This is a genomic window from Bacteroides propionicigenes (assembly GCF_018390535.1).
Lineage (GTDB): Bacteria > Bacteroidota > Bacteroidia > Bacteroidales > Bacteroidaceae > Bacteroides > Bacteroides propionicigenes.
Genome location: NZ_JAHBBW010000004.1, coordinates 115,344 through 173,014, shown reverse-complemented (window position 1 = coordinate 173,014; position 57,671 = coordinate 115,344). Strand labels below are relative to the sequence as shown.

Here is a 57,671-nt window from a genome sequence, read left to right as displayed (position 1 = left end):
ATTACATAAGGAGCGATGTCATATACATTATAATAGAACGTGATGCCTTCTTTGCTCAGATAGAAGTTCTCGGTCGGTGTCAGGTCGCCGGTAGTGACGTAGCCCATGTCTTCCAGTTCCTGACGGGTGGCTACTTTGTTGTCGGCCATAAGCTGGTTCCACAGGAGGTCTGTTAGCTGCTCCTTGTAGTCGCCTACGAACAAATCGTCCAGACGGATAGGGGCCAATGTGCGCAGGTCGAAGTTGAGGAAAGTGGACATATAGATGCCGTGCGCGCCGCCGGTATATTCGTTGTAATCTATGCGGTAGACGAGCAGATGCCCGGTGTACAGTTGCACGTGGCTTTCTATACCTTTATAGTAAGAGTACCATGCACCCATATCTTCTGCATTTTCCTTGTCTTGTTCGTCTTTCTTGTACATCGGTTCCAAGTCTTTGCGGTAGTCGCTGACGTATTTTCCGGTGTATTGTTTTACGGCTTCTTCGGGACTCATATTCATATATTTCTCACCGAAGCAGGCAGAAAGGAAATAGGTGTTCAGGCTGTCCTTCATCTTCTCGTCGGAAGATTGGGAAGCATACGTAAGGTTGATGATGAGGTTGCATGCCGGTTTGGCGGTATCACCGAAAAGGTGGGCGGTTTCGTTCACTTGTATACTGTCGAACTCCAACGCTCCGGCGTTTTTGTTCATGATGTTACCGCAAGAAAAGAAAAAGCCGCTTGCCGCAAGCAGAAGGACAAGTAGGCTGACAGTTTGCTTTTTCATATTGAATTTTGTTTATAAATCAACATTTCAATCAGGAATCTTTATCGACAAATATAGAACTTATTAACGAACTCCACGCATAAAAAAGGAAAAATTAATTCCTGCAAACGGTTAAAACTTTCTATCTTTGCCGGCGTCTATGAAGAGGCTCCGTTACATACTCGCTATACTAATGTCCTCACTTATTATTGTAAGTGGGGCGGGAGTTTCTATTATCCATTATTGCTGTTCGGGATGCCAGACGGAGCAACGTTGCTGCACGTCCGGTTGTTCGAAATGCGAGAAAGCGCACCATTCATCACAGGAAACCTGCAAAGATACCGGTTGTACTACCTTCCACTATAAAGTGGATGTGATGAAGCATATACAAGGAGCGTCTTCGACAGTACCCGTCTGCACATTATACTGCGAGCAGTTGCCGCAGTTTGGTTGCCTGTTGCCGGAGGGACTGCCGGTGACTGAACCCCAAGTCTATTCACCGCCACACTATCGCAGTTCCAGGCATTATCTGGCGCTTTATTCCACACTTCTTATTTAGAGAGATATCCTTGCAGGAGAGTGTTTGTTCCCTGTCAGGGAACGGTCTGTTCCTTGCCGTGAAACTTGTTGTTCCCTACCTGGGAACGATAGGTTTCATCTCATGGAACAGACGGTTTCACCCCGTGGAACGAATCGTTTCACCTCATGGAATGAATGTTTTTAATTGTTTTATTGTGAAATTTCAAAATAAGAAAGAATCAGATATGAGATACATATGGTTAATATTGCTGTCTTTTCCTTTTATCACCTTGCAAGCACAGGTAAAGGGAATGGTAAAAGATAATCTTGGTGAACCGGTTGCCGGAGCCAACCTTTTTTGGATGGGGACGACGCAGGGGGTTACTACCTCTGCCGATGGAACTTTTTCCCTCGCAAAACCTGCCGGTAAGCATATGCTGGTGGTCAGTTTCATTGGTTTTGAGAACGATACGATACATGTGAACGGCCGTGATGAAGTGCTGGATATAGTGCTTCGCGATGGTGTGGAACTGAGCGAAGTCAATGTTGTCAGCCGCAGGCTTGGGACGATGAAGTTGCGCAGCAGTGTGATGAACGAGGACATGATAAGCAGTGCCGAACTTACACGCGCTGCCTGTTGCAACCTCGGGGAGAGTTTCGTGACCAATCCCTCGGTAGATGTGACCTATTCCGATGCCGCTACGGGAGCCAAGCAAATCAAACTGTTGGGGCTGTCAGGCACTTACGTACAAATGATGACGGAAAACATTCCCAATTTTCGCGGAGCGGCAGCTCCGTACGGATTAGGGTATGTGCCCGGTCCGTGGATGCAAAGCATACAGGTGAGCAAGGGTAGCGCATCCGTCAAAAACGGTTACGAGGCCATCACCGGGCAAATCAATGTGGAATTTAAGAAACCCCAGTTGCCCGAAGCCGACTGGTTGTCAGTCAATCTTTTCGGTAGTACCACCAATCGTTACGAAGCCAATGCGGATGCCACTGTGAAACTTTCCAAGCGTTGGAGTACTTCATTGCTGGCGCATTATGAAAACGAAACCAAAGCCCACGACAGCAACGATGACGGCTTTGCCGATATTCCTCAGGTGAAACAATACAACGTATGGAACCGTTGGGCATATATGGGCGACCGCTACGTATTTCAGGCAGGCATCAAAGCCTTGTCCGAAGACCGTAACAGCGGGCAGGTGAGCCATGAAGGCAATCATCCGGCCGACCCTTACAAAATATCCATCGGAACCGACCGTTACGAGGCTTTCACTAAAAACGCTTATATTTTCAATAAGGAGAAGAATACCAACCTTGCGCTTATCCTTTCCGGTTCTCTGCACAGGCAGGATGCCGTGTACGGACGCAAATTGTACGATGTAGACCAGCACAATGCCTATGCGTCCCTTTTGTTCGAGACGGAACTCGGCAAGCGTCACAGTCTGTCTACGGGACTGAGTTTCAACTACGATTCTTACAATCAGCATTATCGCCTGACGAATGATGCGGAGCAACCTCTTACGAGACAGTTCGTAAAGGAAACCGTTCCGGGGGCGTATGTGCAGTACACCTATAATCTGGATGATAAACTTATCCTGATGGGGGGTATCCGTGGCGACCATAGCAGCGAGTACGGTTATTTTGTCACTCCCCGTTTCCATGTAAAGTACAATCCCAATGAATATGTACATTTCCGTCTCTCTGCCGGAAAAGGCTATCGCACCAATCATGTCCTTGCCGAGAATAATTACCTTTTGGCAAGCAGCCGCCGGATGGATATTGCCCGGAACCTCAATCAGGATGAGGCGTGGAATTACGGAGCGAGCGCTTCCGCTTATATTCCCTTGTCCGGCAAAACGCTGAACCTGAATGCGGAATATTACTATACGGATTTCCTCAGGCAGGTAGTGGTGGATATGGATACCGATCCGCATGCCGTTCTGTTCTACAACCTCAACGGACGGTCGTACTCGCAGGTGTTCCAAGTGGAAGCCACCTATCCGTTCTTTCCGGGATTCACCCTTACGGCAGCCTATCGCTGGACGGATGCCAAGACTACTTACAACGGACAGTTGCGGGAAAAACCGCTTACCGGCAAATACAAAGGATTGCTTACCGCTTCGTATCAGACTCCGCTGGGTTTGTGGCAGTTCGATGCAACCTTGCAGTTGAACGGTGGCGGCCGTATGCCGACCCCTTACGAACTGGGAGACGGTACATGGTCGTGGGAACACCGCTACAATGGCTTTGAACAGCTAAGTGCGCAGGTCACCCGTTATTTCCGTAACTGGTCTGTCTATATCGGAGGGGAAAACCTTACCAACTTCAAGCAAAAGAACCCCATTATCGATGCTGCCAATCCTTGGGGAAGTAACTTTGATGCCACTATGGTATGGGGGCCTATGCATGGGGCAAAAGCATACATAGGTGTGCGTTTTAATATTCCGAGAGTATGATTTCTCAATTAATAACTAATTACTAAAATGCGTTTCAATATGAAAACAAGAAAGATTTTTATTGCCTTAGCAGTTGTATTGCTGAGTGCAACGACAGTTATAGCCAAAGACCTGCGTACCGCAGTGTTCAAAGTGTCACAAATGACGTGCGAGAACTGCGTGAAAAAGATAAACAGCAATATCCGTTTCGAGAAAGGGCTGAAAAAGTTCAACACGGACTTAAAGACGAAGACGGTGACTATCACTTACGACGCCGATAAGACCGATATTGAAAAACTGAAAGAAGGCTTCAGAAAGTTTCATTACGAAGCTGAGTTTGTGAAAGAGAGCAAACAGGAGGATAAGAAGTAATTGAACAAACGGCTCATTCCGGTTGTTGCTTTAGTGGATTCAGAGTAACAACCCCCTAAAAATATAACAGAATGAGCAATATATTGAAGAAGGTATGTTCTGCGCAGGAACTGCATTGCGCGGAGTATGCCGATAGTATGGAAAGATGCAACATGGAAGAACGTAACAGGCAGTACCGCAGCTTGAAGATACAGGCTGCCGGTGCATGGCTGTTGGCCGTTCCGTTGTTGCTGCTTTCCATATTCCGTAGTTATGTGCCTTATGGCGGCGAAATACAGATGTTGTTGGCTGCCACCGCATTGGTATTTTTGGGAACCTCTTTCTATACGGACTCTTGGAGACAGCTTCGTACAGGACGTACCACAATGGATACGCTTATTGTTTTCAGTGCTTCTGTGGCTTTCCTTTTCAGCGTGTTCAACACTTTCTTTCCGGATTATTGGTACGGTGTGGGACTTCAACCGCACGTCTATTACGAAGTGGCCGTTTTGACCGTTGCTGTGGGACTGACCGGAAAAATATTCCACTTCCTGCCTGAAGAACTGCATGATGAAAATCGAATTGCCAATATCATTTTTCCCGTTCTGACGGGAATGGCAATTGTCGTGTTTTTTATCTGGATATTGTTTGGCGGTGTGGAAGCTGTGCCGTATGCTCTCTATTCGGTTATCTCGATTTTTATAGTTGCTTGCCCGTGTGCGTTAGGATTGGTTACGCCTGTTGCCCTGATGCGTGGAATCGGCAAAGCGGCCAAGATGCACATCTGGATTAAAAACTCCCTTGTTTTGGAACGTTTGGACAAAACAAATGTGGTGGTTTTTGACAAGACCGGTACGCTAACCGAGGGGCATCCTACTGTCACGGCTTGGTTGTGGGCGCAGTATCAGGAAGAATATTTTAAAAGGGTATTGTTGGCTGTCGAAACGAATTCGTCCAATTCACTGGCAATGGCTATCACTGCCTCCTTGAAAGAAGAACAGGTAACGCCTGTCCGGTTGGATGGCTGTGAGATATTGAAAGGAAAGGGAATGAAAGCCGCCTATAAGGGTACGGAATATTGGGTAGGCAGTCATAAGCTGTTAAAGGATTATCAGGTCTACCTTTCCGATGTTCTGGGCGATATGTTGGTGGAATATGAATCCGAGGGCAACAGTATCGTTTACTTTGGACGGGAGGGAGAGTTGCTTGCCATAATCGCTGTTAAAGACCAGTTGAAGATTACCGCACTTGGAGTAGTGAAAGAACTCCGCGGACAAAATCTTGACATTTGTATGCTTACGGGCGACGGCGAACGTACTGCCTCGACCATAGCGGGAAAGTTAGGAATTATCAGCTATATGTCCGATGCTTTGCCAGACGATAAAGAAACCTTTATCCATGAACTCCGATTGCAGGGAAAGACGGTTGTCATGATAGGTGACGGCATCAACGATATACAGGCTTTGGCCTGTGCCGACGTAAGCATTGCTATGGGTGGAAATGCCGATGATGCGATAGCGGAAGAAGCTATGGTAGTGATGAAATCTTCTGATTTGCAATCGCTTCCTAAACTGTTTGACTTATCCCGCCATACACTTCGCCTGATGCGTCAAAACTCTTTTTGGGTGATAATCTATCATCTGATAGGCGTGGTGGTAGCTGCCGGCATCCTTTATCCTGTATATGACATATTGTTGACCCCTATGCTGGCTACAATAGCCATAGTGCTCTCCTGTGTGACGCTGGTGAGAGGTTAGGTCAGCTGTTTCTATACTCCAACGGACTCATGCCCATGTGTCTCTTGAAGTATTTTCCGAAAAACGAGGCGCTGGGGAAATTCAGCGAATAGGCTATTTCCTGAATAGTCATGTCGGTGGATTTCAGTTTGGCTTTTATGTCGATAATAACGACGTGCGCAATTATATCCAGTACATTTTTGCCTGTCACTTGTTTGATGGTGGTGCTGAGGTGCTGCAGAGATATACCCAGTTTCCCGGCATAAAACTGTGCGCGGCGTTCGGTGGTGTAGTTTTCGATGACCAGTTGTATGAACTCACGGCAGATTTCCTCTTTCCGGCTCTTCATCCTGTTTTGCGAGTCGGGACGGTTGCTGTATAGTTCATTGACGCCATAGAGTAGGGTGTCCAGCACATTTTGCGCCATTCGTGTTTTGGGCATATAGGGACCGGTGGAGACACGTGCCAGCAATGCGAAATAGTCTCTGAAATAGGATGCGACAGTCTCGTTGAGGGGTATAACAGGAGTTTCTATAATCTTGGAGTACGAACTCATGGTAGACTGGATTATGTTGACTCCGTTGAGACAATGTTCGGAAAATCCGGCGAATCCGATGCGTACTTTTTCTTTCTGTCCGTAGAACTGGATGATAGTGCCGGGGAGAAGCGTTACAAAGTCTCCTTGTTTGATTTCGGTATCCATTAAATTGATAGATACCGTAATGGAACCTTCGATACACAATGCGAAGATACATGCTTTCAGGCGGCATGATTGCTTGTATATGTTCAGAATGTCTTCTGTTACATCTGTCCATGCAATCAGGTCTACGGGGAGATCGACTTGGGGAAATTCCATAAGTGTTGTCGTTTTGGTCTGCGCAAAGTTACGCTTTTTTGTGGAAATGAGAAAAAGTAGTATATTTGTTTTATGAGATTGGAAATATCAGATTGGAAAACAGTTCCCTATGCCGAAGCATGGGACAGACAGACTGAGTGGTTTGATGCACTTGTACAAGCCAAACAGGCGGGGGAGGAGTATGTAAATCATATTGTGCTTTGTGAACATCCGCATGTATATACGCTGGGACGTAGCGGTAAGGAAGGCAATATGTTGCTGAGTGAAGAACAGCTTTGTGCGATAGGCGCTTCATTATACCATATAGACCGGGGCGGTGATATTACTTATCATGGTCCGGGGCAGCTTGTTTGTTATCCCATTTTGAATTTGGAAGAGTTCTCTTTGGGATTGAAAGAATATGTGCATTTACTGGAAGAAGCCGTAATCCGTGTTTGTGTTTCTTATGGGATAACTGCCGGTCGTATGGAGAAAGCTACCGGTGTGTGGCTGGATGGAGATTCTTCGCGCGCCCGTAAAATTTGTGCCATCGGTGTGCGCAGTAGTCACTACGTCACGATGCATGGTTTGGCATTCAATATCAATACGGATTTACGCTATTTCAGTTATATCAATCCTTGCGGATTTATAGATAAAGGAGTGACTTCGCTTCAAAAAGAGTTAGGACGGACAATGCCAATGGAGGAGGTGAAAGAGCGACTTTGCCATGAGCTGAAAGTTATGCTGTAAGATAAGCAAATTGAGAAATATTGTTAGTTAACATCATTCTTGTGATGATGTTAACTTTTTGTTTTGTAGTTAGTTAACTTGCTGTCTGCACGATGTTAACTTATTACTGCCAATGATGTTAACTTCATTAAAAACCTTCTTGATTTTGGTTCTGTGGGCATTAAAAAATAGTAGGAAAAAGACCTGAATAGTGTTTTTTAAACGTTCGTTTAATAAACAGTGTTCAGATGCGAACAGTACAGGGTAGAAATTATGTGGAAAAACGTAAAAAATAACAGAGGTTATTGGAAAAGGTTACTATTTCATTAACAAGTATTTATCTTATACTAAGACTATAAAAATCAAAGATTTTCTATCAAACATTTTGCCAGTACAAAAAACTACCATATCTTTGCGTTTATTAAACGAACGTCTAAAAAACTATTTTTGTTTTTAAGTTATTCGTTTACAGCTTTTTAAAAGAGCTTATTGATCACATAACTGTTTCAACGTTCTCTTTCTGTGATAGTGGGGAATTTTGGGATAATATGGATGCAGACTAAACTATTGGAAATAATTGCATTACATGAATTGATCGGAAGGTACTTCACAACCCCGGTGTCCCCAAAGAATATCCTTTTCACAAGACTTTATTTTATCCGAAATCTTACGATTCTTGTTTAGTAATGCTCCGTCAATTACATTGGTATGCTGTCCGCGTAACTTACAGCCGCGAATTATCTCTTAAAGACTATCTTGACAAGGAAGGTATAGAGAATTTCATTCCTATGCATTACGAATACATCGTAAGGAATGAACGTCGTGTTCGCAAGCTTGTTCCTGCCATACACAATTTGGTCTTTATCCGTTCCACTCGTGCTTGTATTGATGAAATCAAAAATAATTTTTCTTTGAATATCCCTATACGTTATATAATGAATAGGGAAACCCGCCAACCGGTTATTATTCCGGATGCACAGATGCGTAGTTTTATTTTAGTCGCAGGTACATATGATGAGGCTGTAATTTATGTGGAACCGGAGGAACTGAAATTGGTGAAAGGTACTAAAGTACGTATCACAGGCGGGATTTTCGAAGGGGCTATCGGTGAATTTGTCCGCCTTCGCCATGACCGTCGTGTGGTGGTAAACATAGAAGGTGTCATGGCAGTTGCCACTACATTTATCCACTCCTCGCTCGTAGAACCGATAGATAGTAACTGAAATATTTGTAACTCAATAACTTCTATATCTTAGATAAAATGAACGATCACGTTTCATCTTTGTACACCCTTGCCCATGAACTCTTGGACTTGGGGATGGACGGCAGTCCCATTTATAGCGATCACTTCGCCCGTTTGAATCGCGAAGTTTATGAACAAGCACTGAATTTGTACAACTCTCCGGAAGGCAGTACTCCGGAGGAGGAAGCCGAACTTTGTCTTTCTATTCTCGTAGCGTTGAACGCTACTTTTTATGACAACGGTCGCAAACAGCAATATATACAGCGCCTTCTCGACCGTTGCTGGGGGATTCTTGATAAACTTCCGGACTCGCTTTTGAAAGTTCGTCTTCTTACCCATTGCTATGGTGAGGTCTATGAGGAAGAACTGGCTAAGGAAGCCCATTCCATTATCAATACTTGGGACGCAACATCACTGACTTCCGAACAGGCTGAAATCATCAATGAATTGGAAAATCTGGAAGATAATCAATATCCTTTTGAGGTTATAGAATAACACCTTTACCCCCTTATCGCCCTATAGCCTTATCACTCTGTCACCTTATTATTCCATCACCCACGTGAACCTTTTCTTTATTATTCTAACCTTTTTGATATCGGCATTGATAGCCCGTATGCTGATTCCGCGTATCTTGCTGATATCCATGCGTAAGAAACTGTTCGACATTCCGGACGAGCGCAAGGTGCATAAGAAAGCCATTCCCCGTCTGGGTGGTGTTTCTTTCTTTCCGACCACCTTGTTTTCTTTCTGTCTTGTCTATACTTTCCGCCTGTTGTGCGGCGATAGTATTTCCACAGTCTATGCCGGCTATTTGTTGCCGGAGTTATTGCTGTTTGCTTGCGGCATGACCTTGCTTTACCTGACAGGTATTGCCGATGACCTTGTCGGTGTCCGTTACCGCCAGAAGTTTATTATCCAGATATTTTGTGCGGCCCTTTTTCCCTTATCGGGGCTTTGGATAAATGATTTGTACGGTTTGTTCGGCATACATGAAATATCCGCATATATAGGTATGCCTTTCACAGTTCTTACAGTTGTTTTCATAACCAATGCAATCAATCTGATAGACGGCATAGACGGTCTTGCTTCGGGTTTGAGCAGTGTGGCTTTATTGATATTCACTTTTCTTTTTATAGAGAAAGGGCTTTGGAGTTATGCCATGCTCGCTGCCGGCACTTTCGGTGTGCTTGTCCCGTTTTTTTATTACAACGTTTTCGGCAGCGCCGAGCGTGCCCGCAAGATATTTATGGGTGATACGGGAAGTCTGACCTTGGGCTATACGCTTAGTTTCCTTGCCATAAAGTACAGCCAGCTGAATCCTGATGTCATGCCTTATACCGAAGGCGCTTTCATCATTGCTTTCAGCACGCTGATAATTCCTTCTTTCGATGTCATTCGTGTGGTTTTGGTTCGTATTCGTGAAGGGCACAGCCCTTTTGAACCGGACAAGAATCATATTCACCATAAATTGCTGGCTATCGGTCTGTCACCGAGAAAGGCTATGCTGAGCTTGCTTTGTATGTCTTGTGCTTTCAGTGCAGCGAATATTCTGTTGATGCCTTATGTGAATAATACGGTGATGTTGATTGCCGATATTGTGATTTGGATAGGGCTGAATCTGTGGTGGGATTATTTGAGAGATAAAAAATAAAAGTCATATTTATGAATAGAAAAGACGAACTTAAACAACAAATTCTGGCTTTGACCAAAGAATATTATGCTGAAGTTCATGGGCACAAAAAGCCTTTTGACGCCGGCAAGAGTTTTGTGAATTATGGCGGTCGTTATTACGACCATGCCGAACTGGTCAATTTAGTTGATTCTTCCCTTGACTTTTGGCTGACTGCCGGACCATGGGCTCATAAATTTGAGAAGCGCTTTGCATCATGGCTGGGAGTTAAATACTGTTCTTTGACAAATTCAGGTTCTTCCGCCAATTTGTTGGCTTTTTCAGCACTGACATCGCCTTTGTTGGGTGAGCGGCAAATCAAGCGTGGTGATGAAGTGATTACCGTTGCTTGCGGCTTTCCTACTACTGTCACCCCCTGCATTCAGTATGGAGCTGTCCCGGTTTTTGTAGATGTCACTATTCCCGAATATAATATTGATGTGAGACAGTTGGAAGCCGCTTATTCCGAGAGAACAAAGGCGGTTATGATAGCCCACTCTTTGGGCAACCCCTTTAATCTGGCGGCTGTAAAGGCTTTTTGCGACAAGCATAACCTTTGGCTGGTAGAGGACAACTGCGATGCTTTAGGTTCTACTTATACAATCAATGGGGAAGAGAGAAAAACCGGTACGATCGGAGATATCGGTACCAGCAGTTTTTATCCTCCTCATCACATGACTATGGGAGAAGGCGGTGCTGTCTATACAAACAATCTCCAATTGCATAAGATTGTGAATTCATTCCGCGACTGGGGGCGCGACTGTTGGTGTGTAGGGGGTGTGGACAATACTTGCGGTTGCCGTTTTACCAAACAATTCGGTGAGCTTCCTTTGGGTTACGATCATAAATATGTCTATTCCCATTTCGGTTATAATTTGAAAGTGACTGATATGCAGGCTGCCATCGGTTGTGCGCAGCTGGATAAACTGGATGGAATTGTTGCAGCCCGCCGGAAGAATTTTTCTTATTTGAAACAAGGGCTTGAAGGTACTCGGGGTCTGATTCTTCCCGAAGCGCAGAAGAATTCAAATCCCAGCTGGTTCGGCTTTCTGCTTTCGGTAAAAGCAGATGCGGGATTCACCCGTAACGAGTTGTCCCAACATCTGGAAAACAAGAAGATACAGACCCGCAATCTCTTTGCCGGTAATTTGCTGAAACATCCGGCTTTTGACGGGATGCGTCGCTCCGGTGAGGGATTCCGTGTTGTCGGTAATTTGGACGGTACAGACTTTATCATGAACAACACACTCTGGATAGGTGTCTATCCGGGTATGACTCATGATATGCTTGATTATATGATAACCACTATTAAGGATTTTGTGAAATGAAAGCGGTAATACTTGCCGGTGGTCTCGGTACACGTCTGAGTGAAGCCACCAATCTGATTCCCAAGCCGATGGTAGAGATTGGCGGGAAACCTATCCTTTGGCATATCATGAAAACTTACAGCCATTATGGCATCACTGAATTTGTAATCTGTTGTGGCTACAAACAGTATGTCATTAAAGAATATTTTGCCAATTATTTCCGGCATAACAGTGACATGACTGTAGATTTGTCGAACAATACAACTACTATTCTTGACAATCATTCCGAGAATTGGAAAGTAACCATGGTAGATACCGGGCTGAACACCCAGACGGGCGGACGCATCAAGCGGGTTCAGAAATACATCGGCAATGAACGCTTTTTGCTGACCTATGGCGATGGCGTGACGGATTTGAATATTGCTGACACTCTTGCCGTACATGAGGCATCGGGGGCCGCTCTTTCGTTGACAGCCTATAAACCGGGAGGTAAATTCGGTGCTTTGCAGATAGATCTGAATACCGATAAGGTACTTTCTTTCCAGGAAAAGCCCGACGGCGACCGCAATTGGATTAATGCCGGTTATTTTGTCTGCGAACCGGAAGTGTTCGGTTACATACCGGATAATGACGATACATCCATATTCGAGCGCACCCCTCTGGAGCGGATAGCCAAAGACGGCAATATGCACGCCTATCGTCACACTGGTTTCTGGAAACCGATGGACACACTCCGTGACAATACGGAGTTGAATGAAATGTGGGATAAGGGGCAGGCTCCATGGAAAGTTTGGTAATGAACAGATGAAAATTCTTAAAACATTTGTCGGTTACAGATAAAATGTATTCCTTTGCTATATCTAAACGAGGAGAATACCCATGAAAGTTTCAGAACCTGCAGTTGCATACAATACCCCCTATCTTCAAGGTTTGAAGAACAGGCTGATTGCTTCCATCGATAGTACTACCGATGAAGGGAAGTTGCAGGAATGTCTTGAACTCCTGCACGAAGACACTATGCCTTGTTGCTTTACAGAAGAAGAATTGGACGAAGAAATCAGATTGTCTGAAGCAAGCGGCTTTGCTACTGACGAAGAAGTAGCAGCTATGTTTGCAAAATGGAAAATTTGAAGATAAAGTGGTATAAGCGTTCTCAGGACCAGTTTGATAAGATTGCTACATGGTATTCTTGTAATATGGGTGCTAAGGCTGCAATACATTTCTCCGAGGATGTTAGTAAAACTGCAGAAACTTTATCCCATTCTCCGCAAATAGGAATTTTAGAAGAAAGACGTAGTACTGACAAGATGAAGTATTACAGTATTTTGGTACATCCCAAATATCGTATTATCTATCGTTATACAAAAACGACTCTTTATATAGTAGCCTTTCATGCTACTATGATGAAATATAATTAATCATCCTATTGTAATTTATTCCATTCATTCATGATAGACATTTTCAATGCCTTCTATCATGGAAAGCGAGTACTTGTCACCGGTCATACCGGTTTCAAGGGAAGCTGGCTTTCCATTTGGTTACATGAGCTTGGCGCGGAAGTTATCGGTGTCGCACAAGACCCATTTACGGAACGTGATAACTTTGTGCTTTCCGGCATCGGAAGGAAAATCAAGGCGGATATCCGTGCTGATATCCGTGACGGTGAACGGATGAAAGAAATCTTCCGCCAATACCAGCCCGAAATAGTTTTCCATCTGGCAGCCCAGCCATTAGTACGCCTTAGTTATGACATTCCCGTCGAAACCTATCAGACTAATGTTATGGGGACTATTAATATTCTCGAAGCTATCCGTGCTACAGACAGTGTAAAGGTGGGCGTGATGATAACCACTGACAAGTGCTACGAGAATAAGGAACAAATCTGGGGCTATCGTGAGAACGAGCCTATGGGCGGTTATGACCCTTATTCTTCTTCAAAAGGAGCGGCGGAAATTGCCATCGCTTCGTGGCGCAGAAGTTTCTTCAACCCTGAAGAGTACAGGAAGCACGGCAAGAGTATTGCCAGTGTAAGAGCCGGGAATGTAATAGGCGGTGGCGACTGGGCACTGGATCGTATTATCCCGGATTGTATCAAGTCTTTGGAAGCAGGCAAGCCGATAGAAATTCGCAGCCCCCAGTCAATTCGTCCCTGGCAGCATGTGCTGGAGCCTCTCAGCGGTTATATGCTTCTTGCACAGAAGATGTGGGACGAGCCTACAAAATATTGTGATGGCTGGAACTTCGGTCCAAGGGCGGAAAGTATTTCTACGGTTTGGGATGTGGCAACAAAAGTTATAGAGCATTATGGCAGTGGTGAGTTGAAAGATTTGTCCAATCCTGATGCATTACACGAGGCAAAACTGTTGATGCTGGATATCAGTAAGGCGAAATTCCGGTTGGGATGGGAGCCGAGGATGGATATAGAGCAAACGGTGGCACTGACAGTGGATTGGTATACGGGGTATAAGGAAAAGAAAGTACATGATTTATGCTTGGAGCAAATCCAAGAATATATTAGTCTTGGCATTTAAGATGAAGACAATATTATTAACCGGCGGAAACGGCTTTATTGGACGTAATATACGTGAGAGTTTCTTGATGGAGAAATATAATATACTGTTTCCTTCAAGCCGCGAGTTGAATCTTTCCGATGAGAATAGCGTAGATGATTATTTTAAACAACATACTGTTGATATAGTTATTCATGCAGCTGTGAAACCTTGTCATCGCAATGCAAAGGATTTATCCAATCTTTTTTATACGAACACCCGCATGTTTTTTAATCTGGAGCGGCATAAACATGAGTATGAAAAGATGTTGGTATTGGGCTCTGGTGCTATTTATGATATGCGGTATTATCGTCCTAAGATGAGTGAGGAAGAGTGGACGGCTTATATTCCCTCGGATGAGCATGGATATTGTAAATATGTATGTGAGAAGGTAATAGAAAACAGTGCGAATATATATGATCTGCGCATTTTTGGAATTTATGGAAAATATGAGGATTATGCCATTCGCTTTATCTCCAATGCCATATGTAAGACTTTGTTTGATCTTCCCATAACCATCAAGCAGAATAGAAATTTTGATTATCTGTATGTAAATGACTTAATGCTTGTTTTGGATTGGTTTATCGAAAATACTCCTCAATATCATTCATATAATATCACTCCTGATCTATCTATTTCTTTGTTAGACTTGGCTTTGATAGTTAAAGACATCTCTGGTAAGGATTTGCCTATACACATACATCAGGACGGGTTAGGCTTGGAATATAGTGGTGATAATGCAAGATTGAAAAATGAATATATAGATTTACGATATACTTCCATATATGCCGGAGTGAAAGAACTTTATTCTTGGTATGAAAGCCATATGGAACAGTTGGATAGGAACCTTTTATTAACCGATAAATAATTATGATTAAAGTTAGTGATTTCATTTTTAAGCATCTGGTAGATGCTTATCAGATTCAGCATTGTTTTTTAGTCACAGGAGGCGGTGCCATGCACCTAAATGATTCAATCGGTCGTACACAGGGCTTGACCTATATTTGCAATCATCACGAGCAGGCTTCGGCTATCGCCGCCGAAGGATACTATAGGGCAAGCGGTCGTTTATGCGTCACAAATGTCACGACAGGTCCCGGCGGAACTAATGCCGTAACGGGAGTTCTCGGACAGTGGCTTGATTCCATTCCTGCCTTGTATATATCCGGTCAGATAAAACAAAGTACCATGAAAGGCTCTTACCCGGAACTTCCTCTTCGTCAATTGGGAGATCAGGAGGCTGATATCGTCAGTATCGTAAGGCCTATTACCAAATATGCTATTACCGTAACCAATGCTTTGGATATCAAATACGAACTTGATAAAGCGATAACAATAGCCCTTACCGGACGTCCCGGTCCTGTATGGATTGATGTTCCTCTGGATATTCAGGGAGCTATGATCGATGAAAATAAACTGAAAGAGTTTGATTCGGCGGAATTGGTAGATACGGTAAATCATATATTAGTAGACCGACAAATAGAGGAACTGATAGCGAAAATTCAAAAGGCGAAAAGTCCTGTCATATATGTGGGAAACGGTGTGCGCTTGGCTAATTGTACGGATGAATTTATCAGTGTGGCAGAAAAAATGCAGATACCTGTTGTTACGGCAATCAGCGGTTCGGATATTATTTGGCATGATCATCCGTTGTATTTCGGAAAACCGGGCATCTGTGGTGACCGTATCGGTAACATTATGGTTCAGAATGCCGATTTGCTGATAATTCTAGGTACTCGTCTGAGCATCCGCCAAGTAGGCTATGCTTATGAACTTTTAGCGCCAAAAGCGTATAAAGTTATGGTGGATATTGACCGTGCCGAACAGCAGAAACCGACATTGAGCATTAATCTGCCTATTCATGCGGATTTGTCGGAATTCATTGATAAGTTATCCGTTCGATTGGATAGCCTGACTTTGCCTGATTTTTCCGGTTGGCGACAATGGGGTAGGGAGATAGAGCACGCACTTCCATCCCTTTCCGATGATAATCCCTCCATTCCGGGTTATGTCAGTTCTTATGTCTTTGCAAATGAACTGTTCAAGCAATTAAGAGGTGGCGATGTGGTGGTAACGGGTAATGGTACTGCCTATACCTCTACCTATCAGGCAATGAAAGTAAAGAAAGGAGTCCGGGTTTTTGCCAATCAAGGGTGTGCTGCCATGGGATATGATTTGCCTGCCGCCATCGGTGCATTGACAGCCAATCATCAAGGGCGTACGATTTTAGTTACGGGCGATGGCAGCCTGCAGATGAATATTCAGGAACTTCAAACGCTTGTGACATACAAAATGCCGTTAAAGATATTCGTACTTGAAAATGAGGGTTACTTAGCCATCAAGACGACACAGAAATCGTTTTTCGGTGGTTACTTTACAGGTAGTAATCCTGCAAGTGGTGTGGTTTGCCCGAATTTGAAAAAGATAGCAAAAGCCTACGGCATACCTTATGTGAGTATCAGTGAGGAAGGACAAGTGCTAACGGACACTATTACTGATGTATTGGATCATCCGGGCAGTATGATTTGTGAAATTCATATGCATCCGGAGCAGACCTTGTTCCCGAAATCGGCTTCTTTTATGGGCGAGGATGGCAAGATGACTTCTGCTCCATTGGAGAAGATGGCACCGTTTATGCCGGATGATTTACAATTGAAATGTATATATTCTCCCATAAGAAATTTATGAGTTTTCTAAAAACACTTGCCTCAAAATTAGGAATAGACAAATCTATTTTCTTCACTTCTTTGGCAAGAATTGTTCAGGCTGTAGGCGGAGTCATTTCCATATTGTTTGTAGCCCGTTATCTCACGGAAATAGAACAAGGATTTTATTATACTTTTGGAAGTATTGTTGCCATTCAAGTATTTTTTGAACTGGGACTGAATGGAATTATTACTCAATATGTAGCTCATGAAACGGCGCATCTGAAATGGAAAACCTCCACCGAACTGGCGGGCGAACATAAATACTTGTCTCGTTTGTCGTCTTTGCTGCATTTCTGCATCAAGTGGTACTTATGTTTTGCGGGGGTGTTATTGGTAACTTTAATAATCGTAGGATTTGTTTTCTTCGGTAAATACGGATTGGATGACAGTGTTACGTGGAAGCTTCCCTGGATTTTGCTTGCGGCAGGTACGGCTTTGAATTTGCTGTTGGCTCCCGCCCTTGCCTTTATAGAGGGATTAGGCAAGGTTGAAGAAGTGGCAAAAGTGCGCTTGTATCAGCAATGTTGCAGTCTTTTGATTGTATGGGGCGGTTTGATATTGGGAGCTAAATTGTATGTTTCCGGTCTTAACTTACTTGTCATCATCGTATTGGTTGCAGCTATATTGTTCTTCAGCGATTTCAGAAAATTATTGCTGAGTATCTGGAACGTATCTTTAACGGAGAAAGTAAATTATCGTAAAGAGATATTTCCTTACCAGTGGAAGATAGCTTTGAGTTGGATAAGTGGATATTTCATTTTCCAATTGTTCAATCCAGTGCTGTTTGCTACGGAAGGAGCAGTTGTTGCTGGACAAATGGGAATGACATTGGCTGCATTGAATGGCATACAGGCATTATCCTTGAGTTGGATGACAACCAAAGTACCATTGTACTCTGGTTTGATAGCCCAAAAGAAATATCCGAAATTGGATACTATTTTCAATCGTACTTTGAAGCAGTCTGTTTTTATCAACGGTATGTTGCTTGTATTGATGTTTATTGTGGTTGGGGCTGTTCGTCATTGGCATATCGTCATAGGCAATAAGGATTTAGGTAACCGCTTTTTGCCCTACATACCTATGCTTTTGATGATGATTCCGTTATTTATTAATCAATTCGTAAGCTCCTGGGCAATCTATTTACGCTGCCATAAGCAAGAACCATTTTTGATAAATTCTATTTGTGCGGGCATTACCTGCTGTCTTTCTACTATCGTGTTAGGTAAATGGTTTGGGGTGTTGGGAGTGACAGGTGGTTATTGTTTAATTACTGTCGCTTTATTGCCGTGGGGTTATTGGATTTATAGAACGAAAAAATATGAATGGCATGGAAAATAAACGACCTTTATTGTCAATTTGTATTCCTACTTATAATAGGGCTGAGATACTGGATAAAACACTTTTTTTACTTTTTTCAAATCCTGATTTCAATGTTGATGAAATAGAGGTGGTAGTATCAGATAATTGTTCTACTGATCATACAAAACAAATTGTAAATAAATATCCTTTTGTTAAATATTTCTGTAATGAAAAAAATGTACGGGATGCAAATTTTTCATACGCATTACAGCGTGGTTCTGGAGAATATTTAAAATTACTAAATGATACAGTGCGATTTCCTTCAGGAAGTTTAAAGTTTATACTTGATACAATAAAAAAAAATATATCAACTAAAGATGCGTTACTTTTTTATGAAAGAAGAAGTAACTCTCAAGTAGAAATAGTGAATTGTGATACTCTTAATCAATTTATAGCATATACATCTTTTTATACAACTTGGATTAGTAATTTTGGATTATGGCGACAAGATTTGTACATAATAAAAGATATTGCATTATGTGATACATTGTTATTGCAAGTAGCTTGGTCTTATAAACTAGCACAAGTAAAATCTGTGAAGATTTATTTTGGACATTATTTTATTGTATTCCCTGTTGCAGTTACGAAAAAAAGCGGCTATAATGTTTTTGAAATATTTATTAAGAATTATTTAGGTTTTAGTCGAAGATATTTGAAACAAGGGACAATATCTTATTGGACTTTTGAAAAAAATAAATTTGTTTTATTTTACAGATTTATAGCAATTAGGGTAATATGGTTGATGTTCCATTCTAAGAATATAATTTATTTTAATAATCAAGGCTCTTGGAAAATCATTTTGAAAGAATATAGCTATTGTCCTTATTTTTGGATAATAATATTATGTGGTTCTTTATGGTATCTGTTCAAAAAGGATAAATAAAAATGATTATTACGATATTGTGTATTTTTATAATAATCACTTTGTTTTGTTTAGTAGGTTTTTCCAATAATAGTAAAACATCTTTGGCTCTTTTTGGGACATTGTGTTTAATTCTTATTGCTTTTACAGGACTGCGTGATGGTACAAAAGTTACCGATTATGAAAGTTATACAATTCTTTTTGAAACGGGCGGTGATTATATAGAACCTACATTTGTGCTTTTAAGATATGTGGCTAAATTTTTGTTACGTGGTGATGTAGTGGTCTTAATGTGTTTATATGCACTGTTAGCTATTCCATTGAAATTTCGGGCGATTCAATCTTATTCGGAATTTATTTTTTTAAGCCTTTTGATTTGGATTGGAAATTTGTATTTGCAACAAGATTTTACACAGGTTCGTGCTTCAGTTGCAACAGGTATATTTTTATTTTCATTAAATAGTTTATATAATCATAATAGAAAATATTGGGTATATGTAATCGTAGCTTGCTTGTTTCATATTTCATCATTGTTAATGATACCTTTATGGCTCATATCTCCTTATAAAATAAAAAAGCAGATGTGGATAGGTCTATTGATAATATCTTATATTATGGCATTATATAAAATAGATTTTATTGACTTAATAGGTTTAATTCCAATAGAACATATTCAAAGTAAATTTGAAATGTATAAATCTTTCCAAGAATTTGGGGATTATTCGGCAAATATTTTTAGTTTATTGCATTTGTCCAGAATTATCTTATGGGGACTTTTACTTTGGAAGTCGGATTTAATTTTCTTGAAGAATAGATATGTTTATTTGTTACTGAAAATAATGGCATTATCACTTGTCGCTTTACCTTTATTTTCACTTAATATAGCTGCAGCATTACGTATTATGGAATATTATGGCATTGTTGAAATAATATTATTTCCAATGTTATTGTATACTATAAAGCCAACTTTTGTTTCAAAGGTTATTCTTGTATGCTTTGCTTCGATGGCAATTTATATGCGTATATTTATATCGGAACTGATAAAAGTATAAATCAAATGTTTTCACCTACTATCTTAATTGTAATTGTTCTTTATAAAAACAAAATAGCTAACTCTGTATCATATCAAATTATTAAAGAACAGTGTAATTCAAATTGTAAAATATTTATTTATGATAACTCTCCTGTCATAGATTCGGATTTTATTAAATATCCGATAGTTTATATACACGATCATTCTAATGGAGGATTAGGCAAGGCTTATAATAGTGCAGCACAATATGCCAAAGAAAATGGCATTGATTGGTTATTAATTTTAGATCAAGATACAAAGTTACTAAGTGGTTTTCTTGAAAATTACATTCAAACTATAAAAAAACATCCTGAAATTTCAATACTTGCTCCACAAGTTAAATTACCTGACGGTACATTATTATCTCCACATTGTAGGAAGCGAAAATTAAAAAAAATGGTATCAGATGCTTTTTATCCTATGAATGTTTATTTCTTGATAAATAGTGGACTTTGTATTCGTACTAGTGCTTTTTTACAAGTAAAGGGGTATAATGAGGATGTATGGTTGGATTTTTCAGATATACAATTTACTCGAAAATTATCACATTCAGGAATAAAAAAATTCTTTTTACTTTCTAGTGAGTGCATACAGAATTTTTCAAATAACGAATTAGATGTCAATGTGTTAAAACGACGTTTTGATATATACATAGAATGTGCTGGAAAATGTGAATATTTTGATTTTCCGGATTGGCTTTTTAGACAACATAGTATATTACGCCATACTATGGCATTATCATTAAGAACCATGTCGTGCTATTTTATCAAATGTTATTTTACTAAATATCTTTTCAAATAGCTGTTTTGTTATGATTTCTGTATGTGTTGCTACCTTTAATGGAGAAAAGTACATTCGAGAACAATTGACATCTATATTATTACAGTTGTCGGCTGATGATGAAGTTGTTGTTTCTGATGACTCATCAACAGACAACACTCTTGATATTATAAATGAATTACAAGATAAACGGATAAGAGTTTTACATCATCAAAAGGAAAAATATCGTTATCCATTTGACTATACCACTCATAATATAGAAAATGCAATAAATCATAGTCGAGGAGATATTATTTTCTTAGCAGACCAAGATGATGTGTGGCTTCCTGATAAAGTTAAGATTATTATGTCTTACTTGGAACAATTTGATTTAGTGCTATCGGATTGCTTTGTGGTTGATTCTGATTTAATGATACAGCATCCTTCTTATTTTGCCTTGTTAGACTCCAAACAAGGAATATTGCATAATATTATAAAGAACTCGTATTTGGGTTGTTGTATGGCTTTTAGAAGGAAAATTGTAGAATATGCTTTGCCCTTTCCTAAATCAATGGTCGCCCACGATATTTGGCTTGGTTTAATTGCGGAGATGAGGGGGGATGTTTATTATCTTAAAACACCTACACTATTATACAGGCGTCATTCTCTGAATGTTTCAAGTAGTTCAGGACGTAGTCCTTATGATTTAAGATTTAAAATAATTTATAGGATGAAAATACTATGGTGTTTATTAAAGAAAAAATATTTAATGAGTTAGTATTATGAAAATTCTACATATAGCTAAATTCTATTATCCTGTTGATGGAGGAATTGAAAGTACAAGTAAGTATATAGTGGACTCCCTGCCTCAGTTTGAACATCAAGTTGTATGCTTCAATACAAGAAATAATACAGAAATAGACTACGTAAATACTATAAAAGTAACACGGGTGGCCACATTAGGAAAAATAGCCAGTCAACCTATTTCTATATCATATTATCGAAGATTGAAGACGATTTTGAAAGAATACTCTCCAGATATTATTCATCTTCATTATCCTAATCCGTTGATCGCATTTTTTCTGGTACTATTAATGCCACGAAACGTACATCTTGTTGTGCATTGGCATTCTGATATTGTTGAACAGAATTTTTTGTATCAATTTGTAAAAGGTATAGAAAGAAAATTACTTGATAGGGCTAATCTGATATTGACTACTAGTCCGAATTATGGAATCGCATCCAAACCATTGGGTAGATATATGGCTAAAATAAAAGTTCTTCCAAGTGCAATTGAACCCTCTTTATTTATGTTGGATGAAGGTGAAGCAGAGAATGTTGATGCAGTGAAGAAAAAATATCAAAATAAAAAAATAGTATTTTTTGTAGGAAGGCATGTTAAGTATAAAGGCATTGTTCATTTGTTGGAAGCAGAACGGTTTATAACATCCGATTGTGTCTTTGTCATAGCAGGGAATGGTCCTTTGACGGATGATTTGAAGAGAACATACTTGTCTGAAAGAATAAAATGGTTAGGACGAATCAATCAAGACGAATTGAAGTGTTGCTTTTATGCCGCCGATGTGTTTGCTTTTCCCTCTCTTACAAAGAATGAGGCTTTTGGCTTGGTATTGGCGGAAGCGATGTATTGTTATTGTCCGACAGTGACTTTTACGATTGCAGGGTCGGGCGTCAATTGGGTAAGTTTAAATGGAGAGACCGGCATTGAAGTCAAAAATGGCAATAGCAGACTATTGGCAGATGCGATAGATTCATTGTTAACGGATGATTCAATGAGAAATCAATATGCTCAAAATGCACGAAGAAGAGTTTTAAAATATTTTGTAATGGACGAAATAAAAAAAGAGCTTACAAAAATATATACAGATTTAATGAATAACGTTTAATTAATATATAATGATACTTTATCGTAGCAAAGCCCCTTTCCGGTTAGGTATTGCCGGTGGAGGGACTGACGTATCTCCCTATTCTGATTTATATGGTGGAGCTATACTGAATGTAACCGTGAATCTCTATTCGTATGCCTCCATTAGACCACTAAATAATGGAAAAATTATTTTTCGCCATATTAATGAAAATATTGTGGAAGAACTTGACGCGGTCGGTGAGCTGCCTTTGGAAGGAAAACTACTTTTGCAAAGGGGAATATATAATTCAATAGTTAAGAAATACAACAAAGGGGAGCCTCTGTCTTTTGAACTGACAACATATATGGATGTTCCTTCAGGCTCGGGATTAGGGACTTCTTCCACGGTTGCTGTATCTATAATTGGGAGTTTTAAGGAATGGTTGAAACTTCCATTGGGCGAATATGATATAGCTCAATATGCCTATGATATAGAACGTAAGGATTTATGTATGATGGGAGGTAAGCAAGACCAATATGCGGCTACTTTTGGCGGGGTCAACTTTATGGAATTTTATGCGGATGACAAAGTGATAGTAAATCCCTTACGTATTAATGTGGAAGTTTTAAATGAATGGGGACATAATACGCTTTTGTATTTTACGGATACCCGTCGAAAATCAGCCAAGATTATAGAAGAACAAGTTGCCGATGTGGTAGCAAAAAAAGAATCTTCTATTGAAGCTATGCATAAGGTGAAGAGTGAGGCATATCGGATTAAGAACCTATTACTTAAAAATGAATTAGGGCAATTAGGAATTGCTCTGAATGATAGCTGGATGTATAAAAAGCAAATGGCTAAATCCATCTCTACTTCGGAAATAGATGAAATTTATGACACGGCAATATCGCATGGCGCTTTGGGTGGAAAAATATCCGGTGCCGGTGGTGGTGGCTTTATGTTTTTCTATTGCCCCGACATTGTAAAATACAAGGTTGCTAAAGTCTTGGAAGAGAAATATAATGGTAAGATATATAATGTGGAATTTGTAGAAAAAGGATTAACGACATGGACAATCAAAGATTAATAGAAGTTCGCATACAAGAGCATTTGCAATCAATAAGCCTGTTACAAACAAATAAAGAATTGTTGGAAGAATTATCACAAATTTCAGCTATAATTATTGAATGTTTTCAAAATGGTGGTAAAGTGTATTTTTGTGGTAATGGTGGAAGCGCAGCGGATGCACAACATTTAGCAGCAGAATTTTCAGGGCGCTTTTATATTGATCGTCGTGGATTGCCAGCAGAGGCTTTGCATTGTAATACTTCTTATTTAACCGCAGTTGCCAATGATTATTCATACGATGTGATATATTCCCGTTTGATAGCAGGAATGGGATGCAAAGGCGATATCTTGATAGGGATTTCAACTTCTGGTAATTCCCAAAACATAATTAATGCTTTTGAAGTGTGTAAAGAAAAAGGGGTAAGTACAATAGCTTTAACAGGGCATTCCGGTGGTAAAATGGGTGAAATGGCTGATTATAGTCTTATTGTGCCATCCGATGATACTCCAAGAATCCAAGAAGCCCATATTATGTTGGGACATATTATTTGTGAGATAGTTGAAGCTGCGATTTTTGATAACTAATCAGAAATATAATAATGAAAGTCGTAATAATAGCTGGCGGACAGGGAACCCGTATAGCATCTGTTAATAGTGAGATTCCTAAGGCTATGATACCTGTTAATGGTAAACCTGTGTTGGAATACCAAGTTGAACTTGCCAAAAGATATGGTTTTACAGATTTTATATTTGTAATAGGATATTTAGGTGAGGTTATCAAGGACTATTTTGGTAATGGCGCTAAATGGGGAGTTACTATTACATATTATATTGAGCAATACCCTTTAGGGACAGCTGGTGCTATGCCTGAAATTGCTCATTTATTAAAAGAGGATTTTTTTATGTTTTATGGAGATACAATAATGGATGTTGCTTTAGATGAAATGTTGAGATTTCATCAAGAACATCATTCTGAAGCGACATTGTTTGTACATCCTAACGATCACCCTTATGATTCAGATATTGTAGAAATAAACAAAGATAATAGATTGGTTCAGTTACATATTAAACCTCATCCTGAAGGATTTATCAGTCGTAATTTGGTAAATGCTTCTTTGTTCATACTTTCTCCTCGTATAATTGATTATGTTCCTAAGGGTCAGAAAGCAAATTTTGAGAAACATGTATTTCCTAAATGTTTGGCTGAAGGTATGCCTATGTATGGTTATGTTTCTGCTGAATATATAAAAGATATGGGCACTCCAGACCGCTATGAAAAAGTTTGTCGGGATGTAATTAATGGTAAGGTAACTCGTTTGAATAAAAAATATCCTCGTGCGGCAGTCTTTTTGGATAGAGATGGAGTGATAAACAAAGAAGTAAAGTTCCTGCACAGAGTGGAACAATTGGAACTGATACCGGGTGTGGCAGAGGCAATTCGTTTAATAAATCAGAAAGGATATCTTGCCATTGTTGTAACCAATCAACCGGTGATAGCCCGTAATATGTGTACACTCGAAGAATTGGAGACTATACATGCTACATTGGAGACCCTGTTGGGCAAAGAACATGCTTATCTGGATGCTATTTATTATTGTCCTCATCATCCGGACAGTGGTTATCCTGAAGAACGTAAAGAATATAAAATTGTTTGTGGTTGTCGGAAACCTAAACCTGGAATGATATTACAAGCTGCAAGGGAATGGAATCTTGATTTATCGCAGTCTTATATGATAGGAGATAGTACAAATGATATAATGGCGGGAGAAAGTGCTGGAATAAAAATGAACTTTTTGATAGAGCAGAATAGAGGTAATGCTTTATTAGATTGTATAAATAATTTTTTGTGTACTGGCTGAATATAAATATTAAGGTGTAAAATGGATATTGATTTTAGGGAATATGTTAAGATTGAACGGTCAGGATGGAAGTAATTTATCTAAAATATACCCTTTCTTAAATTTTTCTGCTTCTTAATTACCATAGTCAAAAACAGGACTAAAGTGTATAATAAATTCAGTGAATGTTTACTGTATGTAAAGTGGCACTTTAGGATGCTAATATAGAGCTTTAGCAACGTAGAGTAGAACTTTTGCTTGACAACCTGCCACCTTAGTTGCATAACTTTTCTTTTACGCCCACGCGCGCAGGAAGAGAAAACTATCAAAAAAAAGTAAACGTCATACGTGTATATTCCTACACGCATACGTGAAAGAAAAGTTATGCAACTAAGGTGGCAGGTTGTCAAAAGGAGTGCAATACGGCGAAAACATACAAAATGCACTTAATGTAGTATTTATAATTGGAAGGAACTTTTATGAGTATGATGGATTATAAAGCGATTGATACGCAGAAAATCAGAAATTATATAGACGCTGTGGATGCAGTGGTGACGGTGGACGATATTATTCGGAATGCCAATGCCGACAAGTTACGGGTGTATCCTGCACTGTTTGAATTGGAACAGGAAGGGTACATCGAAGTGACGGAGCGGGAAGAGCTTGGTGCACCCTCTGTCGTTCGCAGACGGAAGGATTAGATGACAGGTAACAGCGGTTATCTTGTTTTAGGCGCAGCCGGAATCGCTTAGTTTAGTGATTCCGGCTGTTTTTATATGGCTAATATATTGATTTTAGGAAAAAGAATATTACCTTTGTAAACAAAAGAAATAGGTATCATGTCTGCAAATGAATATATACAACAATTCTCTCCACATCTGTTTTGGGATGTACGCAAAGAAGATATTGACTTTGACGTACATGCACAATATGTGATAAAAAGGGTTTTGGAATATGGTTTATTGAACGATTGGAACCTCATTAAAGCATATTATGGTTTACCTCAAATTGTAGAAATCGTAAAGGAATTAAGATGCTTGGAACCCCGTGCATTGGCATATATTGCTGCGATTTCGAAAACTCCTAAAAAAAGTTCAGATGTTATACTTGGAAACAGTTGAATCCTCAACTTTGGAACTCCTGAAAAAAATGCAAAAATTGCCGGTACTTAATAATACTAGATTGGTAGGGGGGGACTGCGCTCGCTTTGCAATTAGGACATCGTAAATCTATTGATTTGGATTTTTTTGGTACAATAGACTGTGAGGTTTAGTTTCTGAGAGAATCAATAGCGGAAATCGCTTCATTGACCATATTAAAGGAATCTCCTCATATTCATAAGAAGAAATCTTAAACTTTTATGCTGCCAAATATAATGACGGTTCTGTTTTCATGGCAATGAAAAGTATGGTCTATTTTGATGATGCAGAGGTAGAACCGATGCCTGATATGTTTGTAAATCAGTCATGGGAACAGGTGAAAGAATATATACTATCGAAGATTTCCTGACTTTTTTTCCCTTTCTACAGGAAAAACTTATTAACTTTGCGGGTCACTTTTGGAAACAATAAAAAAATAATGATATGAATATCTCTTATAATTGGTTGAAAGAGTATGTCGATTTCGATTTGACACCGGATGAAGTCGCCGCTGCACTGACTTCCATAGGATTGGAAACAGGAAGCGTAGAAGAGGTGCAAACCATTAAAGGCGGACTGGAAGGTCTGGTCATTGGAGAAGTGCTGACATGCGAAGCTCATCCTAATTCAGACCACATGCACATCACTACTGTAAATCTGGGACAGGGCGAGCCTGTACAGATTGTATGCGGTGCGCCTAACGTGGCTGCGGGACAGAAAGTAGTAGTAGCTACTTTGGGTGCAAAACTTTACGACGGCGATGAATGCTTTACAATTAAGAAATCAAAACTTCGTGGTGTAGAGTCCAACGGTATGATTTGTGCGGAAGATGAAATCGGCATCGGTACAGACCATGCGGGCATCATTGTACTGCCGGAAACGGCTGTGCCGGGCACACCTGCCAAAGACTATTATAACATTAAGAGCGACTACGTGCTGGAAGTGGATATTACTCCCAACCGCGCCGATGCTTGCTCGCACTACGGTGTGGCTCGCGATTTGTACGCTTATCTGGTACAGAACGGCATGCCTACTTCTCTGAAGAAACCGTCTGTGGATGGTTTCGCCGTTGAGAACCAAGACCTTGATGTTAAGGTTACGGTGGAAAACAGTGAGGCCTGTCCGCGTTATGCCGGGGTGACTGTAAAAGGTGTAACCGTAAAGGAGAGCCCGGAATGGTTGCAAAACAAACTCCGTATCATCGGTTTGCGTCCTATTAATAATGTAGTGGATATTACGAACTACATCGTCCATGCATTCGGTCAGCCGCTTCATTGCTTCGATGCCGACAAGATTAAAGGCGGTGAGGTAATTGTGAAGACTATGCCCGAAGGTACTCCCTTTGTCACTTTAGATGGTGTAGAGCGTAAACTGAGCGAACGCGACCTGATGATTTGCAACAAAGAAGAGGCAATGTGTATCGCCGGAGTATTCGGTGGATTGGATTCCGGTTCTACGGAAACGACCAAAGATGTATTCCTTGAAAGCGCTTATTTCCATCCGACTTGGGTGCGTAAGACAGCCCGTCGTCATGGTTTGAATACGGATGCTTCTTTCCGCTTTGAAAGAGGTATCGATCCGAACGCCACCCTTTACTGCTTGAAACTGGCTGCGATGATGGTGAAGGAACTTGCCGGCGGAACTATCTCTTCCGATATAAAGGATGTATGCGCCGCTCCTGCCCAAGATTTCAGGGTGGAACTCTCTTATGAGAAGGTTCATTCATTGGTGGGCAAAATTATTCCGGTAGAAACTATAAAGAGTATCGTGACAAGTCTGGAAATGAAGATTGTCAGTGAAACGGCAGAGGGCTTGATGCTGGATGTTCCGCCTTATCGTGTGGATGTACAGCGCGACTGCGATGTAATAGAAGATATTCTCCGTATTTACGGTTATAATAATGTAGAGATTCCGACAGCCTTGAAGTCCAGCCTGACAACGAAAGGCGAATGGGACAAGTCCAACAGATTACAAAATCTGGTTGCCGAACAATTGGTGGGTTGCGGTTTCAATGAGATTTTGAATAACTCGCTGACGCGCGCCGCATATTATGACGGATTGGAGTCTTATCCCTCCAAGAATCTCGTGATGTTGATGAACCCGCTTAGTGCGGACTTGAATGCCATGCGTCAGTCTTTGCTGTTTGGCGGGCTGGAGAGCATCTCTCATAATGCCAACCGTAAGAATGCCGATTTGAGATTCTTTGAATTCGGCAACTGTTATTACTTCAACGAAGAGAAGCGTAATCCAGAAAAGGCGCTTGCTCCTTACTCAGAAGATTATCATCTGGGCTTATGGGTTACCGGTAAAAGGGTTTCCAACTCATGGGCACACCAAGACGAGGATAGCTCCGTATATGAATTGAAGGCGTATGTTGAAAATATATTTGCCCGTCTCGGATTGCAGATGCACGATTTGGTGGTAGGTAATCTTACGGACGACATATATGCTGCGGCCTTATCCGTACAGACAAGAGGCGGTAAGCGTTTGGCCACATTCGGTGTGGTGACAAGAAAACTACTGAAAGCGTTCGACATCGACAATGAAGTGTACTATGCCGACCTGAACTGGAAAGAGTTGATGAAGGCGGTTAAGAACGTGAAAGTAAACTATACCGAGATTTCCAAGTTCCCGGCTGTGAAACGCGATCTCGCTTTACTGCTTGACAAGAAAGTGCAGTTTGCAGAAATTGAGAAAATTGCCTATGAAACGGAGAAGAAGCTACTGAAGGAAGTGTCTCTCTTCGATGTCTATGAAGGCAAGAATCTGGAAGCCGGAAAGAAATCGTATGCCGTAAGCTTCTTGCTGCAGGATGAAAATCAGACGTTGAACGACAAAATGATTGATAAAATCATGTCCAAGCTGGTGAAGAACCTGGAAGACAAGCTGGGGGCGAAACTTCGTTAAAAAAAGTTTTATAATTCTCATATAACTCATAATTCATAATTTATAACTCATAAATATTTATTCCAATGGGAAGAGCGTTTGAATATAGAAAAGCTGCCAAATTGAAAAGATGGGGTCATATGGCTAAGACCTTTACAAGACTGGGTAAACAAATTGCTATTGCAGTGAAAGCCGGAGGGCCTGAGCCGGAAAACAATCCGACATTGCGTTCCGTTATCGCTACTTGTAAGCGTGAAAACATGCCGAAGGATAACATTGAACGCGCTATCAAAAACGCAATGGGTAAAGACCAGAGTGACTACAAGAGCATGACTTATGAAGGATACGGACCTCATGGTGTAGCTGTATTCGTTGATACTTTGACCGACAATCCCACTCGTACAGTGGCGGATGTACGCAGCGTATTCAACAAGTTTGGCGGAAACTTGGGTACAATGGGCTCATTGGCTTTCTTGTTCGACCATAAATGTGTGTTTACTTTCAAGAAGAAAGACGGAATGGATATGGAAGAGTTCATTCTTGATATGATTGACTTCGACATTGACGAAGATTATGAAGAGGATGAAGAAGAAGGCACAATCACCATCTATGGCGACCCGAAAAGCTATGCAGCTATCCAGAAACACTTGGAAGAAGGTGGATTTGAGGACGTCGGCGGTGAATTTACCTATATCGCAAATGACTTGAAGGATGTTGAGCCGGAACATCGTGAAACTATCGATAAAATGGTGGAACGTCTGGAAGAGTTTGACGATGTACAGACGGTTTATACCAATATGAAGCCGGAAGAAAGCGAAGAATAATGACTTATACTTACAAGACTAAAGGCACGTGCAGTAGTAATATCGAACTTGAAGTGGAAGACGGAATCGTAAAGGATATCGCATTCTGGGGTGGCTGTAACGGCAATCTGCAGGGGCTGTCCCGCTTGGTTACCGGAATGCCGGTAAGTGAGGTGATTTCCCGTTTGGAAGGTATCCGCTGTGGCGGACGTCCCACTTCTTGTCCCGACCAGCTTTGTAAAGCGTTGCACGAAATGGGATATTAAATCTGCTTTGATTAAAAAAGGGGGAATTTTTAAAAGAGGGGTGTCAAAACGAATTTCAGCTATCATTCTGTCATTCAGAACGGAGTGAAGAATCTCTTCTCCTTACATAATAAGAGAGAAGATTCTTTGTCACAAGTTCCTCTGAATGAAAGAATGATACCTGAATTCATTTTAGTGCATCCCTTTTTGATTTTGAACCAAGTTATAGTGTATTTGTTTTTTATTTGAGTACTTTTATACTCCCAAATAAAAACAACACAATGAAGAATATTTTTAAAGACTTACAACGGAAAGACCACAAACGTTATCTGGGTGGTTTGGACGTATTCAGATATATCGGTCCGGGACTGTTGGTTACGGTAGGTTTTATTGATCCGGGAAACTGGGCGTCAAATTTTGCAGCAGGTTCGGAATTCGGTTATTCACTGTTGTGGGTAGTGACCCTTTCCACCATTATGCTGATAATCTTGCAGCATAATGTGGCCCACTTGGGCATCGTCACCGGATTGTGTTTGTCGGAAGCTGCCACGCAGTACACTCCCAAATGGGTATCGCGCCCTATACTGGGAACGGCTGTGCTGGCTTCCATATCTACCTCTCTGGCTGAAATATTAGGTGGAGCCATTGCACTGCAAATGTTGCTGGATATCCCGATTGTGTGGGGTTCGGTGCTGACTACGGTTTTCGTTTCGGTAATGCTTTTCACTAACTCCTACAAGAAGATTGAAAGAGCTATCATTGCATTTGTGTCCGTTATAGGACTTTCATTCATCTACGAGCTTTTTCTCGTCAAGATTGATTGGCATATGGCTGTACAGGGCTGGGTGACTCCTTCGTTTCCGGAAGGGAGTATGCTCATCATTATGAGCGTACTTGGTGCTGTGGTGATGCCTCATAATCTGTTTCTCCACTCGGAAGTGATACAGAGCCATGAGTACAATAAGCAGGATGATGCTTCTATCCGTAAAGTATTGAAGTATGAATTATTTGATACGTTGTTCTCCATGGTTGTGGGGTGGGCCATTAACAGTGCAATGATATTGCTGGCGGCTGCCACTTTCTTTAAGAGCGGAATTCAGGTAGAAGAATTGCAGCAGGCAAAATCATTGTTGGACCCGTTGCTGGGAAGTAGCGCTGCGATAGTATTTGCGTTGGCTTTGCTGATGGCGGGCATATCTTCGACGATTACGAGCGGCATGGCGGCAGGTTCCATTTTTGCCGGCATATTCGGTGAATCATATCACATTAAGGACAGTCACTCGCAGGTGGGAGTAATTCTTTCTTTGGGTATTGCCTTATTATTGATTTTCTTTATCGGTGACCCGTTTAAAGGATTACTGATTTCTCAAATGATATTAAGCATACAGCTACCGTTTACCGTATTCTTGCAAGTGAGCCTTACTTCATCCCGTAAAGTAATGGGACCATACGTAAACAGTAAGTGGAGCACATTTGTACTCTATACGATTGCAGCTATTGTGACAATATTGAATATAATGTTATTAATATCAAGCTTATAATGAAACATTCCCTGTTAAACGAAAGGTTCGTAACGATAGAATCTATAGCCTATTCTTTTGCGGATACATTTCTGGGAGAAATGTTGGTTGCTTCTACGTCTAAAGGCGTGTGTTATATGGCATTCGTAACCGGAAGCAGAGATGCTGCATTGGCCGAGATGACAAGCCGGTTTCCCGGAACTTGCTTTGAAGAACATACGGACGAGTATCAGCGCAAGGCCTTGAATGCTTTGTCTGCGGATAAGGATAATAGGGATGTTGTGCCTTTGCACTTGAAAGGGACTGATTTTCAGTTGCGTGTGTGGCAGGAACTGCTAAAAATACCTTTCGGTGAAACGGCTACGTACAGTGAGATTGCTGCCGCACTACAATCTCCCAAAGCGTGTCGGGCCGTAGGTTCGGCTATCGGTTGGAATCCTGTTTCCGTTTTGATTCCCTGTCATCGGGTGCTACGTACGGATGGTGCTCTTGGTGGTTATCATTGGGGATTGGAACGTAAAATTCAATTGTTGGAGTGGGAGAAGCAGCATAAAGTAACTGAATAGATAAACTCAAAACAGACAGACATGAAGATTATAACTTACAATGTAAACGGTTTGCGCGCTGCCGTGGCCAAGGGGCTTCCCGAATGGTTGGCGAGTGAGCTGCCGGATGTGTTGTGCTTGCAGGAAACCAAACTGCAGCCGGAACAATACCCTGCAGAAGCGCTTGATGCATTGGGCTACAAGCATTATCTGTATTCCGCCCAAAAGAAGGGATATAGCGGAGTCGCTATCTTGACTAAACGTGAACCGGACCATGTGGAATATGGTATGGGTATTGAAGAGTACGATAATGAAGGGCGGTTTATCCGTGCCGATTATGGCGATATGTCCATTGTGAGTGTTTATCATCCTTCGGGAACAAGCGGTGACGAGCGTCAGGCCTTTAAAATGGTGTGGCTGGAGAAGTTCCGGCAATATGTGGTAGAGTTGCAACACACCCGTCCCAAGCTGATTCTCTGCGGTGATTATAATATCTGCCATGAAGCAATAGATATTCACGATCCTGTTCGTAATGCCACAAACAGTGGTTTCTTGCCTGAAGAAAGAGAGTGGATGACCCGCTTTCTGAATGAAGGATTTATAGATACTTTCCGCCAGCTGCACCCTGACAAACAGGAATATACATGGTGGAGTTACCGTTTTAATTCGCGGGCAAAGAATAAAGGCTGGCGTATAGATTATTGCATGGTGAATGAGCCGGTACGTCCGATGCTGAAAGAAGCGCGTATTCTGAACGATGCGGTACATTCGGACCATTGCCCTATGATGTTGGAGATTACAGATTAAGATAATAAGATGATGAAAGACAGGATAGAGAAAGCCGTTGAGTTGTTTAAGAGCGGCTATAACTGTTCGCAATCGGTAGTAGCTGCCTTTGCTGATATGTACGGTTTTACGGAAGAGCAATCTTTGCGTATGTCCGCCTCTTTTGGCGGCGGTATCGGGCGGATGCGTCAGACTTGTGGTGCTGCCTGCGGTATGTTCTTGTTGGCGGGATTGGAAAAAGGCGCCGTAGACGGTAAAGACCGTGAGGGAAAAGCCGCTAACTATGCATTGGTACAGGAACTTGCTGAAGAATTCAAGAAACGTAACGGTTCGATGATTTGCGCCGAATTACTGGGGCTGAAAAAGCCGGAGGAGTCCTCCGTTCCCGAAGCCCGTACGGAACAGTATTATGCCAAACGTCCCTGTGCTAAAATGGTAGAAGGAGCTGCGACAATATGGGCTGAGTACTTGGAAAAACAGCAAAAATAAGATGATTTTAGCCGTTTTTATAACAGGAATATGAAAAAAAATAGAGTTAACGTGTTATATAACATAAAAATAGCTATCTTTGCCGCTGAAATAAAATCTGATTTCTTCTTGATGGAAACGGATTTTTAAGCATGTCTAACTAAAAATAAAGAGAAAATGTTAAAAGAAAAAGCTGGTGAAACTGCAGGAAAAATTTGGAATGCACTGAATGAAACTGAAGGTTTAACTGCTAAACAAATCAAGAAAGCCACAAAATTGGTAGATAAAGATTTGTTCTTGGGTCTTGGCTGGTTATTGAGGGAAGACAAGATTTCTACTCAAGAAGTTGAAGGCGAACTGTTTGTAAAGCTGAACTAAGAAAGAGATTGGAATGTTATAAAAAATGCGTTGATACATTTGATATGTTATCAACGCATTTTTTTTTGTCTTCTCCTTTTTGTATCTTTGCACACCAAAATTTTAGAAACGAATGAAAAAGAATATACGTAACTTTTGCATCATAGCCCATATCGATCATGGTAAGTCAACTTTGGCCGACCGTCTGTTGGAGTTCACCAATACTATCCAAGTAACTGAAGGACAGATGCTGGATGATATGGATTTGGAAAAGGAGAGAGGTATCACCATTAAGAGCCATGCTATCCAGATGGAGTATATGTACAAGGGCGAGAAGTATATTCTGAACTTGATTGATACTCCGGGACACGTGGACTTTTCCTACGAGGTGTCCCGTTCCATTGCTGCCTGTGAAGGCGCGTTGCTTATTGTAGACGCTTCACAGGGCGTGCAGGCACAGACCATCTCTAATCTTTATATGGCCATTGAGCACGATTTGGAGATTATTCCGGTAATCAATAAATGTGATATGGCAAGTGCCATGCCCGAAGAGGTAGAGGATGAAATCGTGGAATTGCTCGGCTGCAAGCGTGAAGAGATAATCCGTGCTTCCGGTAAGACGGGAATGGGTGTTGAGGAAATTCTTGCGGCAGTTGTCGAGCGTATTCCTCATCCCGAAGGTGATGAAGAGGCACCCTTGCAGGCTTTGATATTCGACTCCGTATTCAATTCTTTCCGCGGTATTATAGCCTATTTCAAGATTGTGAACGGTGTGATACGTAAAGGAGATAAAGTGAAGTTCTTCAATACGGGCAAGGAATACGATGCGGATGAGATAGGTGTGCTGAAGATGGATATGGTTGCCCGTCAGGAACTGCGTACGGGCGATGTAGGCTATATTATTTCGGGCATTAAGACTTCCAAAGAAGTAAAAGTGGGCGATACGATTACACATATAGCCCGTCCGTGTAAGGAAGCGATTGCCGGTTTTGAAGAAGTGAAACCAATGGTTTTTGCCGGTGTATATCCCATTGAGGCGGAAGACTTTGAGGACTTGCGCTCTTCTTTGGAAAAACTGCAACTGAATGATGCTTCACTGACTTTCCAGCCTGAATCTTCATTAGCTTTAGGCTTTGGCTTCCGTTGCGGATTTCTGGGATTGCTCCACATGGAGATTGTACAGGAACGTTTGGATCGTGAATTTGATATGAATGTGATTACCACTGTGCCGAACGTATCATACAATATCTACGACAAGCAAGGACACATGACCGAGGTGCACAACCCCGGCAGTATGCCCGATCCTACTCTGATAGACCGCATTGAAGAACCTTATATCCGTGCGTCCGTGATTACCACCACGGATTATATCGGTCCGATTATGACACTTTGTCTGGGCAAGCGCGGCGAGCTGGTGAAACAGGAGTATATTTCCGGTAATCGTGTGGAGATATATTATGATATGCCGCTGGGTGAAATCGTTATAGACTTTTACGATAAGCTGAAAAGTATTTCCAAAGGATATGCTTCTTTCGATTATCATGCAAACGGTTTTCGTCCCTCCAAACTGGTGAAGCTGGATATCCTCTTGAATGGCGAACCGGTGGATGCCCTTTCTACCTTGACGCACTTTGACAATGCATACGAACTGGGACGCCGTATGTGTGAGAAGCTGAAAGATCTGATTCCGAGACAACAGTTTGATATCGCCATTCAGGCGGCTATCGGTGCCAAGATTATTTCCCGCGAGACAATAAAGGCTGTTCGCAAGGACGTTACGGCTAAATGTTATGGCGGTGACGTGAGCCGTAAACGAAAATTGCTTGAGAAACAGAAGCGGGGTAAGAAAAGAATGAAACAGATTGGTAATGTAGAAGTGCCACAGAAAGCGTTCTTGGCTGTGCTGAAATTGGATTAGTTGCTAAAATCTCCTCTTTTAATTATCAAGAGAAGAGATTCTTCACTACGTTCAGAATGACAGAGTGATAGGGCTTTTACGTTTTGACACAACCTCTTTCCCGGAGAATGATGAAACCTTAAATCAAATATTTATGATAATTCTACGTACTGTGAAAAACATTTCATCGCTGAATATAGTGGCGAGCATTCTTTTATTTCTGACTGCTATCTTGGCTGCTGTTGTAGCCAACTCGTCTTTATCGCCGATATATCAGGATTTTTTGCTTCAAGAGCTTCATTTGCGTATCGGGAACTTCAATCTGCTTTCTCATGGCGGGCATCCGTTGAAGATGATAGAGTTCATAAACGACTGCCTGATGACTGTTTTCTTTTTGGCAGTGGGATTGGAGATAAAGCGTGAGTTGTTGGTCGGTGAATTGTCCTCTGTCCGAAAGGCGGCTTTGCCTTTCATTGCAGCATGCGGCGGTATGCTGGTTCCGGTTATCATCTATTCGCTTCTTGTAATTTCCGGTACTCCCGAAACGCGTGGTATGGCTATTCCCATGGCTACGGATATTGCTTTTTCTTTGGGAGTACTCAGCTTGCTGGGCAAGCGTGTTCCGTTGAGTCTGAAGATATTTCTAACGGCATTCGCTGTGGTGGATGATATTGGCGGAATATTGGTTATCGCGCTGTTTTATAGTGCTGACGTGGCATACGGATATTTGATAGTAGCGGCTGTTTTATATGTATTTCTTTACTATATGGGTAAGTTAGGAGTGACGCAGAAGATATTCTTTTTGTTCTTCGGTATAATTATCTGGTATTTGTTTTTGCAATCGGGCATACATAGCACAATCTCAGGTGTGATACTGGCATTTGTGATACCGGCGCGTCCCCGTCTGGATGCAGGTAAATATATCAAGCGCATTCGTGATATTATAGGAGAGTTTCCGGTTTCCAAATCAGATAATATCGTGCTGACTAATGCACAGATTGCTACGTTGAAACAAGTGGAACAGGCATCCGATTATGTTATTAGTCCGTTGCAGTCATTGGAAGACAATCTGCATGGAACTGTGAACTTTGTAATTTTGCCGCTGTTTGCTTTTGCCAATGCCGGTGTGGTGTTCAGCGGTAGCGGAAATATTGTGGGAGATGTAAGTGTGGCTGTGGCTGCCGGTTTGCTTTTAGGTAAATTCCTGGGCATATATCTGTTTACGTGGCTGGCGATAAAAAGCGGTTTGGCCTTGATGCCTGCGGGGATGAACTGGAGGAATATAGCCGGTGTTTCCTTGCTGGGCGGTATCGGCTTTACCGTATCTTTGTTCATTGCCAATCTTTCGTTTGCGGGCGAGTATCCGGAATTACTGAATCAGGCGAAGTTCGGTGTACTTCTGGGAACGATACTTGCCGGAATATCGGGCTATGTGGTATTGAATAAGGTGCTGCCGAGGGAAAAGTAAGAATATCTTCCCTTTCGGACAGCGTTCTTCATCTTTCAGAACATAGGTCTTTTTAAGGTTATTATCAGGCCTTTATTTTTCGTCTTCTTGTTCTGTATCTTCTTGTGCTTCTTCTTTGGGGAGCAGTCTTGCCGAGATGCGTTTCTTCGGAGTGAGGCTCATGTCTTTCAGCATTTCTGCTTGGCGGACTACGCTTCCATTGCCTTCGGACAGTTGGTTAAGCGCCTTGTCGTAGTCTTTTTGCAAGGCTGCCATGCGGTCGCCGAGGGTGAGGAAGGTGTCGGTGAAACCCACAATCTTTTCGTACAGGGCCGTACCGCGCTTGATGATGGCCTGTACGTTTTTCACTTGGTTTTCCCGTTTCCACAGGTCGAGTGAAAGACGCAGGGCGCTGATGAGGTTAGTGGGGCTCATAAGTACGACTTTCTTGTTGTAGGCATACTCCCAAAGATTGGCGTCGCTTTGTATGGCAAGCAGGTAAGCGCCTTCTGTGGGGATGAACATCATAACGAAGTCCGGCGACTTGATGTCGTAGTGCGAATAGTCTTTCAGGCTGAGTTCGTCAATGTGGTTGCGTACAGATTGCAAATGCGCTTTGAGCCAGCGCATCTGTTCTTCGCGGTCTTCGGCGGATGTATAGGCGGCGTAGGCGGTGAGGGAAACTTTGGAGTCTATTATCATCTCTCGTTCGTCGGGATACTTGATGAGGATGTCCGGTTGCATCTTCTGGCCGCTTTCTTCGCTGACAATCACTTCACCGCGTTCGTCTTTGAGAAACTCCTGACGGAAATAGTGTTCGCCCTCAATCAGACCGGATGCTTGCAACAGACGTTCCAAAATCATTTCGCCCCAGTTGCCTTGCATCTTGGAGTCACCTTTCAAGGCGCGTGTCAGGTTGTTGGCGTCTTCACTGAGGCGGTTATTTAACTCCACCAGTTCCTTGATGCGCTCTCCCAGTGAAAAGCGCTCTTTGGCTTCGGTGCTGTATACTTGCTCTACCTTTTCCTTGAAGTCTTTTATTTTTTCGTCCAGCGGTCGCAGAAGATTGCCTAAATGCTCGGCATTCAGCTTGGTGAAATCTTCTGTCTTGCTTTGAAAAATGCGGTTTGAAAGGTTTTCAAACTCGGTATTCATACGCTTATGCAGGGCTTCGGCTTCTTCTTTTTGTTGTGCGAGACGTTGTTCCCATTGCCGTTGTTGTTCGGTGATGCGTTCTCCGAAAGAACGTTCCTGTTCGGCAAGGCGTTCGTTGAAGCTGTGTGCCTGTTCGGAAATACGCTCGGCAAACAGCCGCTCTTGTGCGCTAAGGCGTTCCGCAGCTTGGCGGCCGGCTTCCTGCAAGCGTTCCTCTGCAATGGAACGTTCGCGGATGATGCGCTCTTCGGCAGTACGGTTCAGTAAAGCTTCACGTTCTCCGGCGGCTTCTACTTGTGTTTTTAGGGCAGCGGCTTTTCTGCCGGCTATCAGATAGCCGATGATGGCTCCTGCGATAATCCCAACGAGTAATAGTGTGATATTCATAATTGTGTTTATTGTGTCAGTATCTCGTTCCCGTCTTCGGTAATAAGAATCATGCTTTCCCATTGGGCGGAAGGCAGACCATCGTCCGTGCATACAGTCCAACCGTCGGCTTCGTCAATAAAAACCTCGTATGTGCCCATATTAATCATCGGTTCGATAGTGAACGTCATGCCCGGTACTATCAGCATACCTGTACCGCGTTTGCCGAAGTGTTCTACATCCGGTTCTTCGTGGAACTTGATGCCCACGCCATGCCCACAGAGGTCGCGTACTACACTGTAACCGTTCTTTTCGGCATGCTCCTGAATGGCAGCGCCCACATCGCCCAATCGTGCCCAAGGCTGCGCGGTTTGTATGCCGATGTCACGGCACTCTTTGGTAACCTGCACCAAACGTTGCATTTCGGGACGGACATCTCCAATCATATACATACGGGATGCGTCGGAGAAATATCCTTTATATATGGTAGATACATCCACATTTACAATATCTCCGCTGCGCAGAAACTCTTTCGTACTGGGGATGCCATGACACACTACATCATTGATGCTGACACATACGCTCTTCGGAAATCCCTCATATTGAAAAGGAGCGGGGATGGCATCGTGGTCTGTCGTGAAACAATATACCATGTGGTCTATCTCTGCGGTGGACATCCCTTCGCGGATATTTTCTGAAATATAATTGAGCAATGCAGTATTTATTTTTGCACTTTCGCGTATGCCTGCCAGTTGTTCTTCCGTACGCAGCAAATGACGTGACGGTAATTTGTATCCCTCTCTCTTATAATATTGAATCTTAGCTTCTACTTCGTCGGAATAGTTTTTAGGAGCAAACCGGACTCCTTTCACGAACTTCTTCATTATTGCATATTTTATAAACGATGTGCAAAAATACGAATAATTTGGGTGCGAGTATTTATAATGTTTGAATAATTAGAAACCAATCTGTACTTTAATGATATGCGGACAATAAAATGGGGATGTGCCAAAATGTAAAAGCCCTATCATTCAGTCATTCAGAGGAGCTTGCGACGAAGAATCTCCTCTCTTATGTATGCAGAGAAGAGATTCTTCACTGCGTTCAGAATGACAGAATGATAGGGCTTTTACATTTTGACACCCCTTGGGTATATAAATGTCTTGCGCGAATTAGAATTCGTAGTGGAAACCGAATGAAAGGTCTTCGCTTGTAAAGTTGAAACCATAGCCGCTGTCTGTAGCCATATAATCGTCTCTGTAGCCCAAAAAGCCGCATTTGGCAACTAAACTGAACTTGTTATTCAGCTTAACGGCGATACCCGGTTTGAAACCGAGTTCAAAGCCGTTTACAGAATCACTTCCTTTTATCTTTTGAGTAGAGAAGCCGAAACCGCCGTCAACGAACAGACGGACAACCTTGTTTTCATAATATGAGTAACGTGCATATGGGGCGAGGCCGAAAGCATTGTATTTACCTTCGTCCAATTTGCTGTGTGCAAATGTCAACACACCTCCAACTGCCCATTTCTCGTTCAGGTTGTAACCAACTTCCGGGTTCAGTGCAAAAATCGTTGCATCGATATCTTCACTGTGCCACCAAGTTACACTTCCGCCAACATACACTTGTGCTTTTACTGATAAAGCAGTCATTGCTACAAATAATAAGATTACAAATTTTTTCATTTTCCTTTTACCTTTTAGTTATACAAATTGTTATCGAATTATAATAAGAACGTGTCCGAACTCTGAATGACAGGATAGTTAAGCTCTTATTGACGCGTTCTTTTTCGGTACGCAAAAATATAGGTTATATTCATATTGTACAAATTTTTAGTTACTTTTTTATAAAATAAGTACTTTTGAGACATACAATGTATTACTTTTGCAGCGGTAAAAAGTTTGTTTTATAGGTTGTATTTTTTCAGATGAAGAAGAGTCTTATTGCGTTAGCATTCGGTACGTTGGGATTGGGGATTGCCGAATTTACAATGATGGGGATTTTGCCCTATGTTGCCCAAGATTTGAATATCAGTATCCCGGTTGCGGGACATTTTATTTCTGCCTACGCGCTGGGTGTTTGTGCCGGCGCTCCTATGCTGATTTTGGCACGTAAACGTCCGTTGAAACATATCTTGTTGGTATTGATGGCTTTGATGCTGGTAGGAAACCTGGGTGCTGCAATGGCTCCCGATTACTGGTTGCTACTGGCTGCACGTTTCATTTCGGGATTGCCGCATGGGGCATATTTCGGAGTTGCTTCCATTGTGGCTGGCAAGTTGGCGGACGAGGGGAAAAGTTCTGAAGCCGTATCCATTATGATAGCGGGCATGACAGTTGCCAACCTGTTCGGTGTACCGTTGGGCACTTCTTTGAGCCATATGCTCTCTTGGCGGGTTACATTCTTGCTGGTAGGTTGTTGGGGGTTGATAGTTCTTTATTATATATGGCGGTGGGTCCCGGCGGTGGAGGGATTGAAAGATACCGGCTTCAAAGGACAATTCCGCTTCTTGAAGACACCGGCTCCCTGGCTGATATTGGGAGCGACGGCTTTGGGTAACGGTGGTGTTTTTTGTTGGTATAGTTACATTACGCCATTGCTGACCAATGTCTCGGGCTTTAGTGCGGAAAGCGTGACGGCGTTAATGGTTTTGGCAGGCTTTGGCATGGTGGTCGGCAATCTGGTGAGTGGCCGGCTTTCGGATAAATATACTCCGGGCAAGGTGGGGACGATAGTACAGGGTATGATTTGCATTGTACTGTTGATGATATTCTTTCTGTCTCCCAATCCATGGTGTTCAGCTATATTGATGGCGCTTTGTACGGCGGGATTGTTTGCTGTTTCAAGCCCCGAACAGGTTTTGATTATTCGTGTGGCTCCCGGTGGAGAAATGCTGGGCGGTGCTTGTGTGCAAATGGCTTTCAACTTGGGCAATGCCATCGGAGCGTATGTGGGTGGCTTGGCTCTTAGTGGCGGATATCGCTATCCGGCATTGGCAGGCGTACCTTTTGCATTGACTGGTTTTATCTTATTCTTAATCTTCTACAAGAAATTTCAGGCGAAGTATTAAGCGTTTCAATATTTTTATGTATGTTTGCCTATAAATATTAACTAAACTTGATAATCATGAAGATTTTAAATTTTGCGAAAATAATGCTGTTGTGTGTAATGACTATGGGACTGGCTTCGTGCGGGGATGACAATTATTATACTACAATAGAGAACAGCGATGAGAAACTCTGCGGGAAAACTTGGACTGAGAAATATGAAACCGAAGACGGAACTTGTACTTATCAGCTACAATTTGAGAATAAAAATAATCTGACTTCAAAAGAAGTGATTAAAGTTGTCAACGGTTCGGAAACAAAGACTACGGAAAGAATGTTTACTTGGAAATGGGCCGATAACTCAAAGGAAACTTTAATCTTGATTTTCCCTGCCAATGAAGTGAAATATTTTGAGAATGTATGGGTACGTGATCATTATCTTTCAGGAAAACTGGATGGTGAAGTAGTTACGCTGACGGATTTGACATTGCTTAAATAAAAAGTTATGATGAAATATATAAAGGTTTTCTTTCTCTGTATGCTAGTCGTGGGATTAAGTTCCTGTGATACGGATGATGATATCGAATATTGGTTGTCTGGTACTTGGAATGGTACAGTAGGGAGTAGAGATGCTTCCTTTATATTTAATGAGAATCGAAGTGGCAGTTTCCGTATAGAAGGCGGAGATTATGGAGATTTTCGTTGGTATTTTGAAGATGAGGAATATTGGGATGCGCCTTCCGGTACCATTATTTTAGACTTTGGAGCCAATGATAAAGCTTGCATAGCAGGGTCTTGGGCTGATAGAGCATCTTTATCAGGTTGGTATTATGAGTATTATGAAGATTACTTGGATGGCTTTGAAGGTAGAACTTTAGTCTTGCGCAGAGTGGGATTTTAATATTCTGATTATTAATATAATACTGTCATTCAGAGCGAAGCGAAGAATCTATTCTCACATAAATTAGAGAATGGATTCTTCGCTTCGCTCTGAATGACAGTATTATATATGTTATAAGCTTTATCTTGAGATAACTTTTAGCTTATACCTTTTCTATTTCTTTAGAAACAACTTCTTGAACTCCCCCGGATACGGTGTTTCAAACTGCATCAACTCTCCGGTTACAGGGTGATAGAAGCAAAGCTTGAAGGCATGTAATGCCAACCGCCCGATAGGATTGATTTCTTCCAGCCCATACCGTCCGTCACCGATAATGGGGTGTCCCAAATCCTGCATATGCACACGAATCTGGTTCTTGCGTCCTGTTTCCAAGTTCAGCTCTACGAGTGAGAACCCGTTGGCGCGTTTAATGGTGCGGTAGTGGGTGATAGCTTCCTTGCCGCCATCGTCCGTAGGATTGGAATATACATAAAGTTTGCGGTCGGTAAGCCAAGACCTTACCATGCCGGCATTGTTTTCCATTTCCCCTGCAACAACAGCTACATAGCGTCTGTCAGTCACAATGTTATGCCAGTTGTCGCGCAAGGTATTTTGCGTCTTTTCGTCTTTGGCAAACATCATCAGTCCCGAAGTATCACGGTCCAGACGATGAACTATGTACACACGGTGTTGTCTGCCCGACCGCTGAACATATTCGTTCAATATAGTATAAGCTGTACGCTCTTTCTGCCTTTCCGTATTGACAGACAGCAGACCTTGCATCTTTTCGACAACAATGATATAGGCATCTTCATACACAATTTTCAGCAGTTTGTTGCTAAATTCTTTACGCCCCTTTTCGCGGCTGATTTGTACCTTCATGCCCGGCTTCAGAGGGAAGTTGTACTGTGTGGTGATGACACTGTCCACATACACGATGCGCTTGCTCAATAATGATTTTAACTTGGTACGGCTGGCATCCGGCATTTTGGCGGCCAGAAATTCCATTAGTTCCATTGGCGCATTTACCATATAGTCCGTATATTGTGTGCGGGCTTTTGCCATATTTCTTTCTTTTGCCACGAGGATAATTATTTGTAATTAATGATTGGTTTCATTTCTGAGTTCAAGCAGTACCACGTTCTCCACATGATGGGTATGCGGGAACATATCTACCGGCTGTACGGCTTTTACTTTGTATTTCACATCAAGCAACTGCAAGTCCCTTGCCTGAGTGGCCGGGTTGCAGCTGACGTACACAATGCGTTTCGGCTCTGCAAACAAGATAACATCCACCACATCCTGATGCATACCTGCACGGGGAGGGTCGGTGATGATTACATCCGGACGCCCGTATTCGTTAATGAAATCCTGCGTTAGCATATCCTTCATATCACCGGCAAAGAATAATGTGTTCTTGATGCCGTTGATTTCCGCATTGACCTTGGCATCTTCAATGGCTTCGGGCACGTATTCAATTCCGATAACCTGACGCGCCTGTTTGGATACGAAATTGGCGATGGTTCCCGTACCGGTATAAAGGTCGTATACCAGTTCGTTGCCGGTGAGCCCTGCAAAATTGCGGGCTACTTTGTACAGATTGTATGCCTGTTCGGAATTGGTCTGATAGAAAGACTTCGGACCTACTTTGAAACGCAGACCTTCCATTTCCTCAAAAATGTGGTCTTTGCCTTTGAACGTATGTACGTCAAGGTCGGTAATGGTGTCGTTGCATTTATTATTAATAATATATAGTAAAGACGTAATTTCGGGGAAAGTATCCGCTACGTACTGCAACAACTGTTTGAACAACGCCATTTCCTCGTCTTTCTCAATCTTGCAGATGAGAATAACCATTAGTTCGCCGGTGCTGGAAGTACGCACAATCATATTGCGCAGCATTCCTTCCTGTGTGCGCAGGTTGATGAACGAATAGTTGTGTTCGTAGGCATAGTCGCGTACCGCATTGCGGATGCGGTTGGATATATCATCCTGCAACCAGCATTTCTCTATGGCCAAAACCTTATCGAACGCATTGGGAATATGGAAACCCACTGCATTCATTTGTTCGTACACCACATTTTGCCGTACTTCTTCTGTTGTCAGCCAGCGTTTGTTGGAAAAAGTGAATTCAAGTTTATTCCGATAGAACTCGGTTTTCTCGGATCCGAGTATCGGTGATATTTCCGGAAGTTCTATTTTCCCGATACGGGTAAGGTTGTCCGTTACTTGTTTTTGCTTGTATTTTATTTGTTCTGAATAGGGGAGCACTTGCCACTTGCAACCGCCGCATACACCGTAATGTTGGCAAAATGGGACAGCTCTTACCGGCGAGTATTGGTGGAACTTCACCGCTTCCGCTTCAGCATAATGATGCTTTTTTCTCTTAATTTGCAGGTCTACTATGTCACCCGGAACGACATATGGTACGAAAATTACCAAATCATTGACTTTTGCGATGGCTTTTCCTTCGGCAGCCACATCCGTAATTTCCACCTTCTCTAAGAGGGGGAGTTCTTTTCTCTTTCTTGCCACTTTTACACCAGTATAATAAATTCTGTGGCAAAAATAGGTATTTTTTCGGGATTTCTCTCTATGAATTGAAATATTAAATATTGCAATGTCGAAATTGCATTTTGCATTAAAGTTTTTTCTCAAAAAGTTTTCTAGTCTGTGAAATATACTTAGATTTGCGAACAGAAAAATGAAAAATCACAATCAAAAACTTTAAATTTATATTATGGACAAAAAAAGAGTTTATACCTTTGGTAACGGCCGGGCAGAAGGAAAAGCCGGCATGAGAAACCTTTTGGGGGGTAAGGGCGCTAACTTGGCAGAGATGAACCTTATCGGAGTTCCGGTTCCTCCGGGCTTTACAATTACGACTGAAGTTTGTACAGAATATTATGAAATGGGGCAGGACAAGGTCGTTGCCTTGTTGAAGCAGGAAGTGGAAAATGCCATTGCACACGTAGAAACGCTGATGCGTTCCAAATTTGGTGACGTGGAAAACCCGTTGTTGGTTTCCGTACGTTCGGGTGCGCGTGCTTCCATGCCGGGTATGATGGATACTATTCTTAACCTCGGTTTGAACGACGAAGTGGTAGAAGGTCTGATTCGCAAGACAGGCAATGCCCGCTTTGCATGGGACTCATACCGTCGTTTTGTACAGATGTACGGTGATGTGGTGCTGGGCATGAAACCGGTGAACAAAGAAGATGTTGACCCCTTCGAAGCCATTATAGAAGATGTGAAACATGCGAAAGGCGTGAAACTGGATAACGAACTGGAAGTGGAAGACCTCAAGGAACTTGTCAAGAGATTCAAGGCTGCCGTTAAGGAACAGACAGGAAAAGACTTCCCGACTTGTGCATACGAACAGCTGTGGGGAGCTATCTGCGCCGTATTCAATTCATGGATGAACGAACGTGCCATTCTTTATCGTAAGATGGAAGGAATTCCTGATGAGTGGGGTACAGCCGTTAGTGTTCAGGCAATGGTGTTCGGTAATATGGGTGACACTTCGGCTACGGGAGTTTGCTTCAGCCGTGACGCCGCTACGGGCGAAGACCTTTTCAACGGAGAATACTTGATTAATGCACAAGGTGAAGATGTTGTAGCTGGTATCCGCACTCCGCAGCAGATTACCATTATCGGTTCCAAACGTTGGGCTGAACTTGCCGGCGTAAGCGAAGAAGAGCGTGCAGCCAAATATCCTTCCATGGAAGAAGCCATGCCCGAAATTTATAAGGAACTGGATGCTTTGCAGACTAAACTGGAAAACCACTATAAAGATATGCAGGATATGGAGTTTACCGTGCAAGAAGGTAAACTCTGGTTCCTCCAGACACGTAACGGTAAACGTACCGGCGCGGCTATGGTGAAGATTGCCACAGATCTGTTGCATCAAGGCATGATTGATGAAAAGACAGCTTTGTTGCGTTGCGAACCTAACAAACTGGACGAATTGCTCCATCCCGTATTCGATAAAGCCGCTTTGAAGCAGGCTAAAGTTCTCACTCGCGGTCTTCCGGCTTCTCCGGGTGCGGCTTGCGGTCAGATTGTATTCTTTGCGGACGATGCTGCCGAATGGCATGCTGCGGGTAAACGTGTGGTAATGGTACGTATCGAAACTTCTCCGGAAGACTTGGCGGGTATGGCCGTTGCCGAAGGTATTCTGACTGCGCGTGGCGGTATGACTTCGCACGCGGCTGTTGTGGCACGCGGCATGGGTAAGTGTTGCGTATCCGGAGCCGGAGCGTTGAACATCGATTATAAAACCCGTACAATAGAAGTGGACGGCATTACTTTGAAAGAAGGCGACTTCATTTCCTTGAACGGCAGTACAGGTGAGGTTTACAAAGGAAAAGTAGAAACGAAGGCAGCCGAGCTTTCCGGTGATTTTGCCGAATTGATGCAGTTGGCTGACAAATATACGAAGCTTCAGGTACGTACCAATGCGGATACTCCGCACGACGCGCAGGTGGCACGTAATTTCGGAGCGGTTGGTATCGGTCTTTGCCGTACGGAACATATGTTCTTCGAGGGTGAAAAAATCAAAGCCATGCGCGAGATGATTCTGGCAGAAAATGCAGAAGGACGCCGCAAGGCATTGGCTAAGATTTTGTCGTACCAGCAGGCAGACTTCAAGGGTATCTTCAAAGCTATGGCAGGTTGTCCGGTGACTGTTCGTTTGCTCGATCCGCCTTTGCACGAATTCGTTCCCCACGATTTGAAGGGACAACAGGAAATGGCAGATACTATGGGCGTAAGCTTGCAGTACATCCAGCAGCGTGTAGAAGCTCTTTGCGAACATAATCCGATGTTGGGCCACCGTGGTTGCCGTTTGGGTAATACTTATCCGGAAATCACTCAGATGCAGACCCGTGCCATCCTCGGTGCGGCTTTGGAACTGAAGAAAGAAGGCGTTGAGACACATCCTGAAATCATGGTTCCGCTGACGGGTATCCTGTACGAGTTCAAGCAGCAAGAAGAAGTTATCCGTGCCGAAGCAGCCAAACTGTTTGCCGAAGTAGGTGACAGCATCGAGTTCAAAGTAGGTACAATGATTGAAATTCCGCGTGCAGCTCTTACAGCCGACCGCATCGCCTCTTCTGCAGAGTTCTTCTCATTCGGTACGAATGACTTGACGCAGATGACTTTCGGTTACTCACGCGACGATATTGCTTCTTTCCTGCCGATTTATCTGGAAAAGAAGATTCTGAAAGTAGACCCGTTCCAAGTGCTCGACCAGAATGGAGTAGGACAGTTGGTACGTATGGCTACCGAAAAGGGCCGAGCTATCCGTCCGGACTTGAAGTGCGGTATTTGCGGTGAACATGGCGGTGAGCCTTCATCTGTCAAATTCTGCCACAAGGTAGGTTTGAATTACGTCAGTTGTTCTCCATTCCGCGTGCCCATAGCAAGGCTTGCGGCGGCACAGGCGGCAATAGAAGACTAAGCAATGAAGCAGACGCCGTAAGGCGGACTGAATAAGATAGTTAGGGGTCGTAGTCTCATTTTTATGGGATTACGACCTCTTTCGTTTGCAAAAATATGCGTTGTGCGGTCTGATAATTGTATTTTCTTTTCTATATTTGTATGCGCATACATTTGCATTCTTATATACAAACAAAATATACAAACGAATTTGCTATGAAACCGATATTTGCTGCAATTCTTGCAGATTTAGGGAGTGACTTCTATCAGAAAAATGAAATATTGGTAATCTGCCTTGCAGTGATAGTTCTTTTACTCTTGCTTATCATGATTATTGTCTCTATCAGTAAATCAAAAAGTGTGAAGACTTTAAGGCGCATGAATGAAGTTGCGGAAGAGAGCCGTCAGTTGCAAAATGCGTTTATAGCCAATATGACCCATGAGATACGTACTCCTCTGAATGCGATTGTCGGTTTTACCACTGTTCTTGCCGAAACCGATAATTTGGGCAAAGAAGAGCGTATGGAGTTTCTGAAAGAGATTAATGAGAACAAAGACGTCTTGCTGCAACTGGTGAATGATTTGCTGGACTATTCTAAGATTGAAGCCAACACAATGGAATATAATGATGGTGAGGTGGATGTGAACGCATTGATTCAGGAGACTTGTATTGTGGAAAATACGCATACCCGTTCTTCCTGTATTCAGGCGGAGTTTGTGGAAAAGCTACCCCAATGCCGTTTGATGATTGACCGGGTACGCTTCAGGCAGGTAATCGGTAACTTGATACGGAATGCACTGAAGTTTACCGAGCAAGGTAGTGTAAAAGTAGGTTGCAGAAGACTGAGCAACCGGAACTTCTACTTCTATGTGGCCGATACGGGATGCGGCATTGACGAGGAAGGCCGTCGTGCCATCTTTGAGCGTTTTGTAAAGATGAACTACAATATTCGCGGAACGGGGTTGGGACTCTCCATCAGCAAGTCCATAGTGGAACATTATGGGGGCGGCATCGGCGTGGAGTCCAAGAAAGGCGAAGGTTCCACTTTCTATTTCACCTTGCCTGCCACACTTGAGTATAGGGAATACGGCAAGTTTTGACCGGCTCTATTCCTGTCCGGCATATAGATATATTAAGAAAAGGGGGATGTGTCATTACGAATTTAAGCTATCACCCTGTCATTCAGAACGAAGTGAAGAATCTCTTCTCCTTACATATGAGAGAAGAGATTCTTCGTCGCAAGCTCCTCTGAATGACAGAGTGATAGCTTAAATTCGTTTTAACATATCCCCTTCAACAGGGTTTTATAAGGGGTTGCTTATTTCATTCGCTTTCCTACCGCATCCCAGTCCACTATACTCCAGAGGGCGTTGACGTGGTCGGCGCGTTTGTTTTGATAATCAAGGTAGTAAGCGTGTTCCCAAACGTCGAAGCCCAGTAGCGGGGTCAGCCCCGAACGTACGGGATTACTTCCGTTCGCTTCTTTGGTGATATGCAGCTTCCCGTTCTTATCTACCGACAACCATGCCCAGCCCGAGCCGAATAACCCGACTGATGCTGCATTAAATTCTTTCTTGAAGTTTTCGAAGCTGCCGAAATCACGTTTGATAGCTTCCGCCAGTTTACCGGCGGGTTCGCTTTGAGACGGCTTCGGAGAGAATTGCAGGAAGTATAATGTATGGTTCAGCACTTGTCCGGCATTATTGAATATGGCACCGTCGGGTGCGGTAGCTACGATAGTGACCAAATCTTTGTTTTCATACTCCGTACCCGGAACAAGGTTGTTCAGATTGTTCACGTACGTTTGTAGATGTTTACCATAATGGTAATCTATTGTTTGCTGACTGATTACAGGTTCCAGCGCATTGTTTGCGTAAGGAAGTTTTGGCATTTCATGTGTCATAATCATTATCATTAAAGACATTAATAACGTATTCATAAGTTCAATTATTTAGTTTTGAAACTTTACTATACTAACGTGATAACCCATGGAATTGTTCGCTGGTGTCCGAACCTTTTTTTATCTTTGTACCCAAACTTTACCCGTTAGATGATTAGGAATATGTCCGATTACATACAAGAACTGAATGAGGGACAGCGTGCTGCGGTGCTCTATAACGAAGGCCCGTCACTGGTGATAGCCGGTGCAGGTTCGGGAAAAACCCGTGTGCTGACCTACAAGATAGCCTATCTGCTGGAGAACGATTACCAGCCGTGGAACATTCTTGCACTTACCTTTACCAATAAGGCGGCACGTGAAATGAAAGAGCGCATCGCCCGGCAAGTAGGCATAGAGCGTGCCCGTCATCTTTGGATGGGAACGTTCCACTCCATATTCTTGCGCATCCTGCATGCGGAAGCCGCGCAGATAGGATTTACCCCGAAATTCACCATTTACGATACGGCGGACAGCAAAAGCCTGCTGCGCTCTATCATCAAGGAAATGGGGCTGGATGAAAAGGTGTACAAGCCGGGCATGGTGCAATCCCGTATCTCCAATGCCAAGAACCACTTAGTGTCTCCTGCGGGCTATGCCAACAACAAGGAAGCCTACGAAGGCGACTGCGCCGCCAAAGTGCCCGCCCTGCGCGATATTTACCGCCGCTATTGGGAACGTTGCCGACAGGCGGATGCTATGGACTTCGATGATTTGCTGTTCTATACTTTCCTGCTTTTCCGCGACCATCCGGAGGTGCTTGCCCGCTATCAGTCGCAGTTTCGCTATATCTTGGTGGATGAGTATCAAGACACCAACTTTGCCCAGCACAGCATTGTGCTCCAGTTGGCGAAAGAACACCAGCACGTCTGTGTGGTGGGCGATGATGCGCAAAGCATCTATTCCTTCCGGGGGGCGGACATTGACAACATCCTGTATTTTACAAAAATATACCCGGGCACGAAGGTCTTTAAACTGGAGCAAAACTACCGTTCCACGCAAACGATTGTATCTGCCGCCAACAGCCTGATAGAGAAGAACCAGCGGCAGATTCGCAAGGAAGTCTTTTCGGAAAAGGAGAGGGGAGAGGCTATCGGGGTGTATCAGGCATACAGTGATGTGGAAGAGGGCGATATTGTAATCAACAAGATAGCCGAATTGCGCCGGCAGGAGAATTATGCTTATTCCGACTTTGCCATACTCTATCGCACCAACGCGCAAAGCCGTGTCTTCGAGGAAGCCATGCGCAAGCGCAGTATGCCGTATCGCATTTACGGCGGACTGTCTTTCTATCAGCGCAAGGAAATAAAAGACGTAATCGCCTATTTCCGCCTGACGGTCAATCCGAATGATGAAGAGGCTTTCAAGCGTATCATCAACTATCCGGCACGCGGGATAGGCGACACTACCGTAGGAAAAATCACCGCTGCCGCCACTGACAACAACGTAAGCCTGTGGACCGTACTCTGCGAACCGCTGACTTACGGAGTGAACATAAATAAAGGTACAGCGGGCAAACTGCAAGGCTTTCGCAACTTGATGGCGGGCTTTATAGAGAGCGTTGCCGAGAAAAACGCCTACGAACTCGGTGCGGAGATAATCCGTCAGTCAGGCATCATCAATGATGTTTGCCAAGACAATTCTCCCGAAAATCTCAGCCGCAAGGAGAATATCGAAGAGCTTGCAAACGGTATGGGCGACTTCTGCGCCCAACGGCAGGAAGAGGGCAATACAAACATTACGCTGAGCGACTTCCTTTCGGAAGTCTCCTTGCTGACCGACCAAGACTCGGACAAGGACGGAGACGACGAAAAGATAACCCTGATGACCGTGCATTCCGCCAAAGGACTGGAATTTAAGAATGTCTTTGTGGTAGGCATGGAAGAAGAACTGTTTCCCAGCGGTATGGCGGGAGACTCTCCGAGGGCGCTGGAAGAAGAACGCCGCCTGTTCTACGTAGCCATAACCCGTGCGGAAGACCATTGTTTCCTTACTTATGCCAAGAGCCGCTATCGTTATGGAAAGATGGAGTTTGGAAATCCCAGCCGCTTTCTGAAAGATATAGATGTGCGTTTCCTCAAATTGCCGCAGGATGCGGGATTGAGCCGCAGAATAGACGAGACTGCCACGTCTTTCCGCCGGGAGAACAGAGAGGATTTCTCTTCCGGCATGATGTACGGAAAACGTGAGGAAAAAGCTCGTCCCCGGCAGGAAATCATTGCCCCCACCGTTCCCCGCAACTTAAAACGGGTGACGCCTTCTATGGGAACAGCTTCCGCCGCATCCCATTCATCGGCCGCCGCAGGAGGAAGTGCGGTGCAACCGGGGCAACTTATCGAGCATGAACGTTTCGGCTTGGGTGAAGTGATGAAAGTGGAAGGCGAGGGTGATAATGCCAAAGCCACCATTCGCTTTAAAAATGCGGGCGACAAGCAACTTCTTTTGCGTTTCGCACGTTTCAAGATTATAGGACAATAAATATACTTTACAGTTTGAGGAACTGTCCCGAATCGCGGAATTCGTTCTACTAAATTGTTTTCGGCGATTTACTAAAAGAGGGAGGACGATTTAGTAAATCTTGCCCGAAGTTTTAGTAAATCGTCGGAGACTTTTGGGAAAGGCGCTGATTAGGGTTTCCTCAAATTATTTATGAGTGATAAAAAAGATATACAATAATGATGACAGACAAAGATTTCGGCCTTTTCCCTTCTCCTTGCTATATCATGGAAGAAGAACTGTTGAGGAAGAACCTCACACTGATAAAGAGCGTTGCCGACCGGGCGGGAGTAGAGATTATTCTTGCTTTCAAGTCCTTTGCCATGTGGCGCTCGTTTCCCATATTCCGTGAGTATGTAGAGCATTCTACGGCGAGTTCCGTTTACGAGGCGCGCTTGGCGTTGGAAGAATTCGGCAGCAAGGCGCATACGTATTCTCCGGCATATACGGAAGCCGACTTTCCGGAAATCATGCGGTGCAGTAGCCATATTACATTCAATTCGTCGGCTCAGTTCCAACGTTTCTATCCCATGGTTCAGGCGGACGGACAGGGCATATCCTGCGGCATACGCATCAATCCGGAGTATTCCGAAGTAGAGACGGAACTGTATAATCCTTGTGCTCCCGGCACTCGTTTCGGCGTAATGGCCGAACAACTTCCCGATGCGCTGCCGCAAGGTATCGACGGATTTCACTGCCACTGCCATTGCGAGTCGTCCTCGTACGAACTGGAACGCACGTTGGAGCATCTGGAAGCGAAGTTCTCCCGCTGGTTTCCGCAAATAAAGTGGTTGAATCTGGGCGGCGGGCATCTGATGACGCGCAAGGACTACGATGTAGAACATCTGGTTAGTCTGCTACGCGGACTGAAAGAGCGTTATCCCCATTTGCGTATTATCTTGGAGCCCGGCTCTGCGTTTACTTGGCAGACGGGAGTGCTGACTTCCGAAGTAGTGGATATTGTAGAGAATCGCGGCATCCGTACCGCCATCCTGAATGTCAGCTTCACCTGCCATATGCCCGACTGCCTGGAGATGCCTTACCAGCCTGCCGTCCGGGGTGCTGAAATGGGGGATGGCGGCCCGTACGTCTACCGTTTGGGCGGCAATTCTTGCTTGAGCGGCGACTACATGGGCTTGTGGAGCTTCGACCATGAACTGCAAATCGGCGAAAGAATCATTTTTGAAGATATGATACATTATACGATGGTGAAGACAAATATGTTCAACGGAATTCATCATCCCGCCATCGCCATGTGGACAAAAGAGGGGAAAGCTGATGTGTTCAAGCAATTTTCTTACGAAGATTATCGTGACCGAATGAGTTGATAATCAAAAGTCTGCTTTCACATTGGACGGAATGTTCAATTTTATGTGTGAAAAAAGTGCGTAGAATGTTTGCAGGTTTAAGGAAAATATCTACCTTTGCAACCGCAAACGCGGAAATAGCTCAGTTGGTAGAGCATAACCTTGCCAAGGTTAGGGTCGCGAGTTCGAGTCTCGTTTTCCGCTCTTGTCTATGATTTAATGATTGCAATTACCTAATGCCCAGGTGGCGGAATTGGTAGACGCGCACGTTTCAGGTGCGTGTGTCGAGAGGCATGCAGGTTCGAGTCCTGTTCTGGGCACAAGGGTAGAGGCAATGGTCTGTGAAATGTTTAGAATATGTTGGAGAGGTGGCGGAATTGGTAGACGCGCTACTTTGAGGGGGTAGTGACAATTATGTCGTGGGAGTTCGAGTCTCCTTCTCTTCACATAGCATATTGCGGAAATAGCTCAGTTGGTAGAGCATAACCTTGCCAAGGTTAGGGTCGCGAGTTCGAGTCTCGTTTTCCGCTCTTTCTTTGATTTAATGATTGCCCAGGTGGCGGAATTGGTAGACGCGCACGTTTCAGGTGCGTGTGTCGAGAGGCATGCAGGTTCGAGTCCTGTTCTGGGCACGCTCTTTGTAAGAAGGGCATCATTTGCGGAAATAGCTCAGTTGGTAGAGCATAACCTTGCCAAGGTTAGGGTCGCGAGTTCGAGTCTCGTTTTCCGCTCTTTTCCTATTTAAGTTTATTAAAAAAAAAAGCAAAAATCCCCGTAAGTAATGATACTTACGGGGATTTTTGTTTTTCCGTTATAGGGGTTATTCGGGTCAATCCGAAAACCCTATTGGTGTGTTTATTCCTTTTTCAAGGCAAAGCCCAGCATCATGCCGTCATAGCTGTTTGCCAGTGAGCCTATTGTCTTAAGCGTGGCATTGCTGCTCTTGCTGGAAATCAGGGTAATCAGCTTTAATAGTTTGTCCGAATTGAACAGCAAATCCATACTGGTGGATGTACAGTTTACTTTGGCGCTGAGCGGAATCAGCTTCATGAATTTCAGGTTCGCATGCTGTGTGGAAGCGTCGTAGGAGTAAGTCCCTTTTATGCTTTTCGCACCCACTTTGGCTGTGAAAGTGCTGTCTGCATTGAAGGTGAAAGACATTTGTCCTTCTTTGATGCCCACCTTTGCCAATTGCTCGTTCAGCTTGCTTTCGGCAGCGCCGGCAGCTACCGAACCGCCTGCTTTTTGCAGTAGGTTGTCCGATTCGAATTCAATGGCCGAACCGGTATATGCCCATGTTCCTTCCATGCCGGCGGTGCTTTTTCCGGTTACGGTGCTTACTACTTTCTCGATGTTCTCCTTGTTTAATAAATCTTTCAGAGATTGTGCTTGGCTATTGGAAGCCATTAGCAATGCGGCAACGAATATGTGCCAAAAAACAAATCTTTTCATTTCGGTTATAATAATTATAGTTTGGAGTTAATGTCCTTGTTGATTTGTTCGATGTAGCCCAACAGTTCTTCGCGTCCCATACGGTTTTCGGAAGACGTGACGAAGTAGGGGGGAAGCTCTTCCCATTGTTCGTGCAGTTTCTCCAAATAATGGCGGATGTTGCTGTTTATCCTGCCGCCTTTCAGCTTGTCGGCTTTGGTGAAAACGATGGCAAAAGGCACTCCGTTTTCACCCAGCCATTCTATGAAGGCAAGGTCGATGGCTTGCGGCTCGTGGCGGCTGTCTACGAGAACAAAGAGGTTGGTCATTTGCTCGCGTTGCAGGATGTAGGTTTCTATGATGCGCTGAATTTGCTCCTGTCCTTTCTGTCCGCGCTTGGCGTAGCCGTAGCCCGGAAGGTCTACGATATACCAGCTCTTGTTAATAAGGAAATGGTTGATGAGCATGGTTTTTCCCGGAGTTGCGGACGTCATGGCAAGCCCCTTGCGTCCTGTCAGCATATTGATGAGGCTGGATTTTCCAACGTTGGAACGTCCGATGAAGGCGTATTCGGGGAATGTCCCGCCGGGGCACTTGGTTACGTCTGTATTGCTGATGACGAATTCAGCGTTTGTTATCTCCATTTTGTTATCTGTTTTTTAATTTGTTTCTTCCTGCAAAGGTAGCACTTATTTCAAAAATCTTTGTTCATAATGCGGATTTCTCTCTATCTTTGCCCGCCAATAGGAGAACTTTAAGTATGAACGGACAATTTCCCTCGATATTACTGGAGAAAGCGGTGAATGAGTTTGCCAAACTGCCGGGTGTGGGCCGGAAGACTGCCATGAGGCTGGTGCTTCATCTGCTGCGGCAGGATACGGCGGTGGTGGAGGCTTTCGGCAATGCCATCGTTACGCTGAAGCATGAAGTGAAGTACTGCAAGGTGTGCCATAATATTTCTGATACGGAGACTTGCCGTATCTGCTCCAATCCTCAGCGTGATTCTTCCGTTATTTGCGTGGTGGAGAACATACGTGATGTGATGGCGGTGGAAGCGACGCAACAATTCCGCGGACTGTATCATGTGCTGGGCGGGGTGATTTCGCCGATGGACGGAATAGGCCCCGGTGACTTGGAAATAGAGAGTCTGGTGCAGCGGGTGGCAGCGGGTGGCATTAAGGAAGTGGTGTTTGCCCTCAGTACTACTATGGAAGGCGATACGACCAACTTTTATATTTATCGCAAACTGGAAAAGTTGGGAGTGAAGCTGTCTGTGATAGCGCGCGGTATCTCTGTGGGAGACGAACTGGAATATGCGGACGAGGTAACGCTCGGACGCAGCATTGTGAACCGTACTCCGTTTACGGGCGCGGTATGACACATAACTTAAAAAAATGATTGTATGGAAGAAAAGATAAAGCGGGTTGCTTCCCGCACGAAGATGGTGTTTGTATATTTCTGGATGTTGCCCGTATTCCTCGTGGCTTTTGGAGAGACGGGCGGAGAATGGGTTGGCGCCTATGCGGGAGATGTGCGCGCTACGTATTTTGCGGAGACTGTTACGATTCTGCTTACGGCTGCGTTAGTGCCCGTTTCCCTGAAACTTTTTTCGTGGGTGCTGGCTAAGAAAATAGATGTTGTTGCCATTACGGATGCACTGCGCTTGTACGCGCTGTGGAGCGGAGTGCGTCTGGCTCTGCTTGCCGTGCCGGTATTGGCGGGATTTCTCACTTATTATATGATGCTGAGCAATAAGGGAGTGCTTTGCGCTTTGATTGCTCTGACCGCGTCGCTGTTCTGCCTGCCGGGTGAAAATCGTTTGCGTAAGGAACTGCATATAGATAAAGAATAATGAAACCTT

Annotated in this window: 55 protein-coding genes, 6 tRNA genes and 2 pseudogenes (2 of these 63 cut by a window edge); 53 read left to right on the top strand and 10 right to left on the bottom strand. The window is 43.2% G+C overall.

Going from position 1 to position 57,671, the window contains the following annotated elements; all coding sequences use genetic code 11:
* Positions 1-767, bottom strand: partial view of a DUF3298 and DUF4163 domain-containing protein gene (locus tag KG118_RS07600; protein ID WP_117711915.1) — the 5' portion only. 91 nt of this gene lie to the left of the window's left edge; the window shows 767 of its 858 coding nt (coding positions 1-767); it begins with the start codon at positions 765-767; the stop codon falls past the left edge of the window.
* A gap of 172 nt (positions 768-939) precedes the next feature.
* Here KG118_RS07600 and KG118_RS07595 point away from each other — a divergent pair, with 172 nt between their 5' ends.
* The 4 genes from KG118_RS07595 (at position 940) to KG118_RS07580 (ending at position 5,814) form a co-directional block, all read left to right on the top strand.
* Positions 940-1,305: a hypothetical protein gene (locus tag KG118_RS07595; RefSeq protein WP_233514899.1), complete on the top strand. Its 366-nt coding sequence runs from the start codon at positions 940-942 to the stop codon at positions 1,303-1,305.
* A gap of 205 nt (positions 1,306-1,510) precedes the next feature.
* The gene (locus tag KG118_RS07590) at positions 1,511-3,727 is read left to right on the top strand and encodes a TonB-dependent receptor (protein WP_213388396.1); all 2,217 of its coding nucleotides are present in this window, start codon (positions 1,511-1,513) and stop codon (positions 3,725-3,727) included.
* Positions 3,728-3,766: 39 nt separating this feature from the next.
* On the top strand, positions 3,767-4,078 hold the full coding sequence (locus KG118_RS07585) for a heavy-metal-associated domain-containing protein (RefSeq protein WP_117712020.1): 312 nt from the start codon (positions 3,767-3,769) through the stop codon (positions 4,076-4,078).
* Between the two features lie 71 nt (positions 4,079-4,149).
* Positions 4,150-5,814, top strand: a complete 1,665-nt coding sequence (locus tag KG118_RS07580; protein WP_117711911.1) for an HAD-IC family P-type ATPase — start codon at positions 4,150-4,152, stop codon at positions 5,812-5,814.
* A 1-nt stretch (position 5,815) separates the two neighbouring features.
* On the opposite strand, the gene KG118_RS07575 is transcribed toward KG118_RS07580, so the two are convergent.
* Positions 5,816-6,649 (bottom strand): helix-turn-helix domain-containing protein, encoded by an 834-nt coding sequence (locus KG118_RS07575; RefSeq protein WP_117711909.1) that lies wholly within the window; start codon positions 6,647-6,649, stop codon positions 5,816-5,818.
* A 72-nt stretch (positions 6,650-6,721) separates the two neighbouring features.
* Between KG118_RS07575 and lipB the strand changes: the two genes are divergently transcribed.
* The 33 genes and pseudogenes from lipB to nhaA all read left to right on the top strand — a co-directional run bounded on the left by lipB (position 6,722) and on the right by nhaA (position 37,773).
* On the top strand, positions 6,722-7,378 hold the full coding sequence (lipB, locus tag KG118_RS07570) for a lipoyl(octanoyl) transferase LipB (protein WP_117711907.1): 657 nt from the start codon (positions 6,722-6,724) through the stop codon (positions 7,376-7,378).
* A gap of 665 nt (positions 7,379-8,043) precedes the next feature.
* Positions 8,044-8,580, top strand: a complete 537-nt coding sequence (locus tag KG118_RS07565; protein WP_117711905.1) for a UpxY family transcription antiterminator — start codon at positions 8,044-8,046, stop codon at positions 8,578-8,580.
* A 38-nt stretch (positions 8,581-8,618) separates the two neighbouring features.
* Positions 8,619-9,095 (top strand): UpxZ family transcription anti-terminator antagonist, encoded by a 477-nt coding sequence (locus tag KG118_RS07560; RefSeq protein ID WP_117711903.1) that lies wholly within the window; start codon positions 8,619-8,621, stop codon positions 9,093-9,095.
* A 64-nt stretch (positions 9,096-9,159) separates the two neighbouring features.
* Complete coding sequence (locus tag KG118_RS07555; RefSeq protein WP_117711901.1) at positions 9,160-10,251, top strand: MraY family glycosyltransferase; 1,092 nt, start codon at positions 9,160-9,162, stop codon at positions 10,249-10,251.
* 11 nt (positions 10,252-10,262) lie between these two features.
* Complete coding sequence (gene rfbH / locus KG118_RS07550; RefSeq protein WP_117711899.1) at positions 10,263-11,597, top strand: lipopolysaccharide biosynthesis protein RfbH; 1,335 nt, start codon at positions 10,263-10,265, stop codon at positions 11,595-11,597.
* A complete protein-coding gene (rfbF, locus tag KG118_RS07545) occupies positions 11,594-12,373 on the top strand; it encodes a glucose-1-phosphate cytidylyltransferase (protein WP_117711897.1) in 780 nt (259 codons plus the stop codon). The genes rfbH and rfbF overlap by 4 nt, the downstream gene beginning before the upstream one ends.
* Before the next feature lie 82 nt (positions 12,374-12,455).
* A complete protein-coding gene (locus tag KG118_RS07540) occupies positions 12,456-12,707 on the top strand; it encodes a hypothetical protein (protein ID WP_233514898.1) in 252 nt (83 codons plus the stop codon).
* A complete protein-coding gene (locus KG118_RS07535) occupies positions 12,695-12,994 on the top strand; it encodes a type II toxin-antitoxin system RelE/ParE family toxin (protein WP_117711894.1) in 300 nt (99 codons plus the stop codon). The genes KG118_RS07540 and KG118_RS07535 overlap by 13 nt, the downstream gene beginning before the upstream one ends.
* A 30-nt stretch (positions 12,995-13,024) precedes the next feature.
* Positions 13,025-14,107 (top strand): CDP-glucose 4,6-dehydratase, encoded by a 1,083-nt coding sequence (gene rfbG / locus KG118_RS07530; protein ID WP_117711892.1) that lies wholly within the window; start codon positions 13,025-13,027, stop codon positions 14,105-14,107.
* Position 14,108: 1 nt separating this feature from the next.
* The gene (locus tag KG118_RS07525) at positions 14,109-14,993 is read left to right on the top strand and encodes an NAD-dependent epimerase/dehydratase family protein (protein ID WP_117711891.1); all 885 of its coding nucleotides are present in this window, start codon (positions 14,109-14,111) and stop codon (positions 14,991-14,993) included.
* Positions 14,994-14,995: 2 nt separating this feature from the next.
* The gene (locus KG118_RS07520; protein WP_117711889.1) at positions 14,996-16,813 is read left to right on the top strand and encodes a thiamine pyrophosphate-binding protein; all 1,818 of its coding nucleotides are present in this window, start codon (positions 14,996-14,998) and stop codon (positions 16,811-16,813) included.
* A complete protein-coding gene (locus KG118_RS07515) occupies positions 16,810-18,171 on the top strand; it encodes a lipopolysaccharide biosynthesis protein (protein ID WP_117712018.1) in 1,362 nt (453 codons plus the stop codon). Before KG118_RS07520 ends, KG118_RS07515 begins: the two co-directional genes overlap by 4 nt.
* A complete protein-coding gene (locus tag KG118_RS07510; RefSeq protein WP_158560998.1) occupies positions 18,161-19,075 on the top strand; it encodes a glycosyltransferase family 2 protein in 915 nt (304 codons plus the stop codon). Before KG118_RS07515 ends, KG118_RS07510 begins: the two co-directional genes overlap by 11 nt.
* A gap of 2 nt (positions 19,076-19,077) precedes the next feature.
* Positions 19,078-20,106, top strand: a complete 1,029-nt coding sequence (locus KG118_RS07505; RefSeq protein WP_117711886.1) for an EpsG family protein — start codon at positions 19,078-19,080, stop codon at positions 20,104-20,106.
* 5 nt (positions 20,107-20,111) lie between these two features.
* Positions 20,112-20,927, top strand: coding sequence for a glycosyltransferase (locus KG118_RS07500; RefSeq protein WP_158560997.1), 816 nt, complete (start codon positions 20,112-20,114; stop codon positions 20,925-20,927).
* 10 nt (positions 20,928-20,937) lie between these two features.
* The gene (locus KG118_RS07495) at positions 20,938-21,663 is read left to right on the top strand and encodes a glycosyltransferase family 2 protein (RefSeq protein WP_117711882.1); all 726 of its coding nucleotides are present in this window, start codon (positions 20,938-20,940) and stop codon (positions 21,661-21,663) included.
* Positions 21,664-21,667: 4 nt separating this feature from the next.
* Positions 21,668-22,792: a glycosyltransferase gene (locus KG118_RS07490; protein WP_117711880.1), complete on the top strand. Its 1,125-nt coding sequence runs from the start codon at positions 21,668-21,670 to the stop codon at positions 22,790-22,792.
* Between the two features lie 10 nt (positions 22,793-22,802).
* The gene (locus KG118_RS07485) at positions 22,803-23,840 is read left to right on the top strand and encodes a GHMP family kinase ATP-binding protein (RefSeq protein ID WP_233514897.1); all 1,038 of its coding nucleotides are present in this window, start codon (positions 22,803-22,805) and stop codon (positions 23,838-23,840) included.
* Positions 23,822-24,406, top strand: a complete 585-nt coding sequence (gmhA, locus tag KG118_RS07480; protein WP_117711879.1) for a D-sedoheptulose 7-phosphate isomerase — start codon at positions 23,822-23,824, stop codon at positions 24,404-24,406. The genes KG118_RS07485 and gmhA overlap by 19 nt, the downstream gene beginning before the upstream one ends.
* A gap of 14 nt (positions 24,407-24,420) precedes the next feature.
* On the top strand, positions 24,421-25,680 hold the full coding sequence (gmhB, locus tag KG118_RS07475; RefSeq protein WP_117711877.1) for a D-glycero-beta-D-manno-heptose 1,7-bisphosphate 7-phosphatase: 1,260 nt from the start codon (positions 24,421-24,423) through the stop codon (positions 25,678-25,680).
* Positions 25,681-26,147: 467 nt separating this feature from the next.
* On the top strand, positions 26,148-26,360 hold the full coding sequence (locus KG118_RS07470) for a hypothetical protein (protein ID WP_117712014.1): 213 nt from the start codon (positions 26,148-26,150) through the stop codon (positions 26,358-26,360).
* Between the two features lie 138 nt (positions 26,361-26,498).
* Positions 26,499-26,803: pseudogene (locus KG118_RS07465) on the top strand (DUF6922 domain-containing protein).
* Positions 26,758-27,168 (top strand): annotated as a pseudogene (locus tag KG118_RS07460) (nucleotidyl transferase AbiEii/AbiGii toxin family protein). Before KG118_RS07465 ends, KG118_RS07460 begins: the two co-directional pseudogenes overlap by 46 nt.
* A 74-nt stretch (positions 27,169-27,242) precedes the next feature.
* Positions 27,243-29,705: a phenylalanine--tRNA ligase subunit beta gene (gene pheT / locus KG118_RS07455; protein WP_117711875.1), complete on the top strand. Its 2,463-nt coding sequence runs from the start codon at positions 27,243-27,245 to the stop codon at positions 29,703-29,705.
* A 65-nt stretch (positions 29,706-29,770) separates the two neighbouring features.
* Positions 29,771-30,508, top strand: a complete 738-nt coding sequence (locus KG118_RS07450; RefSeq protein ID WP_009121148.1) for a YebC/PmpR family DNA-binding transcriptional regulator — start codon at positions 29,771-29,773, stop codon at positions 30,506-30,508.
* Positions 30,508-30,753, top strand: a complete 246-nt coding sequence (locus tag KG118_RS07445; protein WP_117711874.1) for a TIGR03905 family TSCPD domain-containing protein — start codon at positions 30,508-30,510, stop codon at positions 30,751-30,753. Before KG118_RS07450 ends, KG118_RS07445 begins: the two co-directional genes overlap by 1 nt.
* 260 nt (positions 30,754-31,013) lie before the next feature.
* Positions 31,014-32,273: an Nramp family divalent metal transporter gene (locus tag KG118_RS07440; RefSeq protein WP_117711872.1), complete on the top strand. Its 1,260-nt coding sequence runs from the start codon at positions 31,014-31,016 to the stop codon at positions 32,271-32,273.
* Complete coding sequence (locus KG118_RS07435; RefSeq protein WP_117711871.1) at positions 32,273-32,818, top strand: methylated-DNA--[protein]-cysteine S-methyltransferase; 546 nt, start codon at positions 32,273-32,275, stop codon at positions 32,816-32,818. Before KG118_RS07440 ends, KG118_RS07435 begins: the two co-directional genes overlap by 1 nt.
* Positions 32,819-32,839: 21 nt before the next feature.
* A complete protein-coding gene (locus KG118_RS07430; protein ID WP_117711869.1) occupies positions 32,840-33,604 on the top strand; it encodes an exodeoxyribonuclease III in 765 nt (254 codons plus the stop codon).
* A gap of 9 nt (positions 33,605-33,613) precedes the next feature.
* Positions 33,614-34,072 carry a C-GCAxxG-C-C family protein gene (locus KG118_RS07425; protein WP_117711867.1) on the top strand — a complete coding sequence of 153 codons (459 nt, stop codon included), beginning with the start codon at positions 33,614-33,616 and terminating at the stop codon, positions 34,070-34,072.
* Positions 34,073-34,228: 156 nt separating this feature from the next.
* Positions 34,229-34,429: a winged helix-turn-helix domain-containing protein gene (locus KG118_RS07420; protein ID WP_018667975.1), complete on the top strand. Its 201-nt coding sequence runs from the start codon at positions 34,229-34,231 to the stop codon at positions 34,427-34,429.
* A 112-nt stretch (positions 34,430-34,541) separates the two neighbouring features.
* On the top strand, positions 34,542-36,326 hold the full coding sequence (gene lepA, locus KG118_RS07415) for a translation elongation factor 4 (RefSeq protein ID WP_117711866.1): 1,785 nt from the start codon (positions 34,542-34,544) through the stop codon (positions 36,324-36,326).
* 133 nt (positions 36,327-36,459) lie between these two features.
* Entirely contained in the window at positions 36,460-37,773 is a 1,314-nt protein-coding gene (gene nhaA, locus KG118_RS07410) for a Na+/H+ antiporter NhaA (RefSeq protein ID WP_117711864.1), read from the top strand.
* A 72-nt stretch (positions 37,774-37,845) separates the two neighbouring features.
* On the opposite strand, the gene rmuC is transcribed toward nhaA, so the two are convergent.
* The 3 genes from rmuC to KG118_RS07395 all read right to left on the bottom strand — a co-directional run bounded on the left by rmuC (position 37,846) and on the right by KG118_RS07395 (position 40,958).
* The gene (gene rmuC / locus KG118_RS07405; protein WP_117711863.1) at positions 37,846-39,294 is read right to left on the bottom strand and encodes a DNA recombination protein RmuC; all 1,449 of its coding nucleotides are present in this window, start codon (positions 39,292-39,294) and stop codon (positions 37,846-37,848) included.
* A gap of 8 nt (positions 39,295-39,302) precedes the next feature.
* Positions 39,303-40,157 carry a type I methionyl aminopeptidase gene (gene map, locus KG118_RS07400; RefSeq protein WP_117711860.1) on the bottom strand — a complete coding sequence of 285 codons (855 nt, stop codon included), beginning with the start codon at positions 40,155-40,157 and terminating at the stop codon, positions 39,303-39,305.
* 288 nt (positions 40,158-40,445) lie between these two features.
* Entirely contained in the window at positions 40,446-40,958 is a 513-nt protein-coding gene (locus tag KG118_RS07395) for an outer membrane beta-barrel protein (RefSeq protein WP_117711858.1), read from the bottom strand.
* Positions 40,959-41,200: 242 nt separating this feature from the next.
* Between KG118_RS07395 and araJ the strand changes: the two genes are divergently transcribed.
* From araJ to KG118_RS07380, 3 genes are read left to right on the top strand one after another with little or no spacing between them, the layout of a single operon-like run.
* Positions 41,201-42,343 carry an MFS transporter AraJ gene (gene araJ, locus KG118_RS07390; RefSeq protein ID WP_117711857.1) on the top strand — a complete coding sequence of 381 codons (1,143 nt, stop codon included), beginning with the start codon at positions 41,201-41,203 and terminating at the stop codon, positions 42,341-42,343.
* A 56-nt stretch (positions 42,344-42,399) separates the two neighbouring features.
* Positions 42,400-42,819 (top strand): hypothetical protein, encoded by a 420-nt coding sequence (locus KG118_RS07385; RefSeq protein WP_117711856.1) that lies wholly within the window; start codon positions 42,400-42,402, stop codon positions 42,817-42,819.
* A 6-nt stretch (positions 42,820-42,825) separates the two neighbouring features.
* Positions 42,826-43,221, top strand: coding sequence for a hypothetical protein (locus KG118_RS07380; protein ID WP_117711854.1), 396 nt, complete (start codon positions 42,826-42,828; stop codon positions 43,219-43,221).
* Positions 43,222-43,374: 153 nt separating this feature from the next.
* On the opposite strand, the gene KG118_RS07375 is transcribed toward KG118_RS07380, so the two are convergent.
* Both KG118_RS07375 and rlmD read right to left on the bottom strand, forming a co-directional pair.
* A complete protein-coding gene (locus tag KG118_RS07375) occupies positions 43,375-44,283 on the bottom strand; it encodes an RluA family pseudouridine synthase (protein WP_117711852.1) in 909 nt (302 codons plus the stop codon).
* Between the two features lie 18 nt (positions 44,284-44,301).
* Complete coding sequence (gene rlmD / locus KG118_RS07370; protein WP_117711850.1) at positions 44,302-45,735, bottom strand: 23S rRNA (uracil(1939)-C(5))-methyltransferase RlmD; 1,434 nt, start codon at positions 45,733-45,735, stop codon at positions 44,302-44,304.
* Positions 45,736-45,940: 205 nt separating this feature from the next.
* On the opposite strand from rlmD, the gene ppdK reads away from it, so the two are divergent.
* A complete protein-coding gene (gene ppdK / locus KG118_RS07365) occupies positions 45,941-48,661 on the top strand; it encodes a pyruvate, phosphate dikinase (RefSeq protein WP_213388394.1) in 2,721 nt (906 codons plus the stop codon).
* Positions 48,662-48,855: 194 nt separating this feature from the next.
* Positions 48,856-49,740, top strand: a complete 885-nt coding sequence (locus KG118_RS07360) for a sensor histidine kinase (RefSeq protein WP_117712012.1) — start codon at positions 48,856-48,858, stop codon at positions 49,738-49,740.
* 218 nt (positions 49,741-49,958) lie between these two features.
* Here the strand turns inward: KG118_RS07360 and KG118_RS07355 are convergent, their stop codons facing one another.
* Entirely contained in the window at positions 49,959-50,579 is a 621-nt protein-coding gene (locus KG118_RS07355; RefSeq protein WP_287052674.1) for a superoxide dismutase, read from the bottom strand.
* Positions 50,580-50,702: 123 nt separating this feature from the next.
* Here KG118_RS07355 and KG118_RS07350 point away from each other — a divergent pair, with 123 nt between their 5' ends.
* The 8 genes from KG118_RS07350 to KG118_RS07315 all read left to right on the top strand — a co-directional run bounded on the left by KG118_RS07350 (position 50,703) and on the right by KG118_RS07315 (position 55,110).
* The gene (locus KG118_RS07350) at positions 50,703-53,054 is read left to right on the top strand and encodes an ATP-dependent helicase (RefSeq protein WP_117711844.1); all 2,352 of its coding nucleotides are present in this window, start codon (positions 50,703-50,705) and stop codon (positions 53,052-53,054) included.
* A gap of 200 nt (positions 53,055-53,254) precedes the next feature.
* On the top strand, positions 53,255-54,400 hold the full coding sequence (gene nspC, locus KG118_RS07345) for a carboxynorspermidine decarboxylase (protein ID WP_117712010.1): 1,146 nt from the start codon (positions 53,255-53,257) through the stop codon (positions 54,398-54,400).
* 110 nt (positions 54,401-54,510) lie between these two features.
* A tRNA-Gly gene (locus KG118_RS07340) sits at positions 54,511-54,583 on the top strand.
* Between the two features lie 34 nt (positions 54,584-54,617).
* Positions 54,618-54,699, top strand: a tRNA-Leu gene (locus KG118_RS07335).
* A gap of 42 nt (positions 54,700-54,741) precedes the next feature.
* A tRNA-Leu gene (locus KG118_RS07330) sits at positions 54,742-54,825 on the top strand.
* Positions 54,826-54,836: 11 nt separating this feature from the next.
* A tRNA-Gly gene (locus tag KG118_RS07325) sits at positions 54,837-54,909 on the top strand.
* Between the two features lie 20 nt (positions 54,910-54,929).
* Positions 54,930-55,011 (top strand) — tRNA-Leu (locus KG118_RS07320).
* A gap of 26 nt (positions 55,012-55,037) precedes the next feature.
* A tRNA-Gly gene (locus tag KG118_RS07315) sits at positions 55,038-55,110 on the top strand.
* A gap of 124 nt (positions 55,111-55,234) precedes the next feature.
* Here the strand turns inward: KG118_RS07315 and KG118_RS07310 are convergent.
* Together KG118_RS07310 and yihA are read right to left on the bottom strand one after the other, a co-directional pair.
* A complete protein-coding gene (locus tag KG118_RS07310) occupies positions 55,235-55,831 on the bottom strand; it encodes a DUF4923 family protein (protein WP_117711842.1) in 597 nt (198 codons plus the stop codon).
* Between the two features lie 14 nt (positions 55,832-55,845).
* On the bottom strand, positions 55,846-56,454 hold the full coding sequence (gene yihA / locus KG118_RS07305; RefSeq protein ID WP_117711840.1) for a ribosome biogenesis GTP-binding protein YihA/YsxC: 609 nt from the start codon (positions 56,452-56,454) through the stop codon (positions 55,846-55,848).
* A gap of 116 nt (positions 56,455-56,570) precedes the next feature.
* Between yihA and recR the strand changes: the two genes are divergently transcribed.
* The 3 genes in view from recR to KG118_RS07290 are tightly spaced (at most 24 nt apart) and all read left to right on the top strand, a layout consistent with a single transcriptional unit that may run on beyond the window.
* Positions 56,571-57,188 (top strand): recombination mediator RecR, encoded by a 618-nt coding sequence (gene recR, locus KG118_RS07300; RefSeq protein ID WP_117711838.1) that lies wholly within the window; start codon positions 56,571-56,573, stop codon positions 57,186-57,188.
* 24 nt (positions 57,189-57,212) lie between these two features.
* Positions 57,213-57,662, top strand: a complete 450-nt coding sequence (locus KG118_RS07295; protein WP_117711836.1) for a hypothetical protein — start codon at positions 57,213-57,215, stop codon at positions 57,660-57,662.
* Positions 57,662-57,671 carry the 5' portion of a GNAT family N-acetyltransferase gene (locus KG118_RS07290; protein ID WP_117711834.1) on the top strand. The gene runs 545 nt beyond the window's last position, so the window shows 10 of its 555 coding nt (coding positions 1-10); its start codon is at positions 57,662-57,664; its stop codon lies off the right edge, out of view. Before KG118_RS07295 ends, KG118_RS07290 begins: the two co-directional genes overlap by 1 nt.

Coding starts and splice junctions, on each gene's coding strand:
- KG118_RS07595 (WP_233514899.1), top strand. CDS start 940: ATGTCCTCACTTATTATTGTAAGTGGGGCGGGAGTTTCTATTATCCAT.
- KG118_RS07590 (WP_213388396.1), top strand. CDS start 1,511: ATGAGATACATATGGTTAATATTGCTGTCTTTTCCTTTTATCACCTTG.
- KG118_RS07585 (WP_117712020.1), top strand. CDS start 3,767: ATGAAAACAAGAAAGATTTTTATTGCCTTAGCAGTTGTATTGCTGAGT.
- KG118_RS07580 (WP_117711911.1), top strand. CDS start 4,150: ATGAGCAATATATTGAAGAAGGTATGTTCTGCGCAGGAACTGCATTGC.
- KG118_RS07575 (WP_117711909.1), bottom strand. CDS start 6,649: ATGGAATTTCCCCAAGTCGATCTCCCCGTAGACCTGATTGCATGGACA.
- lipB (WP_117711907.1), top strand. CDS start 6,722: ATGAGATTGGAAATATCAGATTGGAAAACAGTTCCCTATGCCGAAGCA.
- KG118_RS07565 (WP_117711905.1), top strand. CDS start 8,044: ATGCTCCGTCAATTACATTGGTATGCTGTCCGCGTAACTTACAGCCGC.
- KG118_RS07560 (WP_117711903.1), top strand. CDS start 8,619: ATGAACGATCACGTTTCATCTTTGTACACCCTTGCCCATGAACTCTTG.
- rfbH (WP_117711899.1), top strand. CDS start 10,263: ATGAATAGAAAAGACGAACTTAAACAACAAATTCTGGCTTTGACCAAA.
- rfbF (WP_117711897.1), top strand. CDS start 11,594: ATGAAAGCGGTAATACTTGCCGGTGGTCTCGGTACACGTCTGAGTGAA.
- KG118_RS07540 (WP_233514898.1), top strand. CDS start 12,456: ATGAAAGTTTCAGAACCTGCAGTTGCATACAATACCCCCTATCTTCAA.
- KG118_RS07535 (WP_117711894.1), top strand. CDS start 12,695: ATGGAAAATTTGAAGATAAAGTGGTATAAGCGTTCTCAGGACCAGTTT.
- rfbG (WP_117711892.1), top strand. CDS start 13,025: ATGATAGACATTTTCAATGCCTTCTATCATGGAAAGCGAGTACTTGTC.
- KG118_RS07525 (WP_117711891.1), top strand. CDS start 14,109: ATGAAGACAATATTATTAACCGGCGGAAACGGCTTTATTGGACGTAAT.
- KG118_RS07520 (WP_117711889.1), top strand. CDS start 14,996: ATGATTAAAGTTAGTGATTTCATTTTTAAGCATCTGGTAGATGCTTAT.
- KG118_RS07515 (WP_117712018.1), top strand. CDS start 16,810: ATGAGTTTTCTAAAAACACTTGCCTCAAAATTAGGAATAGACAAATCT.
- KG118_RS07510 (WP_158560998.1), top strand. CDS start 18,161: ATGGAAAATAAACGACCTTTATTGTCAATTTGTATTCCTACTTATAAT.
- KG118_RS07505 (WP_117711886.1), top strand. CDS start 19,078: ATGATTATTACGATATTGTGTATTTTTATAATAATCACTTTGTTTTGT.
- KG118_RS07500 (WP_158560997.1), top strand. CDS start 20,112: ATGTTTTCACCTACTATCTTAATTGTAATTGTTCTTTATAAAAACAAA.
- KG118_RS07495 (WP_117711882.1), top strand. CDS start 20,938: ATGATTTCTGTATGTGTTGCTACCTTTAATGGAGAAAAGTACATTCGA.
- KG118_RS07490 (WP_117711880.1), top strand. CDS start 21,668: ATGAAAATTCTACATATAGCTAAATTCTATTATCCTGTTGATGGAGGA.
- KG118_RS07485 (WP_233514897.1), top strand. CDS start 22,803: ATGATACTTTATCGTAGCAAAGCCCCTTTCCGGTTAGGTATTGCCGGT.
- gmhA (WP_117711879.1), top strand. CDS start 23,822: ATGGACAATCAAAGATTAATAGAAGTTCGCATACAAGAGCATTTGCAA.
- gmhB (WP_117711877.1), top strand. CDS start 24,421: ATGAAAGTCGTAATAATAGCTGGCGGACAGGGAACCCGTATAGCATCT.
- KG118_RS07470 (WP_117712014.1), top strand. CDS start 26,148: ATGGATTATAAAGCGATTGATACGCAGAAAATCAGAAATTATATAGAC.
- pheT (WP_117711875.1), top strand. CDS start 27,243: ATGAATATCTCTTATAATTGGTTGAAAGAGTATGTCGATTTCGATTTG.
- KG118_RS07450 (WP_009121148.1), top strand. CDS start 29,771: ATGGGAAGAGCGTTTGAATATAGAAAAGCTGCCAAATTGAAAAGATGG.
- KG118_RS07445 (WP_117711874.1), top strand. CDS start 30,508: ATGACTTATACTTACAAGACTAAAGGCACGTGCAGTAGTAATATCGAA.
- KG118_RS07440 (WP_117711872.1), top strand. CDS start 31,014: ATGAAGAATATTTTTAAAGACTTACAACGGAAAGACCACAAACGTTAT.
- KG118_RS07435 (WP_117711871.1), top strand. CDS start 32,273: ATGAAACATTCCCTGTTAAACGAAAGGTTCGTAACGATAGAATCTATA.
- KG118_RS07430 (WP_117711869.1), top strand. CDS start 32,840: ATGAAGATTATAACTTACAATGTAAACGGTTTGCGCGCTGCCGTGGCC.
- KG118_RS07425 (WP_117711867.1), top strand. CDS start 33,614: ATGATGAAAGACAGGATAGAGAAAGCCGTTGAGTTGTTTAAGAGCGGC.
- KG118_RS07420 (WP_018667975.1), top strand. CDS start 34,229: ATGTTAAAAGAAAAAGCTGGTGAAACTGCAGGAAAAATTTGGAATGCA.
- lepA (WP_117711866.1), top strand. CDS start 34,542: ATGAAAAAGAATATACGTAACTTTTGCATCATAGCCCATATCGATCAT.
- nhaA (WP_117711864.1), top strand. CDS start 36,460: ATGATAATTCTACGTACTGTGAAAAACATTTCATCGCTGAATATAGTG.
- rmuC (WP_117711863.1), bottom strand. CDS start 39,294: ATGAATATCACACTATTACTCGTTGGGATTATCGCAGGAGCCATCATC.
- map (WP_117711860.1), bottom strand. CDS start 40,157: ATGAAGAAGTTCGTGAAAGGAGTCCGGTTTGCTCCTAAAAACTATTCC.
- KG118_RS07395 (WP_117711858.1), bottom strand. CDS start 40,958: ATGAAAAAATTTGTAATCTTATTATTTGTAGCAATGACTGCTTTATCA.
- araJ (WP_117711857.1), top strand. CDS start 41,201: ATGAAGAAGAGTCTTATTGCGTTAGCATTCGGTACGTTGGGATTGGGG.
- KG118_RS07385 (WP_117711856.1), top strand. CDS start 42,400: ATGAAGATTTTAAATTTTGCGAAAATAATGCTGTTGTGTGTAATGACT.
- KG118_RS07380 (WP_117711854.1), top strand. CDS start 42,826: ATGATGAAATATATAAAGGTTTTCTTTCTCTGTATGCTAGTCGTGGGA.
- ppdK (WP_213388394.1), top strand. CDS start 45,941: ATGGACAAAAAAAGAGTTTATACCTTTGGTAACGGCCGGGCAGAAGGA.
- KG118_RS07360 (WP_117712012.1), top strand. CDS start 48,856: ATGAAACCGATATTTGCTGCAATTCTTGCAGATTTAGGGAGTGACTTC.
- KG118_RS07355 (WP_287052674.1), bottom strand. CDS start 50,579: ATGAATACGTTATTAATGTCTTTAATGATAATGATTATGACACATGAA.
- KG118_RS07350 (WP_117711844.1), top strand. CDS start 50,703: ATGTCCGATTACATACAAGAACTGAATGAGGGACAGCGTGCTGCGGTG.
- nspC (WP_117712010.1), top strand. CDS start 53,255: ATGACAGACAAAGATTTCGGCCTTTTCCCTTCTCCTTGCTATATCATG.
- KG118_RS07310 (WP_117711842.1), bottom strand. CDS start 55,831: ATGAAAAGATTTGTTTTTTGGCACATATTCGTTGCCGCATTGCTAATG.
- yihA (WP_117711840.1), bottom strand. CDS start 56,454: ATGGAGATAACAAACGCTGAATTCGTCATCAGCAATACAGACGTAACC.
- recR (WP_117711838.1), top strand. CDS start 56,571: ATGAACGGACAATTTCCCTCGATATTACTGGAGAAAGCGGTGAATGAG.
- KG118_RS07295 (WP_117711836.1), top strand. CDS start 57,213: ATGGAAGAAAAGATAAAGCGGGTTGCTTCCCGCACGAAGATGGTGTTT.